General features: G+C 72.1%; 49 protein-coding genes and 1 pseudogene (1 of these 50 cut by a window edge). 31 read left to right on the top strand and 19 right to left on the bottom strand.

Annotation, left to right across the window (positions count from 1 at the left end; all coding sequences use genetic code 11):
- Window positions 1–40, bottom strand: the 5' portion of a protein-coding gene (locus ACZ7LV_RS25645) for a PH domain-containing protein (protein WP_471942529.1). It extends 491 nt beyond the left edge of the window; 40 of the gene's 531 nt are visible here — the first part of the coding sequence; it begins with the start codon at window positions 38–40; its stop codon lies off the left edge, out of view.
- 31 nt (window positions 41–71) lie between these two features.
- Between ACZ7LV_RS25645 and ACZ7LV_RS25640 the strand changes: the two genes are divergently transcribed.
- Window positions 72–1,223 (top strand): NADH-quinone oxidoreductase subunit D, encoded by a 1,152-nt coding sequence (locus tag ACZ7LV_RS25640; RefSeq protein ID WP_471942527.1) that lies wholly within the window; start codon window positions 72–74, stop codon window positions 1,221–1,223.
- 180 nt (window positions 1,224–1,403) lie between these two features.
- Here ACZ7LV_RS25640 and ACZ7LV_RS25635 read toward each other — a convergent pair whose 3' ends face one another.
- Complete coding sequence (locus ACZ7LV_RS25635) at window positions 1,404–2,351, bottom strand: SAM-dependent methyltransferase (protein WP_471942840.1); 948 nt, start codon at window positions 2,349–2,351, stop codon at window positions 1,404–1,406.
- 294 nt (window positions 2,352–2,645) lie between these two features.
- Between ACZ7LV_RS25635 and ACZ7LV_RS25630 the strand changes: the two genes are divergently transcribed.
- From ACZ7LV_RS25630 to ACZ7LV_RS25620, 3 genes and pseudogenes are all read left to right on the top strand, one after another.
- Complete coding sequence (locus ACZ7LV_RS25630; RefSeq protein ID WP_471942525.1) at window positions 2,646–3,848, top strand: sensor histidine kinase; 1,203 nt, start codon at window positions 2,646–2,648, stop codon at window positions 3,846–3,848.
- 72 nt (window positions 3,849–3,920) lie between these two features.
- Complete coding sequence (locus ACZ7LV_RS25625; RefSeq protein WP_471942523.1) at window positions 3,921–4,592, top strand: response regulator; 672 nt, start codon at window positions 3,921–3,923, stop codon at window positions 4,590–4,592.
- Between the two features lie 66 nt (window positions 4,593–4,658).
- Window positions 4,659–5,289, top strand: a pseudogene (locus ACZ7LV_RS25620) (AAA family ATPase).
- Between the two features lie 92 nt (window positions 5,290–5,381).
- Here the strand turns inward: ACZ7LV_RS25620 and ACZ7LV_RS25615 are convergent.
- Both ACZ7LV_RS25615 and ACZ7LV_RS25610 read right to left on the bottom strand, forming a co-directional pair.
- A complete protein-coding gene (locus ACZ7LV_RS25615; RefSeq protein WP_471942521.1) occupies window positions 5,382–6,488 on the bottom strand; it encodes a DUF5937 family protein in 1,107 nt (368 codons plus the stop codon).
- A gap of 122 nt (window positions 6,489–6,610) precedes the next feature.
- Window positions 6,611–7,789, bottom strand: a complete 1,179-nt coding sequence (locus tag ACZ7LV_RS25610; RefSeq protein ID WP_471942520.1) for a threonine aldolase family protein — start codon at window positions 7,787–7,789, stop codon at window positions 6,611–6,613.
- Window positions 7,790–7,963: 174 nt separating this feature from the next.
- Between ACZ7LV_RS25610 and ACZ7LV_RS25605 the strand changes: the two genes are divergently transcribed.
- The 10 genes from ACZ7LV_RS25605 (at window position 7,964) to ACZ7LV_RS25560 (ending at window position 17,071) form a co-directional block, all read left to right on the top strand.
- A complete protein-coding gene (locus ACZ7LV_RS25605; protein ID WP_471942519.1) occupies window positions 7,964–8,896 on the top strand; it encodes a Rossmann-like and DUF2520 domain-containing protein in 933 nt (310 codons plus the stop codon).
- Complete coding sequence (panC, locus tag ACZ7LV_RS25600) at window positions 8,893–9,906, top strand: pantoate--beta-alanine ligase (RefSeq protein WP_471942518.1); 1,014 nt, start codon at window positions 8,893–8,895, stop codon at window positions 9,904–9,906. Before ACZ7LV_RS25605 ends, panC begins: the two co-directional genes overlap by 4 nt.
- Window positions 9,903–11,633, top strand: coding sequence for an L-aspartate oxidase (locus ACZ7LV_RS25595; RefSeq protein ID WP_471942517.1), 1,731 nt, complete (start codon window positions 9,903–9,905; stop codon window positions 11,631–11,633). Before panC ends, ACZ7LV_RS25595 begins: the two co-directional genes overlap by 4 nt.
- 5 nt (window positions 11,634–11,638) lie before the next feature.
- The gene (gene nadC, locus ACZ7LV_RS25590; protein ID WP_471942515.1) at window positions 11,639–12,610 is read left to right on the top strand and encodes a carboxylating nicotinate-nucleotide diphosphorylase; all 972 of its coding nucleotides are present in this window, start codon (window positions 11,639–11,641) and stop codon (window positions 12,608–12,610) included.
- A 16-nt stretch (window positions 12,611–12,626) separates the two neighbouring features.
- Window positions 12,627–13,424, top strand: a complete 798-nt coding sequence (locus ACZ7LV_RS25585; RefSeq protein ID WP_401675800.1) for a type III pantothenate kinase — start codon at window positions 12,627–12,629, stop codon at window positions 13,422–13,424.
- 707 nt (window positions 13,425–14,131) lie between these two features.
- Window positions 14,132–14,890, top strand: coding sequence for a hypothetical protein (locus tag ACZ7LV_RS25580; protein WP_471942513.1), 759 nt, complete (start codon window positions 14,132–14,134; stop codon window positions 14,888–14,890).
- 56 nt (window positions 14,891–14,946) lie between these two features.
- Entirely contained in the window at window positions 14,947–15,126 is a 180-nt protein-coding gene (locus tag ACZ7LV_RS25575) for a hypothetical protein (protein WP_471942511.1), read from the top strand.
- A gap of 178 nt (window positions 15,127–15,304) precedes the next feature.
- Entirely contained in the window at window positions 15,305–15,859 is a 555-nt protein-coding gene (locus tag ACZ7LV_RS25570) for a BlaI/MecI/CopY family transcriptional regulator (protein ID WP_471942838.1), read from the top strand.
- Between the two features lie 9 nt (window positions 15,860–15,868).
- Window positions 15,869–16,417, top strand: coding sequence for an amino-acid N-acetyltransferase (locus tag ACZ7LV_RS25565; protein WP_471942509.1), 549 nt, complete (start codon window positions 15,869–15,871; stop codon window positions 16,415–16,417).
- Window positions 16,418–16,735: 318 nt separating this feature from the next.
- Entirely contained in the window at window positions 16,736–17,071 is a 336-nt protein-coding gene (locus ACZ7LV_RS25560) for a histone-like nucleoid-structuring protein Lsr2 (RefSeq protein ID WP_401683179.1), read from the top strand.
- Here the strand turns inward: ACZ7LV_RS25560 and ACZ7LV_RS25555 are convergent.
- A complete protein-coding gene (locus ACZ7LV_RS25555) occupies window positions 17,050–17,835 on the bottom strand; it encodes an SCO3374 family protein (protein ID WP_471942507.1) in 786 nt (261 codons plus the stop codon). The genes ACZ7LV_RS25560 and ACZ7LV_RS25555 overlap by 22 nt on opposite strands.
- Window positions 17,836–18,265: 430 nt before the next feature.
- On the opposite strand from ACZ7LV_RS25555, the gene ACZ7LV_RS25550 reads away from it, so the two are divergent.
- Window positions 18,266–20,791, top strand: coding sequence for an ATP-dependent Clp protease ATP-binding subunit (locus ACZ7LV_RS25550; protein ID WP_401683185.1), 2,526 nt, complete (start codon window positions 18,266–18,268; stop codon window positions 20,789–20,791).
- Window positions 20,792–20,850: 59 nt separating this feature from the next.
- Here ACZ7LV_RS25550 and ACZ7LV_RS25545 read toward each other — a convergent pair whose 3' ends face one another.
- Window positions 20,851–21,474, bottom strand: coding sequence for an HAD family acid phosphatase (locus ACZ7LV_RS25545; RefSeq protein WP_471942506.1), 624 nt, complete (start codon window positions 21,472–21,474; stop codon window positions 20,851–20,853).
- A gap of 125 nt (window positions 21,475–21,599) precedes the next feature.
- Complete coding sequence (locus ACZ7LV_RS25540; protein WP_471942504.1) at window positions 21,600–24,695, bottom strand: NACHT domain-containing protein; 3,096 nt, start codon at window positions 24,693–24,695, stop codon at window positions 21,600–21,602.
- Window positions 24,696–25,069: 374 nt separating this feature from the next.
- On the opposite strand from ACZ7LV_RS25540, the gene ACZ7LV_RS25535 reads away from it, so the two are divergent.
- Complete coding sequence (locus ACZ7LV_RS25535; RefSeq protein ID WP_471942503.1) at window positions 25,070–25,750, top strand: M23 family metallopeptidase; 681 nt, start codon at window positions 25,070–25,072, stop codon at window positions 25,748–25,750.
- Window positions 25,751–25,761: 11 nt separating this feature from the next.
- Here ACZ7LV_RS25535 and ACZ7LV_RS25530 read toward each other — a convergent pair whose 3' ends face one another.
- Window positions 25,762–26,343 (bottom strand): TetR/AcrR family transcriptional regulator, encoded by a 582-nt coding sequence (locus ACZ7LV_RS25530; RefSeq protein WP_471942502.1) that lies wholly within the window; start codon window positions 26,341–26,343, stop codon window positions 25,762–25,764.
- Between the two features lie 158 nt (window positions 26,344–26,501).
- On the opposite strand from ACZ7LV_RS25530, the gene ACZ7LV_RS25525 reads away from it, so the two are divergent.
- Together ACZ7LV_RS25525 and ACZ7LV_RS25520 are read left to right on the top strand one after the other, a co-directional pair.
- A complete protein-coding gene (locus ACZ7LV_RS25525) occupies window positions 26,502–28,010 on the top strand; it encodes an MDR family MFS transporter (protein ID WP_471942500.1) in 1,509 nt (502 codons plus the stop codon).
- A 663-nt stretch (window positions 28,011–28,673) separates the two neighbouring features.
- Window positions 28,674–29,132, top strand: coding sequence for a helix-turn-helix transcriptional regulator (locus ACZ7LV_RS25520; RefSeq protein WP_471942836.1), 459 nt, complete (start codon window positions 28,674–28,676; stop codon window positions 29,130–29,132).
- Between the two features lie 54 nt (window positions 29,133–29,186).
- Here ACZ7LV_RS25520 and ACZ7LV_RS25515 read toward each other — a convergent pair whose 3' ends face one another.
- Window positions 29,187–30,365, bottom strand: a complete 1,179-nt coding sequence (locus tag ACZ7LV_RS25515) for a PucR family transcriptional regulator (protein WP_471942498.1) — start codon at window positions 30,363–30,365, stop codon at window positions 29,187–29,189.
- Between the two features lie 218 nt (window positions 30,366–30,583).
- Here ACZ7LV_RS25515 and ACZ7LV_RS25510 point away from each other — a divergent pair, with 218 nt between their 5' ends.
- A complete protein-coding gene (locus tag ACZ7LV_RS25510; protein WP_471942496.1) occupies window positions 30,584–31,021 on the top strand; it encodes a VOC family protein in 438 nt (145 codons plus the stop codon).
- Window positions 31,022–31,054: 33 nt separating this feature from the next.
- Here the strand turns inward: ACZ7LV_RS25510 and cseC are convergent, their stop codons facing one another.
- The 5 genes from cseC to ACZ7LV_RS25485 form a co-directional block, all read right to left on the bottom strand.
- On the bottom strand, window positions 31,055–32,401 hold the full coding sequence (gene cseC / locus ACZ7LV_RS25505) for a two-component system sensor histidine kinase CseC (RefSeq protein ID WP_471942494.1): 1,347 nt from the start codon (window positions 32,399–32,401) through the stop codon (window positions 31,055–31,057).
- 20 nt (window positions 32,402–32,421) lie between these two features.
- On the bottom strand, window positions 32,422–33,132 hold the full coding sequence (cseB, locus tag ACZ7LV_RS25500; RefSeq protein WP_471942492.1) for a two-component system response regulator CseB: 711 nt from the start codon (window positions 33,130–33,132) through the stop codon (window positions 32,422–32,424).
- Between the two features lie 132 nt (window positions 33,133–33,264).
- Window positions 33,265–33,957: a hypothetical protein gene (locus tag ACZ7LV_RS25495; RefSeq protein WP_471942490.1), complete on the bottom strand. Its 693-nt coding sequence runs from the start codon at window positions 33,955–33,957 to the stop codon at window positions 33,265–33,267.
- Window positions 33,945–34,493 carry a SigE family RNA polymerase sigma factor gene (locus tag ACZ7LV_RS25490; RefSeq protein ID WP_365450901.1) on the bottom strand — a complete coding sequence of 183 codons (549 nt, stop codon included), beginning with the start codon at window positions 34,491–34,493 and terminating at the stop codon, window positions 33,945–33,947. The genes ACZ7LV_RS25495 and ACZ7LV_RS25490 overlap by 13 nt, the downstream gene beginning before the upstream one ends.
- Window positions 34,494–34,747: 254 nt before the next feature.
- A complete protein-coding gene (locus ACZ7LV_RS25485; protein ID WP_471942488.1) occupies window positions 34,748–35,683 on the bottom strand; it encodes an HhH-GPD family protein in 936 nt (311 codons plus the stop codon).
- A gap of 237 nt (window positions 35,684–35,920) precedes the next feature.
- Between ACZ7LV_RS25485 and ACZ7LV_RS25480 the strand changes: the two genes are divergently transcribed.
- Window positions 35,921–36,775 (top strand): hypothetical protein, encoded by an 855-nt coding sequence (locus tag ACZ7LV_RS25480; protein WP_471942486.1) that lies wholly within the window; start codon window positions 35,921–35,923, stop codon window positions 36,773–36,775.
- Window positions 36,776–37,355: 580 nt separating this feature from the next.
- Here the strand turns inward: ACZ7LV_RS25480 and disA are convergent.
- Together disA and radA are read right to left on the bottom strand one after the other, a co-directional pair.
- Window positions 37,356–38,480, bottom strand: coding sequence for a DNA integrity scanning diadenylate cyclase DisA (gene disA, locus ACZ7LV_RS25475; RefSeq protein WP_365450907.1), 1,125 nt, complete (start codon window positions 38,478–38,480; stop codon window positions 37,356–37,358).
- A gap of 80 nt (window positions 38,481–38,560) precedes the next feature.
- Window positions 38,561–39,970 carry a DNA repair protein RadA gene (gene radA / locus ACZ7LV_RS25470; protein ID WP_471942484.1) on the bottom strand — a complete coding sequence of 470 codons (1,410 nt, stop codon included), beginning with the start codon at window positions 39,968–39,970 and terminating at the stop codon, window positions 38,561–38,563.
- 240 nt (window positions 39,971–40,210) lie between these two features.
- Here radA and ACZ7LV_RS25465 point away from each other — a divergent pair, with 240 nt between their 5' ends.
- Window positions 40,211–41,953, top strand: a complete 1,743-nt coding sequence (locus ACZ7LV_RS25465) for a BACON domain-containing protein (protein WP_471942482.1) — start codon at window positions 40,211–40,213, stop codon at window positions 41,951–41,953.
- 28 nt (window positions 41,954–41,981) lie between these two features.
- On the opposite strand, the gene ACZ7LV_RS25460 is transcribed toward ACZ7LV_RS25465, so the two are convergent.
- Window positions 41,982–42,896, bottom strand: coding sequence for a DUF3109 family protein (locus tag ACZ7LV_RS25460; RefSeq protein ID WP_471942480.1), 915 nt, complete (start codon window positions 42,894–42,896; stop codon window positions 41,982–41,984).
- Between the two features lie 83 nt (window positions 42,897–42,979).
- On the opposite strand from ACZ7LV_RS25460, the gene ACZ7LV_RS25455 reads away from it, so the two are divergent.
- The 4 genes from ACZ7LV_RS25455 (at window position 42,980) to ilvD (ending at window position 47,921) form a co-directional block, all read left to right on the top strand.
- Complete coding sequence (locus tag ACZ7LV_RS25455; RefSeq protein ID WP_471942478.1) at window positions 42,980–43,936, top strand: Ppx/GppA family phosphatase; 957 nt, start codon at window positions 42,980–42,982, stop codon at window positions 43,934–43,936.
- Window positions 43,937–44,524: 588 nt separating this feature from the next.
- The gene (locus tag ACZ7LV_RS25450; protein ID WP_471942476.1) at window positions 44,525–45,349 is read left to right on the top strand and encodes a sugar phosphate isomerase/epimerase family protein; all 825 of its coding nucleotides are present in this window, start codon (window positions 44,525–44,527) and stop codon (window positions 45,347–45,349) included.
- Window positions 45,346–45,951 carry a TetR/AcrR family transcriptional regulator gene (locus ACZ7LV_RS25445; RefSeq protein WP_401683237.1) on the top strand — a complete coding sequence of 202 codons (606 nt, stop codon included), beginning with the start codon at window positions 45,346–45,348 and terminating at the stop codon, window positions 45,949–45,951. The genes ACZ7LV_RS25450 and ACZ7LV_RS25445 overlap by 4 nt, the downstream gene beginning before the upstream one ends.
- A gap of 116 nt (window positions 45,952–46,067) precedes the next feature.
- On the top strand, window positions 46,068–47,921 hold the full coding sequence (ilvD, locus tag ACZ7LV_RS25440; RefSeq protein WP_471942474.1) for a dihydroxy-acid dehydratase: 1,854 nt from the start codon (window positions 46,068–46,070) through the stop codon (window positions 47,919–47,921).
- A 138-nt stretch (window positions 47,922–48,059) separates the two neighbouring features.
- Here the strand turns inward: ilvD and ACZ7LV_RS25435 are convergent, their stop codons facing one another.
- Entirely contained in the window at window positions 48,060–50,207 is a 2,148-nt protein-coding gene (locus ACZ7LV_RS25435; protein ID WP_471942472.1) for a serine/threonine-protein kinase, read from the bottom strand.
- A gap of 148 nt (window positions 50,208–50,355) precedes the next feature.
- On the opposite strand from ACZ7LV_RS25435, the gene ACZ7LV_RS25430 reads away from it, so the two are divergent.
- The 6 genes from ACZ7LV_RS25430 (at window position 50,356) to proC (ending at window position 55,072) form a co-directional block, all read left to right on the top strand.
- On the top strand, window positions 50,356–50,742 hold the full coding sequence (locus ACZ7LV_RS25430; protein WP_471942470.1) for an SH3 domain-containing protein: 387 nt from the start codon (window positions 50,356–50,358) through the stop codon (window positions 50,740–50,742).
- Between the two features lie 68 nt (window positions 50,743–50,810).
- On the top strand, window positions 50,811–51,311 hold the full coding sequence (locus ACZ7LV_RS25425; protein ID WP_471942469.1) for an EamA/RhaT family transporter: 501 nt from the start codon (window positions 50,811–50,813) through the stop codon (window positions 51,309–51,311).
- A gap of 60 nt (window positions 51,312–51,371) precedes the next feature.
- Complete coding sequence (locus ACZ7LV_RS25420) at window positions 51,372–52,148, top strand: class I SAM-dependent methyltransferase (RefSeq protein ID WP_471942467.1); 777 nt, start codon at window positions 51,372–51,374, stop codon at window positions 52,146–52,148.
- 408 nt (window positions 52,149–52,556) lie between these two features.
- Window positions 52,557–53,375, top strand: coding sequence for an ABC transporter ATP-binding protein (locus tag ACZ7LV_RS25415; protein WP_471942465.1), 819 nt, complete (start codon window positions 52,557–52,559; stop codon window positions 53,373–53,375).
- Window positions 53,372–54,154 carry an ABC transporter permease gene (locus ACZ7LV_RS25410; RefSeq protein WP_471942463.1) on the top strand — a complete coding sequence of 261 codons (783 nt, stop codon included), beginning with the start codon at window positions 53,372–53,374 and terminating at the stop codon, window positions 54,152–54,154. Before ACZ7LV_RS25415 ends, ACZ7LV_RS25410 begins: the two co-directional genes overlap by 4 nt.
- Window positions 54,155–54,262: 108 nt before the next feature.
- Window positions 54,263–55,072, top strand: a complete 810-nt coding sequence (gene proC / locus ACZ7LV_RS25405; protein WP_401683260.1) for a pyrroline-5-carboxylate reductase — start codon at window positions 54,263–54,265, stop codon at window positions 55,070–55,072.
- An 81-nt stretch (window positions 55,073–55,153) separates the two neighbouring features.
- On the opposite strand, the gene trpS is transcribed toward proC, so the two are convergent.
- Complete coding sequence (gene trpS, locus ACZ7LV_RS25400; RefSeq protein ID WP_471942460.1) at window positions 55,154–56,224, bottom strand: tryptophan--tRNA ligase; 1,071 nt, start codon at window positions 56,222–56,224, stop codon at window positions 55,154–55,156.
- Window positions 56,225–56,800 lie beyond the last annotated feature (576 nt).

The following is a 56,800-nucleotide window of genomic DNA, read 5'->3' as shown; positions in this document are numbered from 1 at the left end:
GACCTGCCGTTCCGTCGCCCTGCGGGCTCCCCGTCTCCATACGGCCAGCCTACGTAGGACAGACTGTGTCCATGACTCCTACGACGGAGACCACGGTCGGGATCGGCGGTGCCGCGGAGAGCACCGACATGGTGCTCAACATCGGCCCGCAGCATCCGTCCACGCACGGCGTGCTGCGCCTGCGGCTGCTCCTCGACGGCGAGCGCATCACGAGCGCGGAGCCGGTGATCGGCTACATGCACCGGGGCGCGGAGAAGCTGTTCGAGGCGCGGGACTACCGCCAGATCATCATGCTCGCCAACCGGCACGACTGGCTGTCGGCCTTCTCCAACGAGCTGGGCGTCGTCCTCGCCGTGGAGCGCATGCTCGGCATGGAGGTGCCCACGCGCGCGGTGTGGACGCGCACGCTCCTGGCCGAGCTCAACCGGGTGCTCAACCACCTGATGTTCTTGGGCTCGTACCCGCTGGAGCTGGGCGGCATCACGCCGGTCTTCTACGCATTCCGCGAGCGCGAGGTCCTGCAGAACGTCATGGAGGAGGTCTCCGGCGGGCGGATGCACTACATGTTCAACCGCGTCGGCGGCCTCAAGGAGGACCTGCCGGCCGGCTGGACCGCACGCGCGCGTGCCGCGGTCGCGGGGGTGCGCTCGCGCATGGACCGGTTCGACGACCTGGTCCTCGGCAACGAGATCTTCCGGGGCCGCACGCGCGGCGTCGGCAGGCTCACGCCGGAGGCCGTCCACGCGTACGGCGTGAGCGGCCCGATCGCGCGGGGCTCGGGCGTCGACTTCGACCTGCGTCGTGACGAGCCCTACCTCGCCTACGGGGAGCTCCAGGACACCCTGGAGGTCGTGACGCGCTCCGAGGGCGACTGTCTGGCCCGGTTCGAGTGCCTGCTGGAGCAGACCCACAACGCGCTCGCCCTCGCCGACGCCTGCCTCGACCGGATCGCCGAGCTGCCGCCGGGGCCGATCAACCAGCGGCTCCCCAAGGTGCTGAAGGCGCCCGAGGGACACACCTACGCCTGGACCGAGAACCCGCTCGGCATCAACGGCTACTACCTCGTCAGCAAGGGCGACAAGACGCCGTACCGGCTCAAGCTGCGCTCGGCCTCGTACAACAACATCCAGGCGCTGACCGAGCTGCTGCCGGGGACGCTGGTGGCGGACATGGTGGCGATCCTCGGGTCGATGTTCTTCGTGGTGGGGGACATCGACAAGTAGGCGGCCCGCGGGCGGTGATCCCACGGGCGGTGGTCTTACGGGTGGTTCTGCGGGCGGTGGTTCTGCGGGCGGTGGTTTTACGGGTGGTTCTGCGGGCGGTGGTCCCACGGGTCGTCCTGCGGGCCGTGGTCCCACGGGTGGTCCCACGGGCGGTGGGCCCGCCGGAGGTCGTCCCGCGGTTCAGGCGGTGAGCGGGTCCGGGATTCCGGCCGGCTGCACCAGCCACACGAAGTCGCCCAGCCCGCCCGGCGCCGTCAGCTCGGCGGCCTCGCCGGCGCCGGTGAGGGCGCGCAGATAGGCCCTGGGGTCGGTGGTGGCCAGCGTGAGCGGGGGCCGTGCGCCCGCCACCCCCAGCGCGCGCAGCGCCTCCCGCTGGGTCAGCGCGCGCCCTCCGGGGAGCATGCACGCGTCCAGCGCCACGTGCGCCGTGATGTCGCACGACCCGTCCGGCACGGGTGCCGTCCCGCGCCCCTCGTGAAAGCCGCCGAGGGTGCCGAAGGGCGGGCGGGCGTCCGCCGTGTGCGCGTAGTCCACGGCCACGGCCAGCCCCCGCTCGACGCGGCCGACGACCGATGCCCACGCCGTGTCCCTCGGCAGCCCGATCTCCGCCCGCAGCCCTTCCTCGGCCGGCCCCGGCCACCAGCGCGCGAGCCACGCGGCGGCCGGCCCGGACACCGGCGCCCCGAGCCGCTCGGTGCCGTCCTCCCGTACCAGCACCTGCCGCCACACCCTCGCGGCGTCGGCCTCGGCGACCTCCAGGGGCACGTTGTCCAGCCACTCGTTGGCGAAGACCAGACCTGAGACACCCCGCGGGCACTCGGCGCGCCACTCGATGCGGTGATCCAGACCGGCCGGGCGGTCCGCGATCTCCACGGCGTACGCGCGCGTGCGGGCGGCCAGTGCGGAGGGCAGCGCGGCCAGCACCCCGGTGACCAGTTCGCCCCGGCCCGCCGCCATGTCGACGAAGTCGACGCAGGCCGGGCTGCCCAGCGCCTCGTCGACCCGGCCCAGCAACCGTGCCACCGCCTCGGCGAACAGCGCCGAGGCGTGCACGGACGTACGGAAGTGCCCCGCGGGCCCCTCGGGCCGACGGTAGAAGCCGCCGGGGCCGTACAGCGCCGCCTCCATGGCCGCGCGCCACCCCCGCCACTGCTGCCCCTCGGCCCCCTGCTCGTCCCTCGCGTCACCCGCCGCACCCCTGTCCACAGGGCAAGGCTAGGCCTGTCGTTTGATCAGGCTGCGGAAGAACGAGTGTGGCTCGTCAGCGCCGATGAGCGGACCCCGCGTCCGCGGCGTGATCCAAACGACAGGCCTCAGGCGTACAGAAAAGCGGAACCTCCACCTTGCGGAGTACACGTATCGCGTCCGGATCGGTCCTCCGGTTGACTCCCGCAGGCACCGCGCTTCCCTACGCTGGGTTACGTGCAGCGCCTCTACGACTTCCTCCGCCGACACCCGACATGGGTCGACGGCTTCTGGGCCTTCGTCCTGTTCGGGATCTCGGTCGTGGGCGGGGCGGCCACCGAGGAGAGCAGCCGGAGCGCCGAACCGGCCTTCTTCGTGCCCCTCACGCTGGTCCTGTGCCTGGTGCTGGCGCTGCGCCGGCGCATGCCGGAGAAGATGCTGGTGCTCGCGGCCGTCGTGGGCGTGGCGCAGCTCGCCCTGGACGCGGGGCCGCTGCCCGCGAACTTCGCCATGCTGGTGATCGTCTACACCGTGGCCGCGGTCGGGGAGCGCTGGGCCTCCCGGTTCGCCCTGGTCGGTGGTCTGTGCGCGGCGCCGCTGGCGCAGATCCGCTGGCCGGAGCCCCAGACGAGCGTCGCCGGCAACATCGCGCTGGGGATCTTCCTGACGGTGCCGTTCGCCCTCGCCTGGGTGCTCGGCGACTCCATCCGCACCCGCCGCGCCTACTTCGCGCAGTTGGAGGAGCGGGCCGCCCGGCTGGAGAAGGAGCGCGAGGCGCAGTCCAAGGTCGCGGTCGCCGCCGAGCGCGCCCGGATCGCCCGCGAGCTGCACGACGTGGTCGCGCACAACGTGTCCGTCATGGTGGTGCAGGCCGACGGCGCCGCGTACGTCCTCGACGCCGCGCCCGACCAGGCCAAGAAGGCGCTGGAGACCATCTCCTCCACCGGCCGCCAGGCCCTGGCCGAGATGCGCCGCCTGCTCGGCGTGCTGCGCACCGGCGAGCACCAGGAGGGCGGCGAGTACGTCCCGCAGCCCGACGTCCAGCAGATCGAGGACCTGGTCGAGCAGTGCCGGGCCTCCGGACTGCCCGTCGACTTCAAGATCGAGGGCACGCCGCGTCCGCTGCCCAGCGGCGTCGAGCTGACCGCCTACCGCATCGTGCAGGAGGCGCTCACCAACACGCGCAAGCACGGCGGGCCCAACGCCGGTGCCAGCGTGCGCCTGGTCTACTTCGACGACGGGCTCGGCCTGCTCGTCGAGGACGACGGCAAGGGAGCCCCGCACGAGCTGTACGAGGAGGGCGGGCTCGACGGCCAGGGCCACGGCCTGATCGGCATGCGCGAGCGGATCGGCATGGTCGGCGGCACCCTGGACGCGGGCCCCCGCCCCGGCGGAGGATTCCGCATCAGTGCGCTGCTGCCGCTCAAACCGGCGCACTGACGCATACGCACGCCGTCCGTTGACACCTGTCACGCCCCCCCGACGCACCCCCCTGATACGGAAGAGGACCCCATGACGATCCGCGTGATGCTCGTCGACGACCAGGTGCTGCTGCGCACCGGGTTCCGGATGGTGCTCGCCGCGCAACCGGACATGGAGGTCGTGGCCGAGGCGGGCGACGGCGTCGAGGCCCTCCAGGTGGTGCGCTCGACCGAGGTCGACGTGGTGCTGATGGACGTGCGCATGCCGAAACTGGACGGCGTGGAGGCCACCCGGCGGATCTGCGCGGACCCGAACCCGCCGAAGGTGCTCATCCTGACCACCTTCGACCTGGACGAGTACGCCTTCTCCGGACTGAAGGCCGGCGCCTCCGGTTTCATGCTCAAGGACGTGCCGCCCGGCGAACTGCTCGCCGCGATCCGGTCCGTGCACAGCGGCGACGCCGTGGTGGCCCCGTCGACCACCCGGCGCCTCCTGGACCGGTTCGCGCCGATGCTGCCCAGCGCCGGCAGGGAGCCCCAGCACAAGGAGCTGGAGCGGCTCACCGAGCGGGAGCGCGAGGTGATGGTGCTGGTCGCCCAGGGGCTGTCCAACGGCGAGATCGCGGCCCGGCTGGTGCTGTCGGAGGCGACCGTGAAGACGCACGTGGGCCGCATCCTCACCAAGCTGGGGCTGCGGGACCGGGTGCAGGTGGTCGTCCTGGCGTACGAGACGGGGCTCGTACGGGCCGGCGGCCACGGCTGACCGGCGGATGCGGCTGACCGGCGGGCGCGGCTGCCGGTGGCTCGCGGGCGTCGGTAGGGTCTGCGCATGCTCCTGTGGATCAACGGCCCCTTCGGGGGCGGCAAGACACAGACCGCACACGAAATACGGCGCCGGCTGCCCGGCAGCGTCCTCTGCGACCCGGAGCACGTGGGCTTCGGTCTGCACCGCATGCTCCCGCCCGCGCTGCGGGGCGACTTCCAGGACCTGCTCTCCTGGCGGCAGGGCGTCGTCGAGGTCCTCGACCTCGTCCTCACGCGGCACGAGTGTCGTCATCGCCCCGATGACGGTCACCGACTCCGGCCACTTCGGGGAGACCGTGGGACGGCTGCGGGAACTCGGCCACGACGTACGGCACTTCACGCTCCTCGCCGAACGGGGGACCGTGCTGAGGAGGCTGCGGGAGCGGAAGCTGGGGCACCAGCTCCAGCACGTCGCCCAGCGGAACCCCGGACAACGCGAGGAGAGTTGGGCGGAGCGGCAGCTCGACCACTGTCTGGAACGGCTGCGCGAACCGGAGTTCGCCGAGCATCTGTGGACCGACCGCACGACCGTGCCGAAGACGGCCGACCGGATCGCCGTCCTCGCCGGACTGACTCTCCGGCCCAACGACGAGGGCCCGCTGCGCACCCGCCTGCGGCAGGCGCGTGTGGGGATCCGGAACATCCGCCTCGACTGACGCGGCCCGCACCGGGGCGCACGGGGCCGGGTACGGGGCGCAGGGGGCCGGGTACGGGGCGCAGGGGGCCGGGTACGGACGCCCTCACCGCTCTATCGGAGGATCCCCTCCAGGAAGTCGCTGCCGAGCCGCGCGACCACCGTGACGTCCAACTGGTGCAGGACGTACCGCCCGCGGCGCCGCGTGGTGATCAGGCCCGCCTTCTTCAGCACGCCCAGGTGCCGGGATATCTCCGGAGCCGTCACGCCGTACGCCGTGGCGAGCTCGCCGGTGGTGAAGGCGCTGCGGGCCAGATGGCGGCAGATACGCATCCGCAGGGGGTGGGACAGGGCCGTCATGCGCAGGGTCAGCTGCTCGACCGACGGCGGTGAGGCGAGCTCCGAGGAGCCCACCGGGTAGTGCAGCACCGGCTGCCAGCCGTAGCGGTGCAGCACCATCAGGTGGGGCCGGCCAAGACTCGTCGGCACCAGCAGCAGACCGCGCTCGTCGGTCGCCGTGCGCCCCTCGCCCAGCTTGTCGACGACGATCCGGGCGCCGTCCTCGTCCAGCGTCACCGCCGAGGACACGGCGGCCAGCGCCTCGCCGAGGCCCCTGCGCCGCAGCAGCTCCGTCTTGTGCCGCGCGTCCGCGGCGAGGGCGTGGCGCACCCTGGCCCAGACGTCGCCGAAGAACGCCTCCTCGCACTCCTCCAGGAACTGCCGCAGCCAGGCACGCACGCGGGGCGGGTCGTCGAGGAGCCGCTCGGCGAACCGCGCCTGCCGCGGCCCGCGTGACTCCGCCAGGTCCAGGGCGCGGCGGCGCAACGCGGGGTCGGCGAGGACGCCGCCGCCCGGCACGTCGTGGTCGGGCGCGCAGGTGAACTCCAGTGCCGCGTCGACGAACTGCTCGTCCGACAGCTTGTCCTGCAGGTCGATGTCCTCGGCGAGCGTCGCCCCAGGAAGGGCCCCCTGGCCCGGGACGCCCGCGAACGGCGTGAAGAGGTCCGAGAACGTCGTCCGCCACAGGAAGTCGGCCTCGCACATCCGGTCGGCAAGATGCGGGTCGAGGCCGGCCGTCACCCCGGTCACCCAGCCCTGGAGGCCGGGATGGTGCCCCGGCTCGGACAGCGCGTGCAGCGCCATGCCGAGCTCGGCGACGGGGGAGGGCACGACCGCGACCCTCTCCGGCCGCAGCCCCGTGATGTCGATGCGCACGCTCATGACGCCATGGTGCACCCCGGCACCGACAACGCCGCTCCCGATTGACGGCGGACGTCAATCCACCCGACGCGGGCCGGTGGCTCCACCCGGCCGATCGGGACGGTGACCGCCGCGCGTCCCGTCTACGGCAGCCGGGACACGAACTCCGCGACCGCGGCCTGCACGTCGTCGGCCGTCCATTCCAGGCCGGGGGCCCTCACATGGACCTCGGTGAGGGACAGCCCCGGGCCTTTCCGCTCCCAGCCGTGGGCGAAGAGCATGGTCTGCGTCTCCTCGGCCGTCCGGACCGCCGCTTCCATGGCGACGTCGACGTCGTACGGCAGCCAGACCTGGAAGTCGTGGGTGTGGGGCACCTCGGGGTACACGCGCGCCCACGGCAGGCCGGCCGCCGCGAAACCCTCGCGCAGCGCGGCGGCCACCACCCGCGCGTGGGCCACGTACTGCGGCAGCCGGGGCAGTTCCCTCTCCAGACCGACCAGCGCCGACAGCACCGTGGGGAACTGCTGGAACACCTGGCCGCCGTACCTGTGCCGCCATACCTTCGCCTCCTCGACGAGGGTCTTCGGGCCGGCCAGCGCGGCGCCTCCGAACCCGTCGAGGGACTTGTAGAACGACACGTACACGCTGTCCGCCAGACCCGCGATCTCCTTCAGCGTGCGGTCGAAGTGGACGGTGGTCTCCCACAGGCGCGCGCCGTCGAAGTGGACCACCGCGTCGCGCTCCCGCGCGGCCTCCACCACCTCGGTCAGCTCCTCCCAGGCGGGCAGCACGAAACCGGCGTCCCGGAGGGGGAGTTCCAGCATCAGCGCCCCGAAGGGTTCCTCGAAGTCGCGCACCTCGGCGGCGGTCGGCAGCCGGGGCTCACTGGTCACCCGCACCGGGCGCAGGCCGCTGACCTGGCTGAAGGCGTTCCGCTCGTGCACCTCGGGATGGCTCAGAGCGTGCAGGGCTACGGTCGCGTCGCCGGTGCGGGCGGCCCAGCAGCGCAGGGCCACCTGCTGGGCCATCGTGCCCGTCGGGAAGAAGGCGGCGGCCTCCAGACCGAGCAGCGCGGCGACCTTCTCCTCCAAGGCCTCGACGACGCCGTTGCCGTAGATGTCCGACGGCTGGTCCAGGTCGTGGACGTCCTTCGCCGCGTCCAGCACGGACAGGCGCTCCCGGAGCGTCTTCTGGAAACCGTGGCGCGCCAACACCCGCCGCGCGCTCCGCTGGGCGGCGACCCGCCGCTCGCGAAGCCGCTCACGCCGTGCCTCGTCGGATACCTGGTCCTGGAGGCCTTCGCCCCGCCCCGTGTCACTCATGCCCGGATCATGCCCCGCGCCGGTGCGCCCGGGCACCCGCATTTCGGCACCGCGTTCCCGGCGGGCGGCACCCACAGCCTGTGGACGACCGAACGCCGCTCGAACCGATCGCGTTAACATGACGAGAAATCGTCCGGTACCCGGAGCGGACTGGAACGGGAAGGCCGTCGTCGCGTGAGTACAAGCCAACAGCCAGACCCCAGGGACCGCCCCGCGCGGCTCACCGTCGGCGTCGTCGGCGCCGGCCGGGTGGGCCCGGCCCTGGCCGCGTCCCTCCAGCTCGCCGGGCACCGTCCGGTGGCCGTGTCCGCGGTCTCCGACGCCTCCCGCAGGCGGGCCGCGCAGCTGCTGCCCGAGGTGCCGGTGGTGCCGCCCGCCGAGGTGCTGGAGCGCGCCGACCTCGTCCTGCTGACGGTCCCCGACGACACCCTGCCCGGCCTCGTGGACGGCCTCGCCGGGACCGGGGCGGTACGGCCGGGGCAGCTGCTCGTGCACACCTCCGGACGGTACGGGGCGAACGTCCTGGAGCCCGCCCTGCGGGCCGGCGGGCTGCCGCTGGCCCTGCACCCCGCCATGACCTTCACGGGGACGCCGGTGGACGTCCAGCGCCTCGCAGGGTGCTCCTTCGGGGTCACCGCCCCCGAGGAGCTGCGGCTGGCCGCCGAGGCGCTCGTCATCGAGATGGGCGGCGAGCCCGAGTGGATCGCCGAGGAGAACCGGCCGCTCTACCACGCGGCGCTCGCCCTCGGCGCCAACCACCTGGTCACGCTGGTCGCCCAGTCCCTGGAGCTGCTGCGTGCCGCCGGCGTCGAGGCCCCCGACCGGATGCTCGGCCCGCTGCTCGGCGCCGCCCTGGACAACGCGCTGCGCTCCGGTGACGCGGCCCTGACAGGCCCGGTCGCGCGCGGGGACGCCGGCACGGTCGCCGCGCACGTCACGGAGCTGCGCCGGCACGCCCCGCAGGCCGTCGCCGGCTATCTGGCGATGGCCCGCGCCACCGCCGACCGCGCGCTCGCGCACGGCCTGCTGAAGCCCGAACTCGCGGAGGACCTGCTCGGGGTACTCGCAGCGGACCCGACCCTGCCCGAGAACGGGGAAGACCGATGAGCCGCCGGAGCTTCGAACTCGTCCCCGCACCGGACGACCTGACGCGGGTGCGGGCGCAGCACACCGTGCCCGGCCGCACCGCTGTGGTGATGACGATGGGCGCCCTGCACGACGGCCACGCCACGCTCGTCCGCACCGCGCGCGGGCACGTCGGTCCCGACGGCTTCGTCGTCGTCACGGTCTTCGTCAACCCGCTGCAGTTCGGCAAGGGCGAGGACCTCGACCGCTACCCGCGCACCCTGGAGGCCGACCTCAAGGTCGCCGAGCAGGCCGGCGCGGACGTCGTGTTCGCCCCCGCCGTGGACGAGGTCTACCCCGGCGGCGCGCCGCAGGTCCGCATCAGCGCGGGGGCCATGGGGGAGCGCCTGGAGGGCGCCTCCCGGCCCGGCCACTTCGACGGCATGCTCACAGTCGTCGCCAAGCTGCTCCACCTCACCCGCCCCGACGTGGCGTTCTTCGGGCAGAAGGACGCCCAGCAGCTCGCCCTGATCCGCCGGATGGCACGGGACCTGAACTTCGGCGTCGAGATCGTCGGCGTACCGACCGTGCGCGAGGACGACGGACTGGCCCTGTCCAGCCGCAACCGCTACCTCTCGCCCAAGGAGCGCCGCACGGCGCTCGCGCTGTCCCGCGCGCTGTTCGCCGGCCGGGACCGGCACGCGGCCCAGGAGGCACTGCGCGCGCGGGCCCGTGAGGTGCCCGCCACGCGCGCGCGTGCCGAGGCCCTGAGCGCCATCGGCGAGTCCCGGGCCGCGGCCGACGCGCACGCCGTCGCCAAGGCGGTCCCCGGCGGCCCGTCCGCCGTCCGCGCCGCCGCCCGCCTGGTCCTCGACGACGCCGTCCGCCTCGACCCGCCCCTGGTGCTGGACTACCTGGCCCTGGTGGACCCCGAGGACTTCACCGAGATCGGGGACGACTTCACGGGGGAGGCCGTCCTCGCGGTCGCCGCGAAGGTCGGCACGACCCGGCTGATCGACAACATCCCCCTCACCTTCGGAGCCGCCTCGTGACCAGCACAGGCATACGACTGCACGCCCCTGCTCCGGGCTGGTCCATCCCGGCCGACGTCGTGGTCGTCGGCTCCGGCGTCGCGGGCCTGACGGCCGCGCTGCGCTGCGAGGCCGCCGGCCTGCGCACGGTGGTCGTCACCAAGGCCCGCCTCGACGACGGCTCCACCCGCTGGGCGCAGGGCGGCATCGCCGCCGCCCTGGGCGAGGGCGACAGCCCCGAACAGCACCTGGACGACACCCTGGTGGCCGGGGCCGGGCTGTGCGACGTGGACGCAGTGCGGATCCTCGTCACCGAGGGCCCGGACGCCGTACGCCGCCTGATCGAGACCGGCGCGCACTTCGACGAGTCCACCGAGGGCGAACTGGCGCTCACCCGCGAGGGCGGCCACCACCGCCGCCGTATCGCCCACGCGGGCGGCGACGCGACCGGCGCGGAGATCTCCCGCGCCCTCGTGGAGGCGGTACGCGCGCGTGGCCTGCGCACCATCGAGAACGCCCTGGTCCTGGACCTCCTCACGGACGCCGACGGCCGCACCGCGGGCGTCACCCTGCACGTCATGGGCGAGGGCCAGCACGACGGCGTGGGCGCGGTGCACGCGCCGGCGGTGGTGCTCGCGACCGGCGGCATGGGCCAGGTCTTCTCGGCGACGACCAATCCCTCGGTCTCCACCGGCGACGGCGTGGCCCTCGCCCTGCGCGCGGGCGCCGAGGTCAGCGACCTCGAATTCGTCCAGTTCCACCCCACGGTGCTGTTCCTGGGCCCGGACGCGGAGGGCCAGCAGCCCCTGGTCTCCGAGGCGGTCCGGGGCGAGGGCGCGCACCTGGTGGACGCCGACGGCGTGCGCTTCATGGTGGGACAGCACGAACTCGCCGAACTCGCCCCCCGCGACATCGTCGCCAAGGGCATCATGCGGCGGATGCAGGAGCAGGACGCCGAGCACATGTTCCTCGACGCCCGGCACTTCGGCGCCGACATGTGGGAGCACCGCTTCCCCACGATCCTCGCCGCCTGCCGCGCCCACGGCATCGACCCGGTCCGCGAACCCATCCCGGTCGCCCCGGCGGCCCACTACGCCTCCGGAGGCGTGCGCACCGACTCCCACGGCCGCACCACGGTCCCCGGCCTCTACGCGTGCGGCGAGGTCGCCTGCACCGGCGTGCACGGCGCCAACCGGCTCGCCTCCAACAGCCTCCTGGAGGGCCTGGTCTACGCCGAGCGCATCGCCCACGACATCGCGGTGACCCACCGCCGCGAAGGCCTGCACGCGCGCGTACCCGCCCCGCTCCCGCACCCGGAGCAGCCCGCGCACCCCCTGCTCGCCCCCGAGGACCGCTTCACGATCCAGCGGATCATGACCGAGGGCGCCGGGGTGCTGCGCTCCGCCGACTCCCTCACCGAGGCGGCCGAGCAGATCCAGCGCCTGCACGCCGACGCCCGCGACGCCCTGCACGAGAACGGCAAGACGGCCGAGCCCGGCGTCGACACCTGGGAGGCCACCAACCTCCTGTGCGTGGCCCGCGTCCTGGTGGCCGCCGCGCGGCTGCGCGAGGAGACCCGGGGCTGCCACTGGCGCGAGGACCACCCCGACCGCGACGACACCGCATGGCACCGCCACATCGTGGTGAGGCTGAATCCGGACCGCGCACTCGCCGTACGCACCACCGATACCGCAGACTTCCCCCCAACCGGGCAGCACCACCCGGCGCAACGTCCCCAGGAGCAGTGACAGCAGTGAGCACCCCCGACCTTCCCCTCGTCCCCTCCGACGGCTGCGGTGACGGCTGCGCCTGCGGAGCCGACGAGGAATACCTGGAGTGCGGCCTCGACCCCGCGCTCGCCCAGCTCCTGGCCGACGCCGGACTCGACCCCGTGGAGGTCGAGGACATCGCCAACGTGGCCATCCAGGAGGACCTCGCCGGCGGCGTCGACGTGACGACGGTCGCGACCATCCCCGAGGACGCCGTGGCGACGGCCGACTTCGTGGCACGCGAGGCGGGCGTCGTCGCGGGCCTGCGGGTCGCCGAGGCCGTGATGTCGATCGTCTGCGAGGACGAGTTCGAGGTCGAGCGGCACGTCGAGGACGGCGACCGCGTGACGGAGGGCCAGAAGCTCCTGTCCCTCACGACCCGCACCCGGGACATCCTGACCGCCGAGCGCAGCGCGCTCAACCTCCTGTGCCGCCTGTCGGGCATCGCGACCGCCACCCGCGCGTGGGCGGACGTGCTCGACGGCACGACGGCGAAGGTCCGCGACACCCGCAAGACCACGCCGGGCCTGCGGTCCCTGGAGAAGTTCGCCGTCCGCTGCGGCGGTGGCGTCAACCACCGCATGTCGCTCGCCGACGCGGCCCTGGTCAAGGACAACCACGTGGTCGCCGCGGGCGGCGTCGCCCAGGCGTTCAAGGCCGTACGGGAGACCTTCCCGGACGTCCCGATCGAGGTCGAGGTCGACACCTTGCACCAGCTCCGCGAGGTCGTGGACGCCGGCGCCGACCTGATCCTGCTGGACAACTTCACGCCGGGCGAGTGCGAGGAGGCGGTCGCCCTCGTGCACGGCCGCGCGGCCCTGGAGGCCTCCGGCCGCCTCACCCTCGCCAACGCCAAGGCGTACGCCGACACCGGCGTCGACTACCTGGCCGTGGGCGCCCTGACCCACTCCGCGCCGATCCTGGACATCGGCCTGGATCTGCGAGCGGCGGAGTAGGGAGCGGGAACGGACCATGCTGCTGACGATCGACGTAGGCAACACCCACACCGTCCTCGGCCTGTTCGACGGCGACGACATCGTCGAACACTGGCGCATCTCCACCGACGCCCGCCGCACCGCGGACGAGCTGGCGGTGCTCCTCCAGGGCCTGATGGGCATGCACCCCCTCCTCGGCGACGACCTGGGCGACGGCATCGACGGCATCGCCATCTGCGCGACCGTCCCCTCCGTCCTCCACGAACTCCGCGAGGTGACGCGCCGCTACTACGGCGACGTCCCCGCCGTCCTGGTCGAACCGGGCGTCAAGACGGGTGTCCCGATCCTCACCGACAACCCCAAGGAGGTCGGCGCCGACCGCATCATCAACGCCGTGGCCGCGGTCGAGCTCTTCGGCGGCCCGGCCATCGTGGTGGACTTCGGCACGGCGACGACGTTCGACGCGGTGAGCGCACGCGGGGAGTACGTCGGCGGCGTCATCGCCCCCGGCATCGAGATCTCCGTCGAGGCCCTCGGCGTCAGGGGCGCCCAGCTCCGCAAGATCGAGGTGGCCCGCCCGCGCAGCGTGATCGGCAAGAACACCGTCGAGGCGATGCAGTCCGGCATCATCTACGGCTTCGCCGGCCAGGTCGACGGCGTCGTCAACCGCATGGCCCGCGAACTGGCCACCGACCCCGACGACGTCACGGTGATCGCGACGGGCGGCCTGGCACCCATGGTCCTCGGCGAATCCTCGGTCATCGACGAACACGAACCCTGGCTGACCCTGATAGGCCTCCGCCTCGTCTACGAACGCAACGTCTCCCGCATGTAACCCCCAGCAGGCACCCCCTACACGCGCGGCGGGCGGCGCCCCGGGCCTCTGGGCGCACCCTGTTTCGCGCCTTCGACGCAAGGCGCCGCACCCGCCCGCGGCGCGAAGGCACCGGCTTTCTGCGGCGTCACTCGCATGGCGCCGCACTCGCCCGCGGCGGGAAGGGACCGGCTTGCTCGGGCCCCAGTCGGAGGGCGCCGCACCCGCCCGCGGCGCGAAGGCACCGGCTTGCTGCGGCGCCAGTCGCATGGCGCCGCACCCGCCTGCGGTGGGAAGGGACCGGCTTGCTGCGGCGTCACTCGCATGGCGCCGCACCCGCCCGCGGCGCGGAGGGACCGGCTTGTTCGGGCGCCAGTCGGAGGGCGCCGCACCCGCCCGCGGCGGGAAGGGACCGGCTTTCTGCGGCGTCAGTCGCATGGCGCCGCAGTCGCCCGCGGCGGGAAGGGGGTGGGTCGGGGGGTGTCCGCCCGCAGCGGTTGGCGCGTCAACACGGGTGCGTTGGTGAGTGACCGATTCCGCGCCGTTCCGAGGACGGACACCCCCCGACCCGCCCCCGACGAGACAAGCACCCGCCGCGCGCCATCAACCCCCACCGGACAGCCACAGGCGCCGCAGGCATCGCACCGCCCCCGCCCACCCGAGTGGCACCCACGCCACACCCACCCACCTACTGCCCGGTTTGTCTGATTAGCGCGTATCGTCGCCGCATGCCCACGCCACACGGATCCCGCGGCGGCATGGCGTTCGGTGCGGCGGAGCTGCGTGTGCTCCGACGCGCTCTCGCCCTCGCCCTCCACCCCGGCCAGACCTCGGCAGAGGACGTCCAGGACTGCCACCGCCTGGCCGAGTCGCTCGACGAGGCAATGCGCGAGGGCGCCCGCCTGAGGGCCTTCCTCGTGGCCGACGTAACCCGCTACCGCGCCGCCCTCCCCGGCACCGCGGCCGGCTACCTCACGCTCCTGGAGGAGGCCCTCCGGGCCGGCCACCGCCCTCACCCCGACGACCTGGCCGCCCTCCGCGCCCTGCGCGGCAACCCCAAAGCCGCGGCGCTCCTCGACAGCTGCCAGGCGACCGCCCCCCTCACCGCCCGCATCCCGGCCTCCCGCACCCACCTCCACGCCCTCCCCGGCGCCCGGACGAACCTCCCGTCCCCCCACGCCGACGCGGAGAAACCGGAGCGCAAACCCGAGAAGCGCCCAGCGGAGAAACCCGCCCCGCCTTCCCCAGCCACCCCCACCCCCAACACCCCCACCCCCAACACCCCCACCCCCAACACCCCCACCACCAACACCCCCACCCCCCACCCCCCCACCCCCAGCCCCACCCCAACCCCCACCCCAACCCCCACCCCCGGCTCCACCCCGAAGCCCGCCCGCCGCCCCGTCCCCACCCCGGGCGAGGTCTTCCCCCGCCGCAAGCCACCCCAGCCCCCGGCGACGCCTTCCCAGCACCTCGCGGCGGTCTGAGACCCAGGGCGCGGCCCCGCGCACCCGGCCCGGCCGCCCGCCACTACCCTGGACCCATGGACTACGTCTCCGCGCTTCTCCCCCCGGTCGTCATGGCCGTCTTCTTCATCGGCGTGATCCGGGTGATCGTGAAGACCCAGGGCGGCGCCAACAAGGCCAAGGAGGACGCGGCCGTGGACGCCGCCCTCGCCCGCACGGAGGGCACCCCCCGGTCCTCCGCCACGGGCGACGCCTGACGCACCCACGGCAGTCCCGTACCGAAGGCGCACGACTCCCACCCCGAGTCGTGCGCCCTTTTTGTGCCGCTTTGACAAGATCCGTAAGAAAAGTCCCCGTTCAGCACGCCAGAACGCGGTTTTCCCACTATTGTGCTGAACTGTGCCTCGCCCCTTGGGAGAACTCGAAGACTCGGTCATGACGCGGGTGTGGAAGTGGAACCGCCCGGTGACCGTTCGAGAAGTCCTGGAAGATCTTCAGCAGGAACGGTCCATCGCCTACACCACGGTGATGACGGTTCTGGACAATCTCCATCAGAAGGGCTGGGTGCGCCGCGAGGCGGAGGGCCGGGCCTATCGATATGAGGCGGTCTCCACCCGAGCCGCGTACGCCGCGGCCCTGATGAACGACGCCTGGTCGCAGAGCGACAACGCCGCGGCCGCACTCGTCGCCTTCTTCGGCATGATGAGCGAGGAACAGCGCCAGGCACTGCGCGACGCGGTACGCATCGTCAGCATCCCGGAAACGCCGCTCCCCCCGGAGCCGGCCGGGAGCACCGAACGAGCCGAACCGCGAGCCGAACGAGCCGAACCGCGAGCCGAACGAACCGAACCGTCCGAAGCCACGAATACGACCCCCGATACCCGCGACGAGAACCGTCCCGGCAACGCGAAGCGCAAGGCACCGGACAACGCGAAGCGCGACATCTCCGCCGAGAACCCCGGCTCCGCCCCGGAGGCCTCCGGGCGATAGCGTCCGCTCATGTCCGCAGAGCGTCCCTCCGCCGAGAACCCCGAAGTCACCGCTAAAGCCATCACCGTCCGCCGGGCCCGGACCAGCGATGTCCCCGCCGTCCGCCGACTCCTCGACTCCTTCGTCCGCGGCGGCATCCTGCTCGACAAAGCCACGGTGACGCTTTACGAGGACATCCAGGAGTTCTGGGTCGCGGAACGGGACGACAACGCCGAGGTCGTCGGCTGCGGCGCACTGCACGTGATGTGGGAAGACCTCGCGGAAGTCCGCACTCTCGCCGTGAAGCCCGGCCTCAAGGGCGCCGGCGTCGGCCATCAGTTGCTGGAGAAGTTGCTGCAGACCGCCCGGTGGCTCGGCGTTCGCCGGGTTTTCTGTCTGACCTTCGAAGTCGACTTCTTCGGCCGGCACGGCTTCGTCGAGATCGGCGAGACCCCGGTGGACACCGACGTCTACGCGGAGCTGCTGCGTTCCTATGACGAGGGCGTCGCCGAGTTCCTGGGTCTCGAACGAGTGAAACCGAACACCTTGGGCAACAGCCGGATGCTTCTGCATCTGTGATCGCCGGGGTATGCCGAAGGTTTGCCGGGGAGTATGCCAGGGGGATGTCGGCGGGCTATGTCGGGGAGGTATGTCCGGGGGTATGCCCGACCGTATGCCCGGAGTATTCCGCCCGGGCCCGCTGCCCAGGTTCCCTATGTCCGAAACGCGTATGTTTTCGGGCGGGGGCCGTCCCCCGGCCTCTCCCGGGGGTTTGTGTTTTTCCAGCAAAAGCGGTTTGCTTTCCGACGTACTGCAGTACTGCATATAACAGGGGGCGGCGAAACGGCGGACGCCGCAGACCCTCGGCCCTCAACGTTATCGATGAAAGGAAATGCGGTGGCACAGAAGGTTCAGGTCCTTCTTGTCGACGACCTCGACGGCGGCGAGGCGGACGAGACGGTGACGTTCGCGCTGGACGGTAAGACGTACGAGATCGATCTCACGACCTCCAATGCGGACAAGTTGCGCAGCCTTCTTGACCCCTATGTGAAGGGTGGTCGACGTACTGGTGGCCGTGCTTCCGGAGGGCGTGGAAAGGCGCGTGCCGCGTCCGGCGGCAGCCAGGACACCGCCGCCATCCGTGCGTGGGCGAAGGAGAACGGTTACGAGGTCAACGACCGTGGCCGCGTTCCCGCGTCCATTCGCGAGGCTTACGAGAAGGCCAACGGCTGAGTACGAGCGCGTCGCAGCCGGATTCGGTGGCAGTGGGTCGCCACCGTGTCCAGCAGCCGTACGAGATCGGGGGCGCCCCCAACGCCCCCCATGGCCGACAGCGTCGGCAGCGAGGCCTCGACCTCGCACCCCGGCACGGGGGGCCGCAGCCATACGGCGGCCCCCTGCACGAACTCCGGACAGCCCCCGGAACAGCTCAGCGAACGGCCACCGGACCCCCCGCCCTCCTCGGCGCCCGAGCCCCCTGAGCCCCCCGCACCACTCGCGCTGCCCGCGCCCCCCGCACTCGCGCCCCCGGCACCACGCGCGCCCCCAGCGCCTCCCGCACCACTCGCACCCCCCATGCCCCCCGCATCACCCTCGGTGAGCCCCCCGCCCCGGCAGCCCGCGCCGACGCCCGGCGGAAGCGGGGCCCGTGTGGAGGCGCCGTCCTCCCCGCCGACGGCGCGCAGGTCCAATGCCACGCCGCCCCACTCCAGCCAGTCCAGGACCCCCGGCAATTCCTCCGCGCTCCCGGCCGCCACCAGCAGCCGCATCCGGTCACCCTGGACGGCCACCGGAGAGCCCGGAACGAGGTGCCGCAGGCCCGCGAGGCCCGCCTCGGCCGGTACGTCCAGGACGTCGAAGCGCGAGCCCACCGACAGGTGGAGCGGGGTGCCCGGGACGGTCGCCCACCCCAGTTCGTGCTCGTACCACCACCTCACCCGATCGCACTGATCGAGAGGGCGCCGTGGGGGCGGAACCCAGGGCATTGCGCCAACCATGCCAAGCGCAACCGTCAGAACAGCGTTCGAGTTACGCTGGGTGTTGCGGTTGATGCACAGAGTGGCGAAAAAGGGGGCGTGTGGGGGTGCGGGGTGGCGCAAGGTTGTTCGCCCGTAGCGGAGGGAACGGGGGCGCACGGCATGGACTGTCCAAGCGAGCGGGTAAGACATCCCTAGTGAGAGGGGGCGACACGCAGGCGAGGCCGTCTCGCGTTCGCCATCGGCGTACTGATGGTGGGGGTAACTGCCTGGCCTGCGGGAACATCGTCTCGCACCATCGGGTTGGAGCAGATGTCGGCGTTCGGGGTCAGGAGGCCATCGACGGTGTCGGCAGTTGGAATGAGCGGTCCCCGCTTGCGGGACTAAGCTGCGGAAGGACAGGGAGGGGAAGTTCCCCCCACTGCCTGACCGCTCTGAGGAGCGATTAACGATGTTCGAGAGGTTCACCGACCGCGCGCGGCGGGTTGTCGTCCTGGCTCAGGAAGAAGCCCGGATGCTCAACCACAACTACATCGGCACCGAGCACATCCTCCTGGGCCTGATCCACGAGGGTGAGGGTGTCGCCGCCAAGGCCCTTGAGAGCCTCGGGATTTCGCTCGAGGCGGTCCGCCAGCAGGTGGAGGAGATCATCGGCCAGGGCCAGCAGGCCCCGTCCGGGCACATCCCCTTCACCCCCCGTGCCAAGAAGGTCCTGGAGCTGTCGCTCCGCGAGGCCCTTCAGCTGGGCCACAACTACATCGGCACGGAGCACATCCTGCTCGGCCTGATCCGTGAGGGCGAGGGCGTCGCCGCCCAGGTCCTGGTCAAGCTGGGCGCTGATCTGAACCGGGTGCGGCAGCAGGTGATCCAGCTGCTCTCCGGCTACCAGGGCAAGGAGACCGCCACAGCCGGCGGGCCTGCCGAGGGCACCCCCTCGACGTCCCTGGTCCTCGACCAGTTCGGCCGGAACCTCACCCAGGCCGCTCGTGAGTCCAAGCTCGACCCGGTCATCGGGCGCGAGAAGGAGATCGAGCGGGTCATGCAGGTGCTGTCCCGCCGTACCAAGAACAACCCGGTCCTGATCGGTGAGCCCGGCGTCGGCAAGACCGCCGTCGTCGAGGGCCTCGCCCAGGCCATCGTCAAGGGCGAGGTGCCCGAGACCCTCAAGGACAAGCACCTCTACACCCTGGACCTCGGCGCGCTGGTCGCCGGCTCCCGCTACCGCGGTGACTTCGAGGAGCGCCTGAAGAAGGTGCTCAAGGAGATCCGCACCCGCGGCGACATCATCCTGTTCATCGACGAGCTGCACACGCTGGTCGGTGCGGGTGCCGCCGAGGGCGCCATCGACGCCGCGAGCATCCTCAAGCCGATGCTGGCCCGCGGTGAGCTGCAGACCATCGGTGCCACCACGCTGGACGAGTACCGCAAGCACCTGGAGAAGGACGCGGCCCTGGAGCGCCGCTTCCAGCCCATCCAGGTCGCCGAGCCCTCGCTCCCGCACACCATCGAGATCCTCAAGGGTCTGCGCGACCGCTACGAGGCGCACCACCGCGTCTCCATCACCGACGAGGCACTGGTCCAGGCCGCCACCCTGGCCGACCGGTACATCTCGGACCGCTTCCTGCCGGACAAGGCGATCGACCTGATCGACGAGGCCGGTTCCCGGATGCGCATCCGCCGGATGACCGCTCCGCCGGACCTGCGCGAGTTCGACGAGAAGATCGCCGGTGTCCGCCGGGACAAGGAGTCCGCGATCGACTCGCAGGACTTCGAGAAGGCGGCCTCCCTGCGCGACAAGGAGAAGCAGCTCCTCGCCGCGAAGGCCAAGCGGGAGAAGGAGTGGAAGGCCGGCGACATGGACGTCGTCGCCGAGGTCGACGGCGAGCTGATCGCCGAGGTCCTCGCCACGGCCACCGGCATCCCGGTCTTCAAGCTGACCGAGGAGGAGTCCTCGCGCCTGCTGCGCATGGAGGACGAGCTCCACAAGCGGGTCATCGGCCAGGTCGACGCCGTCAAGGCGCTGTCGAAGGCGATCCGCCGTACGCGTGCCGGTCTGAAGGACCCGAAGCGTCCGGGTGGCTCGTTCATCTTCGCCGGCCCCTCCGGAGTCGGTAAGACCGAGCTGTCCAAGGCGCTCGCCGAGTTCCTCTTCGGTGACGAGGACGCGCTGATCTCCCTCGACATGTCGGAGTTCAGCGAGAAGCACACGGTGTCGCGTCTCTTCGGTTCGCCCCCCGGCTACGTGGGCTACGAAGAGGGTGGCCAGCTGACCGAGAAGGTCCGCCGCAAGCCGTTCTCCGTCGTCCTGTTCGACGAGGTGGAGAAGGCCCACCCGGACATCTTCAACTCGCTGCTGCAGATCCTGGAGGACGGTCGCCTGACCGACTCCCAGGGCCGGGTCGTGGACTTCAAGAACACGGTCATCATCATGACGACCAACCTCGGCACCCGGGACATCTCCAAGGGCTTCAACCTGGGCTTCGCGGCCGCGGGTGACACCAAGTCGAACTACGAGCGCATGAAGAACAAGGTCTCGGACGAGCTCAAGCAGCACTTCCGGCCCGAGTTCCTCAACCGCGTCGACGACGTGGTCGTCTTCCCGCAGCTGACCCAGGACGACATCCTGCGGATCGTCGACCTGATGGTCGGCAAGGTGGACGAGCGCCTGAAGGACCGGGACATGGGCATCGAGCTCTCCCAGTCCGCCAAGGAGCTGCTGGCGAAGAAGGGCTACGACCCCGTGCTGGGCGCCCGGCCGCTGCGCCGCACGATCCAGCGCGAGATCGAGGACTCCCTGTCGGAGAAGATCCTCTTCGGCGAGCTGCGTCCCGGCCACATCGTGGTCGTGGACACCGAGGGCGAGGGCGACAGCAAGACCTTCACCTTCCGCGGCGAGGAGAAGTCGGCTCTGCCGGACGTCCCGCCGATCGAGCAGGCGGCGGGTGGAGCGGGTCCGAACCTGAGCAAGGACGCGTAACACCGCAGACGTGAGGGGCCGGTGCCTGACGGCACCGGCCCCTTTCGCATGCGCGGGTGCTACGAGAGCTGGCCGTCGTAGTCCGGGAGCTTGTACGTCTTCTCGGCGTGGCCGCCCGACAGGTCGGTGGTGTTGTTGCCGATGTTGGCGATGATCGTGTAGCCCTTGGACTCGATGTTCACCCGCTGGGCCGTCTTGTAGTCCGCGACGTTCTTGAAGAGGTCGAAGAAGCCGCGCACGTAGAGACCGTCGACCTCGTAGCCGACCTGCTCCAGGTTCCACTCGGTGGGCAGGTGGATGATGCCCGGGCGAGCGGTGACGAAGAAGATGTCGACGCCGTGCTCCTGCGCGTACCGCGCGACGTTCAGCGCGGGCTTGTTGGCGGGCTGCGGGAAGCTGAAGCCGAAGTCGGTCTCCAGCGTGGTGTTGTCGATGTCGAAGACGATCGCCTGCTTCTCGCCCGGCGTGGCCTGGGCGATCCGCTGCTTCAGGTACGGCAGGGCCTGGTCCATCACGGCCTGGCAGTCCCGCTGCCAGGTGGCGTAGTCGACGTCCGCGGCGGCGGTGGAGGTGGCCGCGGTGGTGCCGGTGGCGGCCTCGGCGGGGGCGGCGACGGCCACGAGGGCGGCCGCGGCGACGGCGGTGGCGGCGGTGCGGCTGGCCCAAGGGCTGCGTCTGGTCATGGGGGGTCCCTTCACGTCCGTACGCGGTGCGTACGGTGACCGGCATGTCGTGTGCATGTTCGTGCGTGAGGGTGGCGCGAGAGGAACCGTAGGGTTACTGAACGGTAGGTGTACAGGGGCGTGCGTCACACAACACCGCGGATTCTCGCCAGAGTTGGCCGCACCGGGAACGCCGCGAGGACGTGTTCGGGTACGTCGCTGACCCCCGCGGCGAGATGGAGGGTGACCTCGCGCAGGTCCGGGAGCAGGGCCGGGAGGGCCGAAAGGTCCTCGGTGCCCTCGAAGTTGTGCAGACGCAGGCCGGTGACGCCGGGCAGGGACGGCACGCTCCGGCCGACCGCCCGCCAGTCGAGGCGCAGTTCCTCCAGGGCGGGCAGGCGCGCGATCTCCTCGAAGTCCTCGGACGTCAGCGCCACGGACGGGCCCGCGAGACTCAACTGACGCAGTGACCCGAGATGGTGCAGGCCACGCAGTCCGGTGTGCCGGGTGGCGTTCCCGGTGAGCCGCAGATACCGCAGGGGCAGGCTTTCGGGCAGCGCCTCGTCGAGGGAGTCCGCGGGCAGCGCGATGCCGAGGTCGAGCTGGTCCAGTGTCGCGGAGTCCGCCAGCTCCCGCAGGGCTCCCGGCCGTTCCAGTCCCGGCAGCAGGTGGAGCGAGAGCCACCGCAGGGGCAGGCGGGCCAGCGGGGCGACGCTCTGGACGTGCGGGCACCGGGAGAGGTCCAGATGGCTGAGCCGGCGCAGCTCGCCGAGGCGTTCCAGGCCGCGCAGCCGCTCGTTGCCCTTGACGACCAGCTCGGCCACGTCGTCGGGCAGCGCGGCCGGGTCGAGGTCGCCCACCAGTTGCAAGGCCCGCCGTCCGCCCAGTTCGCGCAGGATGCGCAGGTGTTCCGCGGAATGTGCCGCGAAGAAGAGGCCGTCCTCGCGCAGCTGGGCGACGACCTCCGTGCCGTACCGCCGGGCCGGGAAGCGGTGCCAGGTCCAGCTCAGCTGCGCCCGTACGTCCAGGGCGGGATGGGCACGGTAGCGGGCCAGGACCGGCAGCGCGGCCTCGGTGCCGATGAGCGACGCCGTGACGACCACGGCGCGGGCCTCGGCGTCGTCCAGCCCGTCCGGGCCGGGCAGCAGTTCCAGGGCGAGCGGCCCCACCGACGCCAGCGCGCGGGCCTCCTGCGTGGTCCGGGGCGGGATCAGGCTGGCGGCGCTCCGCTCGACCTCCTCGCGCACCCCGGGATCCAGCTGCGTCGCGTGCTCCAGCGACGCCAGGGCGAGCAGCCGCACCCGCGCGCGGGCCGCGCCCTCCAGGCGGTCCGCCGACGCCAGCAACTCCCGTAGCAGGTCGGCCCGTTCCCGGGGGCGGGCGTGGGCCACCGCCATCCGGATCACGTCCGCCCACTGCGCGTCCGCCGCGCCCCGCACCAGCAGGCCGAAGTCCCCGTCCTCCACCGCCGCCTTCGCGCCCAGGTAGTCCTGGAAGGTGCGGTGGACGAACTCCAGCGTGCCGGGGGACGGTTCGCGCAGCAGGCCGCTGCGGACCAGGAGGTGGCGCAGCACCGCCGGGGCGTCGCCCTGGGAGGCGGCCGCCGGGAGGGACGGGAGGACGTCGGCGATCAGCCGCTCGGCACGCGCGCGGTCCATCTCGGACTGGCCGTTGCGGATCAGCCAGTACGCGAGCCGCTGGAGCAGCTGGATCTGGGGGAGCTCGGTGAGGTGGACGCCGTCGGGTCCGGCCATGTCCCGCTCCTCGTCCCGCCGCGCCAGCAGCATCGCCAGGGCGGCGTCGTACAGCTCCTGCCGGCCGTGCGGGAGGTAGCCCCTCCGGTCCCGGTGCAGGGCGCAGAGCAGACCGCACATCAGCGGGTTGGTGGCGAGGTGGCCGAGGTCCGGCTTGGTGCGGACGGCGTCGAGGAGGGAGCGCTCGTAGGCCTCGAGACGGTCGCGGTCCTCGGGGGCGCCGGTGCGGGCGGCGGTGTGCCAGCGCGAGACGAAGGCGGCGACGTCGTCCGTGGTCATCGGGGTGAGCGTGAGCTCCGTGAAGCCCTCGGGGGCGAGCCAGTCCTCCCGTACGGCCGAGGGGCGGGAGGTGACCAGCCACTGGTTGCCGGGATAGACGTCCAGCAGGTCGCGCAGCCAGCGGCGGGCGCGTTCGCGCTCCCGTTCGGGGATCTCGTCGATGCCGTCCACCAGGAGCAGCCCCCGGCCCGCGCCGAGCACGTGGTCCGCCCAGCCGTCCGGCTGGTTCGCGTGGAAGGGGACGCGTACGGCGGACAGGAAGGCGTCCGGTGCGGGAAGGCCGTCGGGGCGGCGGACCAGGGTGCGCAACGGGAGGACGAACGGGACCCGGTCGCCCCGCGCGCCGCGGGCCGCGGTGACGGCGAGCCACTGGACGAGCGTGGTCTTGCCGGAGCCGGCCACCCCGCGCAGCAGCACGCGGTCGTGCTCGGCGAAGGCCTGCTCGGCGGGGAGCGTGCCGGCGGCGGAGGGCAGGCCGGGGCCGGCCGCCTCGCCGTCGGCGGCCGGGTGCAGGGCCTGGAGGCTGAGGTAGGCGGCGTCGAGGGGCCAGCGGTCCGGGGAGTCGGCCAGGTCGATGCCGTAGATGGTGAGGTGGCCGTGCTTGGTGGTGACGTACGTCATATAGCGCTGCTCGAAGGCGCTGTCGGACGCCGGTGCGGTGCGGGTGAGCAGGGCGTCGATCTTGCCGATCAGTTCGTGCTGGCGACGGGACTGCTCGACCAGGGTGCGGGTGACGAAGGTCGAGCGCTGCGTGAAGAAGTGCAGGATGTGCAGGCAGGCTGTGGTCAGCGTGGCGAGGTAGAAGTGGGCCGCGTCGAGGGAGAGGTCGCGGTCCGGCGTGCCGCTCGCGGCGCGCAGCCGTGCGGCCAGGGCCTCGTGGCCGAGTTCCACCGCCTGTACGTCGGTCATGTCCAGCGCGCCGAGGGCGTACAGGGTGTCGGCGAGGGCGTGCGCCACGGGCTCTTCCTCGCCCGGCGGCAAGGGGCGCTCCCCGCCCCCCTTCAGCGCCTGCCGGACCAGCTCGGTGGCGAGACGGGCGAGGTCTTCGCGCTCCAGCCGCCGCTTCTCGCCGCGGAACGAGACGTACGAGGAGATCCGCACCGGCCGTTCCACCAGCCCGGCGCCGACGCCCTCGCTCACGAACAGCCTCTTCACGAGCGGCGCGGCCACTGCCGACGCCAGCCGCACGCCGATGACCGACGGTTCCACCCGGCCTCCCCCTGAGCCCTGTTGGCAGGAAACAGCAGAGTAGCGCCGGTCACATTCAGAGGTGCGCGGAGCCGCTCCGCCGGTGACATGCCGCACAGGCGATTTATCCGGTACTAGCCGGATTAGGAGACGGATAGAGTCGGACAAAAGGGATTTACGTCGCACAACTCGCGTGTCGGATTCGCCTACTTGTGCCGACTTCTCCGGAATGGTCGCTCTGTCAAGAGTCTCGGGTGTATGTCGGAAAGTACTAGCTTCCGTAGTAGATCACACGTTTTGGCCGAACCGGGTGCGACAGGTACCAAGGGATGGCCCGCCCGGCAGAAGGCATATGCGCCGAGCGGTCCTTCTGTCCCCTTCCCACGAGGTTTCATATGTTCTCGCGTGTCACGTCCCGTTCCTCCCGTACGTCCCAGCTCCGCACCCGTGCGGCCGTGCTGGCCGCCGGTTTCGGCGCCTCGGTCGTCCTGGGGGCCGGGGTCGCGGCCGCCGCCAACACCTCCACGGCCGCTGCCACCACCGCCACCACGGGTGTCGCGCACGCCGTCGAGGCGCAGGCCGCGGCCCAGGCGAAGGCGGCCACGGTCGCCGCCGCCAAGACGGCGAACGCCACGTCGGTCGCTGCGAAGAAGGCCGTCGGCTGGACCACCCCGGTGAAGGGCTACAGCCTGAGCGCCAGCTACGCGCAGGCCGGCGGCATGTGGCAGTCCACCCACAGCGGGCAGGACTTCGCCGTCGCCACCGGCACCAAGGTCATGGCCGCGCACGGCGGTACGGTCGTCAAGGCGGGCGGCAACGGCGCCGGTGACGGCCCCGCGTACGGCAACGCCGTCGTCATCAAGCACGGCAACGGCACCTACTCGCAGTACGCCCACCTGTCCCGCATCGACGTGCGGGTCGGCCAGGTCGTCGCGACCGGCCAGAAGATCGCCCTGTCCGGCAACACCGGCAACTCCAGCGGCCCGCACCTGCACTTCGAGATCCGCACCTCCGCCAACTACGGCACGGCGATAGACCCGGTCGCCTTCCTGCGGACCAAGGGCATCACCCTCTGATCCACGGTGACCTAGGACACACCCCGGTGTGCCTGAGTCACCATGTCGACGGCGACTTCGAGGATGGCCTCGCGTTTCTCCTCGGGGTCGCCTTCGAGTTCCTGCATCACGAACACCATCCCGGCGTGCAGCGTGAAGATGGCGCTCACGCACCGGACCTGGTCGGCCAGGGTGGCGTCCCGGTCGATGATGATGTGACGCAGGCCCTTCATGCGCTCCTTGAACAGGTCACCGATGCGCAACTCCCGTACCGTCGCCTGGTTCTCGTGCATGAAGCGGAACAACGGCCCGGCGGCGGTGAGGTACTCGCTGTAGCGCCGTACGATCTCGTGCTTCGTCTCCAGGGTGTGCGGCTGATGGCGGCCCCACTCGATCAGTTCGTCGATCGGCTGCATCACGTCGTCGAAGATGCCGACCAGGATCTCTTCCTTGGTCTTGAAGTGGTAGTAGAGCGCCGCCTTGGTCACGTCCAGGCGCTCGGCGATCTCGCGCAGTGACGTCTTCTCGTAGCCCTGCTCGGCGAAGAGGTCCAGGGCCACGTCCTGGATGCGCTGGCGGGTGTCGCCCCGTCGGCGCTGCTTGGTGCCGTCCATCCTGCCGCCCGTCCTCGCGCTTTCTGGCCACTCCCTGGCAAAGAAAAACTTACTTGACGCCCGGCTAGTTGGCGAGCTACGTTCTCGCGGTAACTAGCCGGGCGGCAAGTAAGTTGGGGGAAGCGGTGCACGAGGGGAAGCAACCGAGGAGCGTGCGGGTGGTCCTGCTCGCCCTGATGATCGCGATGATGCTCGCGATGCTCGACAACATGATCATCGGCACGGCGATGCCGACGATCGTGGGCGAGCTGGGCGGTCTGGAACATCTGTCCTGGGTGGTGACGTCGTACACCCTGGCGACCGCGGCCTCCACCCCGATCTGGGGCAAGCTCGGTGACATGTACGGACGCAAGGGCGTCTTCCTGAGCTCGATCGTCATCTTCCTGCTGGGTTCGGTGCTCAGCGGCATGGCCCAGGACATGGGTCAGCTGATCGCGTTCCGGGCCGTGCAGGGACTGGGCGCCGGCGGTCTGATGGTCGGCGTCATGGCGATCATCGGTGATCTGATCCCGCCCCGGGAGCGCGGCAAGTACCAGGGCATGATGGCCGGCGTCATGGCGCTGGCGATGATCGGCGGCCCGCTGGTCGGCGGCACCATCACCGACCACTGGGGCTGGCGCTGGACCTTCTACATCAACCTGCCGCTCGGCGCGGTCGCGCTGGTCGCCATCACCGCCGTGCTGCACCTGCCCAAGAAGCGGTCCGCGGCGCGGATCGACTACCTGGGCGCCGCGCTGCTGACCGTCGGCATCACCGCGATCGTGCTCGTGACCACCTGGGGCGGCACGGAGTACGACTGGACGTCGGCCGTGATCCTCGAACTGATCGGGATCGGCGTCGCCGCGCTCGTCGGGTTCGTGTTCCGGCAGACACGGGCCGCGGAGCCGATCCTGCCGCTGCACATCTTCCGCAGCCGCAACTTCACGCTGATGTCCTTCATCGGGTTCGTCGTCGGCTTCGTGATGTTCGGCGCGACCCTCTTCCTGCCGCTCTACCAGCAGTCCGTGCAGGGCGCGTCGGCGACCAACTCCGGGCTGCTGCTGCTGCCGATGCTGGGTGCGATGCTCGTCACGTCGATGGTGGCCGGACGGGTGACCACGCAGACCGGGCGGTACAAGCTGTTCCCGGTGGTGGGCGGCGCGCTGCTGGTCGTCGGCCTGTATCTGCTGTCCCTGATGGACACGGAGACCTCGGAGCTGACGTCCGGCGTGTACATGGCCGTGGTCGGGCTCGGCATGGGCTGCCTGATGCAGATCACCATGCTGATAGCGCAGAACAGCGTGGAGATGAAGGACATGGGCGTCGCCTCCTCCTCCACCACGCTGTTCCGCACCCTCGGCTCCTCCTTCGGAGTCGCGATCATGGGTGCGCTCTTCAACCACCGCGTCCAGGACGAGATGGCCCGGCGGGCCGGCGCGCTGGGCTCCAAGATGACCGAGCAGTCCGCCCAGCTGGACGCCGCGAGCCTGGCCAAGCTGCCGGACGCGGCCCGCGAGGCCTATCAGTACGCGGTGACCTCCGGGACGCACGGGGCGTTCCTGCTGGGCGCGGCGGTGGCCGTGCCGGCACTGATCGCGGCGGTCTTCGTGAAGGAGGTCCCGCTGAGGGGCGCGGGACCGCAGCAGGACGGCGCACCGGCCGTCGCACCGGTGGCCGAAGCGGTCTGAACGACCGGTGAGCGGCCGGGCGCTGTGAGCGACCCGGCCGTCGGCGTCTTTTGTTGACGGGGCGGTGTCGGCGCCTCGGCCGGGGCTGTCCGAGCGAGCGGTCGAGGCGGTCTGAGTGACTGGCCCCCGCCGGTCCGGGCGGCCCGGTCGTTGGGGGTCTGTGCGGCCGGTCGAGGCGGTGTGAGCGCCTTTGGCCGAGGTTTACGGGGCGGTGTCGGCACCTCGGCCGGGGCTGTCCGAGTGAGCGGTCGAGGCGGTCTGAGCGACTGGCCCCCGCGGTCCGGGCGACCCGGCCGTTGGGGTCTGTGCGGCCGGTCGAGGCGGTGTGAGCGCCTTTGGCCGAGGTTCACGGGGCGGTGTCGGCACCTCGGCCGGGGCTGTCCGAGTGAGCGGTCGAGGTGGTCTGAGTGACTGGCCCCCGCCGGTCCTAGCGGCCCGGCGGGGCCGGGTCCGAGTGACACGGGTCGAGGTGTTGAGCGAAGCGGTGCGACGCGGTCCGACCGAGTGGCGGGCCGTGCGGAGCCGGTGCACGGGCGCTTCGTCGGGGCCGGATCGAGTGGGGGAGTGCTCGACGCCGGGGTGCGGCGCCGCCCCCCCGGCCTGGGCCCGCCGGTGGGCGGCGGTGATGTCGGTGCCGCGTGCCACCATCGGTTCATGGACAAGATGCGTCAGCTGCGGCGGGCGAAGGACGCGATGGACCGCGACTGGGCCGACCCCGCACTCGACCTGGCCGCGGTCGCCGCGCACGCGGGCTACTCGCGGTTCCACTTCGTCCGCTCCTTCCGGGAGGCGTACGGCGAGACGCCCGGCCAGTACCTCACCCACCGCCGGATCGAGCGTGCCGAGGAGTTGCTGCGCGCAGCCGACCTGACCGTCACGGAGATCTGCCACCTGGTCGGCTTCAGCAGCCTCGGCACCTTCTCCACCCGTTTCAAGGCGCGGACCGGCCTGACCCCGAGCGAGTACCGGAGCAGATACGTCCGCGCCGGGGCGGCCCTGATACCCGGGTGCTACGCGATGCTCTGGGCCGGGGGGTTCCCGCGCCGCAGTCCGGGCGTGGGGCGAACCACCAGTCGGGCGGCGGGAGTTCTGGGCACCGAAGACGGCCCGAGCGGTCCGTGACACGCACGTGAGGCGCCACGGCCGGGCCCCCCATGGCGCCGGGCATCCGGCCCGTCAGCGCGGGACCTCCGTCGCGCGGAGCGCGAGCGCCCAGCCCAGGCGGGCCTCCCCCGACTCGGACGGCCAGCCGGTGAGTTCCGCGACGCGGATGATGCGGTTGAGGACCGTGTTGCGATGACAGTAGAGCTGCTCGGCGGCCCGCAGGGCCGAGCAGCCCGCGTCCAGCCACACCCGCAGGGTGCGCAGCAGCACGGGAGCCTCGGCACCACAGCTCAGCACGCCGTCCAGATACCGGGTGACCAGGCGGCCGGCCACCTCCGGGTCGCCGGCGAGCACCGCCTCCACCAGGCGGTCGTCGAGCTGTGCCACCGCCCCGCTGCCCGGCGGCAGCGTACGCAGGGCGCGTTCCGCGAGCCGCAGCGCCGCGTGGGCCGCGGCAAGTTCGTCGAACGGCGGGGAGATTCCGGCCGTCCCGCCCAGCTCACCGCGCAGCACACGCGCCACCTCGCACGGCTCGGTGGACCCGAGCCGTACGAGTCCCGCGTACCGCGCCGCCCGAGGACGCCAGAACGACCACAGGCCGGCCGCCCGGAGCGCCGGTCCCGGGTGCGGCGGCGCCGCCGGGTTGTGATCGGCGACCACCACGGCGAAACGGTCGCGCGGCGGCAGACCGAGCGCCGCGGCCGCGGCGGCCGCCACCGCCGGATCGCTGCCGCGGCCGTCCAGAAGAGCCTCGAAGAGGGCGCCGCGCCGCGAGTCCTGACGGTGCTGGAGCTCCAGCTGGGTGAGCCGGTACGCCTGCGACATCACCGTCGAGAAGCGGTCGATGGTCTCCCACAGCGCTCCGGCTACCTCGACGACCAGATCCTGGTCGGCCGCCACCGGGCCCCGCAACGGCACCGCCATCGCCTGCCACAGCACCCGCCCGCCGCGCCGGTACGCCTGGAGCACGCTGTCCAGCGGCATGCCCTGCTCGGCCCGTCGCCGCCCGGTCTCGGTGGCGGCGGCCTCGATGTCGCCGGCGCTCACCGGCAGTCCGCCGAAGTCCTCCAGTGCCAGCACGAGGTTGTCACGGCAGACGGCGCGCAGGTCGGCGAGCGGGACGGGACGGCCGGACGCGTACGCCGGGCTGTGCGCGCGGATGTCCGCCACCACCGTGCCGGTGAGGCGGTCGATGTCCGCGAGCAGCGTGTGCGCCAGCCGGGAGCGCAGCGCCGGTTCCCCATCGGTCATGGCGGCACATTAGGCGTCCGCATCGGCCGGGGAGGGCCGGACGTGCCCCCGCCCACGTCGTGCGCTCCGATGCTGGGCAACCGCACAGCGACCCCAGGGGCAGCGGGCAGGGGCAGGGGTCGTGGCCGAGGCGCAGAGCAATTACGGAGAAGCGCCCCGGCCCCCGCGCTGCCTACCGTGACGGGAGCAAGCCGTACCCGACGCAGGAGAGCAGAGCCATGATCACCGGCCTGGGCATCACGACCGTGTGGACCTTCGACCAGCAGCGCACCAAGGCCTTCTTCACCGAGAAGCTGGGCTTCGAGGTGCGCAGCGAGGTGCCGATGGGTGACATGAGGTGGGTCACCGTGGGTGCCAAGGATCAGCCCGATGTGGAGCTGGCCCTGATGAGCCTGGACGGTCCGGGTCTCGACGCCGAGTCGTCGGAGGCGTTGAAGAAGCTGGTCAGCAAGGGGGTCATCGGCGCGGGCGCGCTGCGGACCGACGACTGCCGGGGCGACTACGAGACGTTCCGGGGGCGCGGGGTGGAGTTCCTCCAGGAGCCGCAGGAGCGGCCGTACGGTATCGAGGCGATCTTCCGCGACGACAACGGGAACTGGTACTCGCTGACTGAGCGCAACGAGGAGCTCGACTTCTCGAAGGATTTCGGCTGCTGAGCCGACCCGAGGCCCGGCCGGGCGCCGGCGCGCCTATTCGGCCAGCACCGGATAGCTGCCCGTGTTCGTCGGCGCGTGCTCCGGCAGCCACAGGACGGCCACCGCGCCCTCGGCCGGTATGTGGTCGGCGGCCCCCGGGGGACGGACGTTGCGGAAGGTCAGCCGGGCGCCCAGCACCCGCGCCTGGCCGGCCGCGATCGTCAGGCCCAGCCCGTGGCCGACCCCGGCCCGGTCCATGCTGCCGGTGCGGAACCGGCTCGGGCCCTCCGCCAGCAGGTCCTCGGGAAAACCCGGCCCGTGGTCGCGGACCCGGATCACCCGGCCCTCGACGGTGACCTCTATGGGCGGCCTGCCGTGCCGGGCGGCGTTGGCGAGCAGGTTGAACAGCACACGCTCCAGTCGCCGCGGGTCGGTCGTCACCTCCGACTCGTGCACCACCTGCACGGCGATCCCCGCATCCTTGGCCGCCACCCGCCGGGCGACGAACTCGCCCAGCATGATGTCCTGCAGCTCGGCCCGCTCGGAGGCCCCGTCGAGCCGGGCCACCTCCAGCACGTCCTCGACCAGCGTGCGCATGGCCTGCGCCCGGTCCAGCACCAGCTCGGTCGGGCGGCCCGGCGGCAGCAGCTCGGCCGCGGTCAGCAGGCCGGTCACCGGGGTGCGCAGCTCGTGCGCGATGTCGGCGGTGACCCGCCGCTCCGCCTCCAGCCGCTGCTGCAACGCGTCCGCCATCGCGTCCACCGCCCGCGCCAGGTCGTCGGTCTCGTCCCGGACGACCCCGCCGATGGCCTCGCGCACCCGCACGTCCGGCTCGCCCTTGGCGACCTGGTTCGCCGCGGAGGCGGCCTTGCGCAGCCGACGCGACAGCTGCCCGCCGACGAGCACACCGAGCGCGCTGCCGCCGAGGACCACCGCGATGGAGCCGATGACCAGCGCCTGGTCGAGGTCCTTGAGGATGTCCGTACTGCGGTCGGTGAACCCGGTGTGCAGGGACAGCACATGCCCGTCCTTGAGCGGCACCGCCGCCCAGATGTCCGGTCCGCCACCGGGCCGGTCGGCCACGTACGTCGCCCGGCGGCCGGCCTCGACCTTGGTCCGCAGGGCGGACGGCAGCGCGGGGTCGTCGATCTTGATGTCGGGGAAGTTGGGCCGCCCCGACAGTTCGTAGTTGCGCTGGGCGATCTGTACCCGCTCGTCGGCGAGGTCGCGCGCGTTGTCCAGCATCGAGACCCGGGCGGCGTTGTGCACGACCAGACTGAGCACGACGGCGATCAGCGCGCCGACCAGCGCGATCGCCGCGCTCAGCTTCCATCTGAGTCCCGTACGGATGCCCGTACGCCGTACGCGCGCCTCCACCAGGCGCCGGGTGATCCCCCGCATCGACCTGTCCCGTCCCGCCCTCAGGCCCTCAGCTTGTAGCCGAAGCCGCGGACCGTCTCGATCCGGTCCTGACCGATCTTCGTCCGCAGCCGCTGGACATGGACGTCGACGACGCGGGTGTCCCCGCCCCAGCCGTAGTCCCACACCCGCTCCAGCAGCTTGTCCCGGGACAGCACGGTGCCCGGCGCCGAGGAGAACTCCAGCAGCAGTCGCATCTCGGTCGGGGTCAGCGCCACCGGCCGGCCCGCCTTGCGCACCTCCATGCCCTCGGTGTCGACCTCCAGGTCGCCGAAGGTCAGCACGCCGCCGTTCGCCGAGGAGGCCGCGTCCTCGGGTCGGCCCGCCGCACCGCCGCTCGCGTGCCCGAAGCGGCGCAGCACCGCCCGGATCCGCGCCACCAGCACCGCGCCGTCGAACGGCTTGGTCACGTAGTCGTCCGCGCCCGCCTCCAGACCGAGCACGACGTCGATCGAGTCGGCCCGCGCCGACAGCATGATCACCGGTACGGTCGACTCGTCGCGGATCCGGCGGCACAGACTGACCCCGTCGAGGCCCGGCACCATCACGTCGAGCAACGCGATGTCGGGCCGGTTCGCGCGGAACGCCTCCAGCCCCGACAGCCCGTCGGGCATCGCGGTCACCGCGAAGCCGTCCCGCTCCAGGGCGAGCTGGGTGGCCTCGCGGATGACGTCGTCGTCCTCGACGAACAGGACGTGGGTCTGGTCTGCCATCCGTGCTCTCAGTCCGTATCCATGACGTGGTATGCGGTATGCGGTATGCGGTATGCGGTATGCGGTATGCGGTATGCGGTATGCGGTATGCGGTATGCGGTATGCGGTCCTGGGCCCTGGTGCCCGGTCCGGTCAGTTGCTCTCGGGTGCCGGGCTCGGTTCCGCGCCGACGACCGTGCTGTAGTCGTTGCGCGTGCGGTACTCCTCGGTGAAACGGCCCGCCGTCCAGCGGTACGTGATCACGTTCTCGCCGGACGGGCTCGACACCGGGTCCCCGCGCTCGTACACCTGCTTGGTGACCACCAGGTCGCCGCGGTCTATCTCGGCGTAGACCGGCGGCTCCTCGGCCTGGAAGACGTTCTCGTAGGCGCCGTTCTCCTCGCGATACACGTACGAGCCGATGCCGACGACGTCACTGCAGGTCACGACGTTGACGACGACATCCTCGGCGGGACCGCCGGTCAGCTCGCCGTAGGAGAGGTCGACCGGGTACTCGTCGGCGACGCACGGCTTCAGGACGCGCTTGACCGCCGCCGAGACCTGCGGATCCGACTGCAGCAGCTTGACCGCCGTGGCTCGGGTCAGGGTGCGGGACGGCGGCACGGCGGAGGCGGGGGCGACGGGGCTCACCGCGGTGCCCGCCACCGGCTCGTCGTGCGCCGGGCCCTCGTCCCGGGCGCCGGTGCCGCCGGTCGCGCAGGCGGACAGTGAAAGGCTCAGGGCGGTGAGCACGGACGCCGCCGTGGTCACCGCCTGGAAGGTACCTCGGGCCGGGGTGTGCCCGGGGCCGGTGTCGACACCGGCCCTGCCGGTCAGGCCGCGCAACGCTCCCGCTCCTCACGCTCCAGCGCGCGTGCGTCCAGGTCGCGGGCCTCCAGCTCCTCGCGGAGCCGGGCGAGCGCCCGGTGCAGCGTGCTCTTGACCGTTCCGGCCGACATGCCGAGGGCGGCGGCCGTCTCCTCCGTGGACATCTGCTCCCAGTGTCGCAGGACGACGACACTGCGCTGCTTGGGGGCCAGCACCTTCATGACGTCCATCAGCAGGGCGCGGTCCGCGTGCTGCTCCGAGGAGTCGTCCACGCACGACTCGGGGAGCTGCTCGGTGGGGACCTCCTCCAGCTTGCGGGCCCGCCACCACTCGGTCCGCGTGTTGATCATGACTCGGCGCAGATAGGCGTCCGCGAGCCGCTTGTCGGCTATGCCGTCCCAGCGGCCGAACGTCCGCGCCAGTGCCGTCTGGAGCAGGTCCTGGGCGTCGACGGGGTCCGGGACCAGCCGCCGGGCACTGCGCAGCAGCGCGTCCTGCCGGGTGCGCACGTACTCCTCGAAGCCGAGCACCTCGCCGACGTCACCCTGCGCCATGATCAACCGCCTCCATCCCCGTTTCCTTGGCTGTGCCCCCCTGCCGGGCACGGAAATGAAGCTACGGAGGGGTTGTCACGGGGCTGTGCGAAGCAGCCTGCGGTGAACGCTCGGCTGTCCGTCGGTTGTGTAACGGAAGTAGGAAACGGTTAAATCCGTAGGGCAGTTGAGGGGAGTATGGGGTGATTTGTGCGGTGAGGGAAGTGGCCGGCACCGTGACATGGAGGTGTGCCGGGCCGTGACCCTGCTGGGGGTCAGCTCAGCGGCAGCCGGTACAGACCGCCGGGCAGCGGCTCCACCAGACCGTCGGAGACCAGACCGTCCAGAGCACGCGCACGCTGGACGGGCTCATGCCACACGCGGTCCAGACGCGCCTGCGGGACGGGCGCGTGCGCCTCGCGCAGCACGGCCAGCAGCTTGCCCCGCACCTGGCGGTCCGTGCCGGCGTACGTCTGGGCGCGCCGCGGCGGCCCCTCGTGCTCCGGCTTTCCCGCCAGCCGCCACGCGCAGTGCGCGGCGATCGGGCAGTGGTGGCAGCCCTCGTTCTTGGCCGTGCAGATCAGCGCGCCCAGTTCCATCGAGGCGGCGGCCCAGCGGGCGGCGACGCCCTCGTCGTCCGGGAGCAGCGCCCTGGCCAGCCTGCGCTCGGCGGCCGTCGTGGCGTTCGGCGGGTACTGCACGCCGGTGACCGCGCGGGCGAACACCCGGCGGACGTTGGTGTCGAGCACGGCGTGCCGCTGCCCGTAGGCGAACGAGGCCACCGCGGCCGCGGTGTACTCGCCGATGCCGGGCAGCGCGAGGAGCTGTCCGTGGTCGGTGGGTACGTCGCCGCCGTGCCGTTCCGTTATGGCCACGGCGGCGCCGTGCAGCCGCAGCGCGCGGCGCGGGTAGCCGAGCCGGCCCCAGGCGCGGACGGCCTCGCCGGGGGCCTCCTTGGCGAGGTCGGCGGGGCGCGGCCAGCGGGCCAGCCACTGCTCGTAGATCGGCAGCACGCGGTTGACCGGGGTCTGCTGGAGCATGAACTCGCTGACCATCACGCCCCACGCGCCGGCCTCCGGCCGCCGCCAGGGCAGGTCGCGCGCGTGCTCGTCGAACCAGGCGATCACGGGGGAGTGGAGGTCGTCCCCGCTCGGGGAGCCGGCGACGGCCTCGGCGGGGCTGGTGTGCGGGGGCTTCGTGGGAGCAGTCATGGCAGTTCCGATCCTGCCATGCCGGTGCGGATCGGCCGTGCTGCTGCGGAGCGTTTCGCGGGCCCGTGGACGACGGCCCGGTACGCCGGGGCGGGGCGCCCGGACGCCTCCGCGTGCCCCGCGCGGCCAACTGTCGTACGGATGCGCGGCGTTTCCGGGATGATGATCCGTAAAAGTTGTGGCTCCAGGCGGCGGGTGGGGCCAGTGACGGCACCGATCTCTCGTACAGTTTGCGCCGTGGGATCACTGCGCAATCCGGTCGGGCCGCTTCCCTCCTCCATCTACTGGCGACGGAGGGTGATCATGCTGTCCGTGCTCGCCCTGTTGGCCCTGCTGGTCACCTGGGTCGTGACCTCCGGTGGCGGCGGGGGGCGCGACAACGGCGCAGGGGGCTCCGACGGCAAGAATCCCGCGCCCTCCATCACTCCGGGACCCTCCGGTTCCGGCCCCGCGATCAGCGAAGCGCCGGGCGGGCGCGACGAGTCGGACGACGAGGGCTCCGGCGGGAGCGACGCCGGGGACGGCTCGGACGACGGTACGGGCGGCGCCGGCGACGGTTCGGACGAGGGTTCGGGCGGTGGCGCGGGCGCCGGAGGCTCGCAGGGCTCGGACACCGGCGGTTCGGGTGCGGGTTCCTCCGGCGGTGGCGTCGGTACGGGCGACGCGCTGCCGGCCGGGTCCTCGCTGCCCGACTGCGCCCCGGGCAAGGTGACGTTGACCCTGCGCAGCGTGCGCAACGCGTACTCGCCCGACGAGACGCCGGCGTTCCGGCTGACCGCGAAGAACACCTCCGGCGGTGACTGCAAGGTCGATCTCGGGCCCAAGGGCACCGTGCTGACGGTCACTCAGGCCGGTGGGGACGACGACGCCTACTGGTCGTCGGCCGACTGCCCCAAGGGCTCCGGGAACCTGCTGTACCGGGTGCCGGCGGGGCAGAGCATCACCTACACCGTGGAGTGGGACCGCAAGCCGAGCGCTTCCTCGTGCGGGACGCCTCCGGCGGGGGTGGCCGGGCCGGGGACGTATCTGCTGGAGGGCAAGGCGGCGGGGTACGGGACGTTGCGGGCCTCGTTCGTGCTGGACGCGGACTGAGCGGTGCGGCATCGCTGGCGGGCGGCGGTGGGGCGGGATGGTTGCGGGGTGCTTTCGGGTGCGGGTTTGTCGTGGCCGGTCGCGCAGTTCCCCGCGCCCCTTCTCGGGGTGGGCGTTCGCGGCGTTGAGTGGTGCGGGTTGGTCGCGGGGTGCTTTCGGGTGCGGGTTCGTCGTGGCCGGTCGCGCAGTTCCCCGCGCCCCTTCCCGGGGTGGTCGTTCGCGGCGTTGACTGGTGCGGGTTGGTCGCGGGGTGCTTTCGGGTGCGGGTTTGTCGTGGCCGGTCGCGCAGTTCCCCGCGCTCCTTCTCGGCGTGTGCGTTCGCGGCGTTGACTGGTGCGGGTTGGTCGCGGGGGGCTTTCGGGTGCGGGTTTGTCGTGGCCGGTCGCGCAGTTCCCCGCGCTCCTTCTCGGCGTGTGCGTTCGCGGCGTTGACTGGTGCGGGTTGGTCGCGGGGGGCTTTCGGGTGCGGGTTTGTCGTGGCCGGTCGCGCGGTTTCCCGCGCGCCTTCTCGGGGTGGGCGTTCGCGGCGTTTACTGGTGCGCGGGTCTCCGCGCTCCTTCTCGGAATAGTGCGTCGGGGGGTCAGACGTACCGTTCCAGGATGGACGATTCCGCCAGGCGGGACAGGCCCTCGCGGACGCTGCGGGCTCGGGCCTCGCCCACGCCGTCCACCGTCTGGAGGTCGTCGACGCTCGCGGCGAGCAGCTTCTGGAGGCCGCCGAAGTGCTCCACGAGCCGGTCGATGATGGCGCCCGGCAGCCGCGGCACCTTGGCCAGCAGCCGGAAGCCGCGCGGCGAGACCGCGGAGTCGAGGGCCTCGGGGGAGCCGGTGTATCCCAGGGCCCGCGCCACCGTCGGCAGTTCGAGCAGCTCGGCGTGGCTGAGCGCGTCCAGCTCGGCCAGTGCCTCGTCGACCGTGCGCGAGCGCTTGGCCGTGGGCTCGGGGACGTAGTCCCGTACGACCAGCTCCCGCTCGGGTTCCACGCCCGCGATCAACTCGTCCAGCTGGAGCGCGAGCAGTCGCCCGTCGGTGCCCAGCTCCACGACGTACTCGGCGATCTCGGTCGCGATGCGGCGCACCATCTCCAGGCGCTGCGCGACGGCCGAGACGTCCCGGACCGTCACCAGGTCCTCGATCTCCAGCGCGGACAGCGTGCCCGCGACCTCGTCCAGGCGGAGCTTGTAGCGCTCCAGGGTGGCGAGTGCCTGGTTGGCGCGGGAGAGGATCGCCGCCGAGTCCTCCAGGACGCGCCGCTGCCCGTCGACGTAGAGGGCGATCAGGCGCATGGACTGGGAGACCGAGACCACCGGGAAGCCGACCTGCTTGCTGACGCGGTCCGCCGTGCGGTGGCGGGTGCCGGTCTCCTCGGTCGGGATCGTGGGGTCGGGGAGCAGCTGCACGCCCGCCCGGAGGATCTTCGACAGGTCGGAGGAGAGCACGATGCCGCCGTCCAGCTTGCACAACTCGCGCAGCCGGGTCGCCGTGAACTCGACATCCAGGACGAATCCGCCCGTACACATGGACTCGACGGTCTTGTCGGAGCCGAGCACGATGAGGCCGCCGGTGTTGCCGCGCAGGACGCGCTCCAGGCCGTCGCGCAAGGGTGTGCCGGGGGCGACGGCGCTCAGCGAGGCGCGCATCAGGCCATCGGAACCGGCACTCCCGCCGTACTTTCCGGGAGCTGCTGCCCGGTCGTTGGCTGCCACTGCACTCCTCCGGTCGCAGGATCTGGGGCGCTCCCGGATCCGCACGCGGTTCGTACGGACGGGCGAGACCAGGGCAAAGTCTACCGGCGGTCCTCCGCGTCCTGGGGGGCCTCTCGACGACGGGAGCGGGGCAGCACCCTCAGGGCGTCCCCTATGTCCGCGACTTCCAGCACCTTCATACCGGTCGGAACCTTCCCGGGGTCGCCCGGTACGAGGGCGTGCGTGAAGCCCAGCCGGTGCGCCTCGGCGAGCCTGCGCTGCACGCCGGTGACCCGTCTGACCTCGCCCGCGAGACCGACCTCACCGATCGCGACGAGGTTCTTCGGCAGCGGGGTGTCGCTGGCGGCGGAGGCCAGCGCGAGTGCGACGGCGAGGTCGGCGGCCGGCTCGGAGAGCTTCACCCCGCCGACCGTCGCGGAGTAGATGTCCCGCTTGCCGAGGGCGCTGATCCGACCGCGCTGTTCCAGCACCGCCAGCATCATCGAGACGCGGGACGTCTCCAGACCGGAGGTCGTGCGGCGCGGGGAGGGGATCTGGGAGTCGACCGTGAGCGCCTGGACCTCGGCCACCAAGGGGCGGCGGCCTTCCAGGGTGACGGTCAGACAGGTGCCCGGGACCGGTTCGGCACGACGTGTCAGGAAAAGTCCGCTCGGGTCCGCAAGGCCCGTGATGCCCTCGTCGTGCAGTTCGAAGCAGCCGACCTCGTCCGTGGTGCCGTAGCGGTTCTTGACGCCCCGGACGAGCCGCAGGCGCGCGTGCCGGTCGCCCTCGAAGTGCAGCACGACGTCCACGAGGTGTTCCAGCAGACGGGGCCCCGCGATCGCGCCGTCCTTGGTGACATGGCCCACCAGGAGCGTGGCCATGCCGCGCTCCTTGGAGGCCCGGATCAGGGCGCCGGCCACCTCTCGGACCTGCGCCATCCCGCCGGGCGCACCGTCGATCTCGGGAGAGGCCACCGTCTGCACCGAGTCCATGATCAGGAGCGACGGCTTCACCGCGTCCAAGTGCCCCAGCACGGCGGACAGATCGGTCTCGGCGGCCAGATAGAGGTGGTCGTCGATGGCCTTGATGCGGTCGGCGCGCAGCCGGACCTGGCTCGCCGACTCCTCGCCGGTCACATACAGGGTGCGGTGCTCGTCGCTCGCCGCCTTGGCGGCCACGTCCAGCAGCAGCGTCGACTTGCCGACGCCGGGCTCGCCGGCGACCAGCACCACCGCGCCGGGCACCAGGCCGCCGCCCAGCACCCGGTCCAGCTCGGGCACGCCGGTGGAACGCGCGGTCGCCTGCCGGCCGTCGACCTGGCCGATGGGCAGCGCGGACGTCGTGACCCGCCCCGGCGTCGTGGTCCGCACCGCGGGCGCGCCGTACTCCTCGATCGTGCCCCAGGCCTGGCACTCGGGGCAGCGGCCGAGCCATTTGGCCGTCTGCCAGCCGCATTCGGTGCAGCGGTAGGACGGACGGTCCTTGGTGGACTTCGTACGGGCAGCCATGGACGAAACCGTAGCCGCCGGTACTGACAACCGGGGCCCGGGCCTCGCGAAGCGGTGCGTCGCGGGCCCCCTCCGCACGCCCGGCCGCGCGCCGGTGCGCACCCCTCGCCGGGGGGCCCGTCACGAACGAGCAACGGAATACGGGGTTCCTGTCCCCTTATGAGGGATCGTTTCACCCGTACGGATTAAATGTGCTCAAGGGGGCGGAAGCGGCCACTCGTGGCCGCCTACGGTCGCCGGGTGATGAGCAGCAGCCCGGACACCACGACCCGCACCACCGGCGCACATCGTGCGCGCCGTGAGGCGCGTGACCGCGCTGCGGCGCGCACCCTGGTGCAGCGTCCGCCCGCGCGCTATGAGCCTTATGTGGACGGCCTGTTCACGTACTGCCTGTCCGTGCTGTGCGACCACGAAGCCGCCACCGCCGCCCTGGGAGAGGTCCTCGCGCTCGCCGAGCGCCGGGGCCAGCGTGCCCCGGATTCCGCCGGTGACCGCAGGGCCTGGCTCTACGCCCTGGCCCGCTGGGCCTGCCTGCGAAAGCTGGCCGAGGCCAAGCAGAAACGTCAGGCCACCCACGCGGCGGGCCGCCATGGCCCCGACCGGGGGCGCGGCCCGCAGCCCGGCCCGCCCCCCGTCGCCGAGCCCGTCCAGGACCAACGCAGACGCGAACTCGCCCTGCTCGCCTGGCCGGAGGCCGCCGGCACCACGCCCGAGCAGCGCGAGGCACTCGAACTGGCCGTGCGCCACCAGCTGTCCGCCCACGAGGTCGCCGCCGTTCTCGGCATGGACCTCGCCGCCGCGCGTGACCTGCTCTCCGCGGCCGCCTGCGAGGTCGAGCGCACCCGCGCGGCCCTCGCCGTCGTGGAGACCGGCGCCTGCCCGAGCGTCGCCCGGCTCACCGGCGACCACCAACTGGTGCTCAGCAGCGCCCTGCGCCGCGAACTGGTCCGGCACGTCGACGACTGCCCCCACTGCCGCCGCACCGCCGAGCGCGCCCTCCCGGGCAACTGGCCCGGCGGCGGCCCCGCCCCCACCCAGCTGCCCGTCCTGGAGGCGCCCCGCGCGGCCCTGCACATGGCCATGGCGCACCACCCCCGCGCGCGGGCCGCCGCGCCCCGCTTCGACCGGCGCGGCTTTCCCATGGACCCCAAGGACCGCGCCGCCCGGCGGGACCGCCTGCGCGCGCGTGCCGTCACGACGACGGTCGTCGCCACCGTGGTGGCCGCGCCGGTGCTCGCGCTGTGGTCCGCCTACCGGGGCGCGCCGCTCACCGAGGGCGCGGGCGGCCGCGGGACCAGCGCCAGCCGGGACGACGGCCACGGCACGTTCGACGGCGAGAGCGCGGACGGCGGCTACGAGAACGCCGGCAACGCCAGCACCCGCCCGGGCGGTCGCTTCTCCCAGGGCGACAAGCCCGACGTGTCGGTGGAGGTCATCAGCGTCGCCGGGGCCGGTCAGAAGGGCGCGGGCCGGCTCGCCGTGACGGCGGACAACAGCGGCGACACCACCTTGATCACCCTCACCGCCTCCGGCGCAGGGCCCGTGCGCTGGTCCGCGACCACGGCCGCCCCCTGGCTCTACATGAGCCGCTCCGCCGGCACGCTCCGCCCCGGCGAGACGTCCACGATCAAGGTGTACGTCGACCCGCTGCGCGAGCCATCCGGGTTCTGGAGCGCGCGGGTCGCGGTCTCACCGGCCGGCGCCATCGTCTCCATCCAGGGGTACGGCAACGTGCCCACCCCCTCCGACCCGAACCCCGACCCGGACCCGGTGCCCAGCACCCCGGGCGGTTCCGGCGAGCCCACGCCGCCCGACCCGGACCCGACGCCCACGACCTCCGCGCCGACCGATCCCCCACCGACCGATCCGACCACGCCGCCGCCCGATCCCGAGCCGACACCGACCGCGTCCAACCCCTCGGTGCCGGGCAGCCCGTCGCCGCCGCCCAGCGACAGCGGCGACCCGAGCCCCAGCACCTCCTAGGCCTGTTGCGACAGTGGCGTCTGCCGGGTCAGCGCGCGGGATCCGCCGGATGCGGCGCCAGCAGCGGCAACTGCGAGGCCAGCCGCTGTTCGCAGAGCTCGGCCAGCCGGTCGTAGCCCGCCTTGCCCATCAGCTCGGTCAGCTCCGGCCGGTAGGAGACGTACACCGGCTCGCCCGCGCCGTGCGCCGAGGTCGCCGACGTGCACCACCAGTGCAGGTCGTGGCCGCCCGGGCCCCAGCCGCGGCGGTCGTACTCACCGATCGAGATCTGCAGCACCCGGGTGTCGTCGGGCCGGTCGATCCAGTCGTACGTCCGCCGGACCGGCAACTGCCAGCACACGTCGGGCTTGGTCTCCAGCGGCTCGCGGCCCTCCCGCACGGCGAGGATGTGCAGCGAGCAGCCGGCGCCGGCCGCGAAACCGGGGCGGTTCTGGAAGATGCAGGAGCCCTGGTAAGGCCGGGTCTGACGGGAGCCCTCGTCGTCCTCGGAGACCCAGCCGTTCCGGGTGCCCTCGGCGTGGTTCTGCCAGACCTCCGGCGTGAGCCTCGCCACATGCTCGGCGACCCGCTGCTCGTCCTCCTCGTCGGAGAAGTGGGCGCCCAGCGTGCAGCACCCGTCGTCCGCGCGGCCCGCCTGGATGCCCTGGCAGCCGCTGCCGAAGATGCAGTTCCAGCGAGAGGTGAGCCATGTCAGATCGCAGCGGAACACCTGCTCGTCGTCCGCCGGATCCGGGAACTCCACCCACGCGCGCGGGAAGTCGAGACCCTTCTCGTCGTCTGCGGGGACGGCCGGGGTCCGCTGTGACGTCTTCGGTGCTTTCGCCTGCGAAGAATCCTGGGAAGAACCCTTGGCCGATTCGGCCTTCTTGTTCGCCTTGTCGGTCCTGTCGACCTTGTCGGTCTTGCCAGTCTTGTCGTTCTTCGCCTTTTTCGTCTTTGGCACCCGTCCAGGGTAAGTCGACCGGGACCCTTCCCGGGACCGCCTCGGGGGCGGCGCGCGGCGCGACGGGCAGTAGCGTTCCGTACATGAGACTCGGTGTCCTCGACGTGGGAAGCAACACGGTGCATCTGCTGGTGGTGGATGCGCACCCGGGCGCGCGCCCGCTGCCCGCGCACTCGCACAAGGCGGAACTGCGCCTCGCCCAACTCCTCGACGACGCCGGTGCCATCGATGCCGGGGGCGTCGACAAGCTGATCGCGGTGGTCCACGACGCGCTCCAGGCCGCCGAGGACAAGGGCGTCGAGGAGCTCCTGCCGTTCGCCACCTCCGCCGTGCGCGAGGCCACCAACGCCGACGACGTCCTCGCCCGCGTCCAGGAGGAGACCGGCGTCGCCCTTCAGGTGCTCACCGGCGCCGAGGAGGCCCGGCTGACCTTCCTGGCCGCCCGCCGCTGGTTCGGCTGGTCCGCGGGCAAGCTGCTGGTCCTGGACATCGGCGGCGGCTCCCTGGAGATCGCCTACGGCATCGACGAGGAGCCCGACGCGGCCGTCTCGCTGCCGCTCGGCGCGGGCCGGCTCACCTCCGGCTGGCTGCCCGGCGACCCGCCCGCCACCGACGACATAAGGGCACTGCGCCGTCACGTCCGCGCCGAGATCGCCCGCACGGTGGGCGAGTTCACCCGCATAGGCGCGCCCGACCACGTGGTGGCCACGTCCAAGACCTTCAAGCAGCTCGCCCGCATCGGCGGCGCCGCCCGCTCCGCGGAGGGTCTCTACGTCCAGCGCGAGCTCAAGCGGCAGACGCTGGAGACCTGGGTGCCCCGTCTGTCCGCCATGACCGCGCAGGAGTGCGCCGAACTCCCCGGCGTCTCGGAGGCCCGCGCCGGCCAGCTCCTCGCGGGCGCGCTGGTGGCGGAGGGTGCGATGGACCTGTTCGGCGTGGAGACGCTGGAGATCTGCCCCTGGGCACTGCGCGAGGGCGTCATCCTGCGCCGACTGGACCACATGGGGTCCGATTCGACGGCGGGCGGGGCGTTGCCGTAGCGGGCGGTGCCCTGCGGGGGTGTCGAGAGGGCGCTCCAGTGGATGGCGCCGTGCGGCGGCGCGGCCCGGTGCCGCGGGGCGGTCTCGGGCGGACGTTCTCGCCGGCCGGCGTCGCGGGGTGGCGGTGAGTGGGCCGGTGTCGCGGGGCGGTCTCGGGCGGACGTTCTCGCCGGCCGGCGTCGCGGGGTGGCGGTGAGTGGGCTGGTGTCGCGGGGCGGTGGCGAGAAGGTCGGTGTCGCGGGGTGGCGGTGAGTGGGCTGGTGTCGCGGGGCGGTGGCGAGAAGGTCGGTGTCGCGGGGCGGTGGCGAGAGGGTCGGTGTCGCGGGGTGGCGGTGAGTGGGCCGGTGTCGCGGGGCGGTGGCGAGCGGGGCCGGTGTCGCGGGTGGCGGTGAGACGGCCGTCTCGCGGGGCGATGTCGTGGCTGTGAGCGGGGCGGCGTCATGGACCACGTCATGAGGGCCGCCCGCGCGCGGGGCCGCGCAAGGGCGGAGGGGGCGCTGTCGGGAGGACGGCGAAATCCCGACGGTGGACCGTTGCCGTGGCTCGGCCCGAACGCCGCTCCTCAGGACGCGCCGTTACCCTGTCTCCGTGGCAGAACCAGTCGTACGCATCCCGGATGCGAAGGTCGCCCTGTCGACGGCCTCCGTCTATCCGGAGTCGACGGCGACGGCCTTCGAGATCGCCGCGCGCCTCGGGTACGACGGCGTCGAGGTCATGGTGTGGAACGAGCCCGTCAGCCAGGACATCGAGGCCCTGCGCAGACTCAGCGACTTCCACCAGATCCCGATCCTCGCCGTCCACGCCCCCTGCCTGCTCATCACCCAGCGGGTGTGGTCGACCGACCCGTGGGTCAAGCTCCAGAGAGCCCGCACGGCGGCGGAGAAGCTCGGCGCGACCACCGTGGTCGTGCACCCGCCGTTCCGCTGGCAGCGCCAGTACGCGCGTGACTTCGTCGCCGGGATCTGGCGGATGGCGAACGAGACGGATGTGCGGTTCGCCGTCGAGAACATGTACCCGTGGCGTTACCGCGACCGCGAGATGCTCGCGTACGCCCCCGACTGGGACGTCACCAAGGACGACTACCGGCACTTCACGATCGATCTCAGCCACACCGCGACCGCCCGCTCCGACGCGATGCACATGATCGACCGCATGGGCGACCGCCTGGGCCATGTCCACCTCGCCGACGGCGCCGGCTCCAACAAGGACGAGCACCTGGTCCCCGGCCGCGGCACCCAGCCCTGCGCCGAACTGCTGGAGCGCCTCGCCCTGAGCGGCTTCGACGGTCATGTCGTCATCGAGGTCAACACCCGCCGTGCCATGTCGAGCGCCGAGCGCGAGGCCGACCTCGCCGAGGCGCTGGCCTTCACCCGGCTCCACCTGGCCTCGGCGGTGCAGGTGCCCCGCCGGTGACCGGCGCGACCTCCCGCAGACGCGGCAGACCCCCTCGTACGGAGTCCGGCGACACCCGTGACCGGATCCTGGCCGTCGCCCGCGAGGAGTTCTCGGAGCGGGGCTACGAGAAGACCTCCGTGCGCGGCATCGCCAAGGCGGCGGGCGTGGACTCGGCGCTGGTGCACCACTATTTCGGCACGAAGGAGCAGGTCTTCCAGGAGGCGCTGGAGGCGGTCTTCGCGCCCGCCCTGAAGGCGCCGGACGTGATCTTCGAAGGGCCGGCCGAGCAGGTCGGCGAGCGCTTCGCCCGCTTCCTGTTCGGGATCTGGGAGAACCCGGTCACCCGGACCCCGCTGCTGGCCGTCGTGCGGTCCGCCGTGACCAACGAGGTGGCGGCCGCGGTCTTCCGGCGCCTGGTCGCCGCGCAGCTGCTGCGCAAGGTCGCCTCCCAGCTCGGCCTGCCGGACGCGGAGCTGAGGGCGGAGCTCGCGGCCGCGCAGATGGTCGGCGTCGCGATCATGCGATACGTGATCAAGCTGGAGCCGCTGGCCTCCGCCGACCTCGAAGTGATCATCGGACGCGTCGCACCGGTCGTGCAGGGGCATCTGACCGGTCCCTGACGGGCGGGAACGAATCACCCTGAGACGGACATCCCGCATTTCGGACACCTGGTCCATCCCTTGGAGCACCGGCGTACGCTCGTAGACGTCAGATTTCTCCGAAGGAGCGAGCGACAATGCCCGAGCTGAGGTCCCGCACAGTCACCCACGGCCGCAACATGGCGGGCGCCCGCGCCCTTATGCGCGCCTCCGGTGTACCCGGCGCGGACATCGGCCGGAAGCCCATCATCGCGGTCGCCAACAGCTTCACGGAGTTCGTGCCGGGCCACACCCACCTCCAGCCGGTGGGCCGGATCGTCAGCGAGGCCATCGTCGAGGCCGGCGGCATCCCGCGCGAGTTCAACACGATCGCCGTCGACGACGGCATCGCGATGGGCCACGGCGGCATGCTGTACAGCCTGCCCTCGCGCGACCTGATCGCGGACAGCGTCGAGTACATGGTCGAGGCGCACTGCGCCGACGCCCTGGTCTGCATCTCCAACTGCGACAAGATCACCCCGGGCATGCTGAACGCGGCGCTCCGCCTCAACATCCCCACGGTCTTCGTCTCGGGCGGCCCCATGGAGTCCGGCCGCGCCACGCTGGTCGACGGCACGGTCCGTACCCTCGACCTGGTCGACGCGATCTCCGACGCCGTGAACGACAAGATCTCGGACGAGGACATCCTCCGCATCGAGGAGAACGCCTGTCCGACGTGTGGCTCGTGCTCCGGCATGTTCACCGCCAACTCGATGAACTGCCTGACCGAGGCCATCGGCCTCTCCCTGCCCGGCAACGGCTCGGTCCTCGCCACCCACACCGCGCGCAAGCAGCTCTACGTCGACGCCGCGCACACGGTCATGGACCTGACCCGGCGCTACTACGAGCAGGACGACGAGACGGTCCTGCCCCGCTCCGTCGCCACCCTCGCCGCCTTCGAGAACGCCATGGCGCTGGACATCGCGATGGGCGGCTCCACCAACACGATCCTGCACCTGCTGGCCGCCGCCCAGGAGGCCGAGGTCCCCTTCGGCCTCGAGCAGATCGACGCCGTCTCCCGCCGGGTGCCGTGCCTGGCGAAGGTCGCGCCCAACGTCGCAAAGGACCGCACGTACTACATGGAGGACGTGCACCGCGCCGGCGGCATCCCCGCCCTGCTCGGCGAGCTGCACCGCGCGGGCCTCCTCAACGAGGACGTGCACTCCGTCCACAGCCCCTCGCTCGCCGACTGGCTGAAGACCTGGGACGTGCGCGGCGGCTCCCCCTCCCAGAAGGCGGTGGAACTGTGGCACGCGGCTCCGGGCTGCGTCCGCTCCTCCGAGGCCTTCTCCCAGTCCGAGCGCTGGGAGGCCCTCGACGAGGACGCCGAGGGCGGCTGCATCCGCTCCGCCGAGCACGCGTACAGCAAGGACGGCGGCCTGGCGGTCCTCAAGGGGAACCTCGCCGTCGACGGCTGCGTGGTGAAGACGGCCGGCGTCGACGAGTCGATCTGGACCTTCGAGGGCCCGGCGGTCGTCTGCGAGTCGCAGGAGGAGGCCGTCGAGAAGATCCTCAACAAGCAGGTGACGGACGGTGACGTCGTCGTCATCCGGTACGAGGGTCCCAAGGGCGGCCCCGGCATGCAGGAGATGCTCTACCCGACGTCCTTCCTGAAGGGCCGCGGCCTCGGCAAGACCTGCGCACTCATCACGGACGGCCGCTTCTCCGGCGGCACGTCGGGCCTCTCCATCGGCCACGCGTCCCCCGAGGCGGCCTCCGGCGGCACCATCGCCCTCGTCGAGAACGGCGACCGCATCCGCATCGACATCCCGAACCGCTCGATCGAGCTGCTCGTCGACGAGGCGGAACTGGCACGCCGTACCGAGGCGTTGAACGGTGCGTACGCTCCGAAGAACCGTGAGCGCAAGGTGTCCGCCGCCCTGCGTGCGTACGCCGCGATGGCGACCAGCGCGGACAAGGGCGCGGTGCGGGACGTCAGCAAGCTGGGCTGAGAGCCGGTTCGGTGAGGGGGCCGCCTGCGACGGTGCGGCCCCCTTCACATGCGGGCCCCTTCACATTCCGGCCCTGATCACCGCCTCGACACCGTGCGGGCCACGTCCACCCCCGGCGACACACCGCGCAGCGCCACCTCACCACCGCGCCGCGTCACTCCCGTCGACCGCGAACAGCTCTCCGTCCGGCGCCCCCGCGAACACCTTCCCGTCCGCCGCCACCGGCAACGGCAGCCCCGACACGACGGCCCCCCGCGCCGCCCCCGGCCGCGCCTTCGTCTGCCCCAGCAGCGCGCCCCGCGCCGCGTCGACGGCCACCAGCCGTCCGTCCCCGGCGCTGAAATACAGCCGTTCCCCGGCCACGACCGGCGCCGACGGGAAGCTGACCGACGTCTCCAGACGCCAGCGCTGCCGCGACGTGCCGGTGTCCACAGCCGTCAGCGCGCCGTCGGCCCCCAGCAGGTACACGCTCTCCTGCGCGACCGCCGCCTGCGCGCCCGCCACCGGGAAACGCAGGGTGACCCGGCGCTGGGTGTCCCGGGCGGCGTCGTACCGGACCACGGCGTCCGTGTCGGCGTACGCGGCCGAGGTCGACGTGAACCACAGCACGCCCTCCCGCGCGCCCACCAGACTCAGCGCCCCCGCCAGCCGCCGCTGCCATCGCACATCGCCGCTCTCCGGGTCGACTGCGGTGACCCGCGTCCCGGCCCCGTCCGCGTCCACGGCGTAGGCGACCCGCCCTCCGTACGACTGGAACACCGGCTGGGCGAGCCCGGCGAGCTGATGCCGCCACTTCCGCTCCCCGGTGGCCGCGTCCAGCGCGGTGACCGTCGAGTCGGGGCCGGTGAGGAGGACGACGCCTGCGACGTGCGCGACGCGGCCGTCGTAGCGGGTGATGTCCTCGCTCCACACGGTCGCGCCGGTCAGCGGGTCGAGCGCGGCGAGACGCCGGCCTCCCTCCTCGACGACGTGCAGCAGGCCGCCCGCGAGGACGGGCGGCTGCACGGTCCCCTCGCCACGGCCGCCCGGGCCCGGCCGGGCCCACTTCACGTCCCCGTCGAGGGGATCGACGGCGGCGGCCAGCACCCCGGGGCGCGTGCAGTACAGCGCGCTGCCCCCGTAGGCGCACTGCGGCATTCCGCTCGCCTCGGTGCCCCGCGCCGTCAGCTCCCTGTCCCAGGCCCGGAACCGCTGGGTCTGCTCCCGCCCATGGGAGGCCTCGGTCTCGCCGGTCCCCGTCAGCGCGACGGCCCCGGCACCGAGCGCGAGCACGGCGATCCCGGCGGCGACGCCCACCGCCCAGCGCCGTGTCGGCCTCGATGGCTTCTTCGGCTCTTTCGGTGCTGCCTCCGGGACGGTGGGCCCACCGCGCCGATGGGTGGGCACCTCCTCGACGGCGGACTCGAACGACCGCTCGCCCGTGCGCTGTTCCGGTATGAACGCCTGGGTGTCGTACGACGCCGACAGCGAGCGCAGCTCCGCCATCAGCTCGTCCGGCGTGGGCCGGTCCTCCGGTTCCTTGGCGAGACAACGGGCGACCAGCGGGGCGAGTTCCCGCGGTACGCCTGTCAAGTCCGCCTCTTCGTGGACGACCTGATACGCCACCAGGTACGGGCTGTCGGAGTCGAACGGCCCGCTGCCCGTGGCCGCGTGCACGATGACCGACCCGAGCGCGAACACATCGGCGGCCGGCCCGACGTCCCGTGGCCTGCGGAACTGCTCCGGCGCCATGAACGGCGGCGTGCCGATCAGCTTCCCGGTCTCGGTGCGCAGTTCGCTGTCCGAGGGCCGCGAGATGCCGAAGTCGATGACTTTCGGCCCGTCCTCGGCGAGCAGCACATTGCTGGGCTTGAGATCGCGGTGCACCACTCCGGCCCGGTGGATGTCCCGCAGCGCCTCGGCCAGCCCCGCCATCAACTGCCGTAGCCGGGCCAGGGGCAGCGCGCCGTTCCGCTTCACGTACTCGGAGAGGGTCGGCGCAGGGATGTACAACGTCGCCATCCACGGCCGCCCGGCGTCCGGGTCGGCGTCGACGACGGGTGCGGTGAACGCCCCGCTGACCCGCCGGGCCGCCCCGACCTCCTGCCGGAACCGTCCCCTGAACTCGGGGTCCTGCGCGAACTCCGCGTGCACGACCTTCACGGCCAGCCGCAATCCCGAGGCCGACCGGGCGAGATGGACCACGCCCATGCCGCCGGACCCGAGCTGCGCCTCCAGCCGGTACTGACCGGCGTACTGCGGAGATTCCGCTTCCGCATCCGTACCGGTGCTGCGCCCTGGCGGCATCTCTCACCCCCGGATGTCCGTCCGCACGCGCGACGCGCTGAGCCTAGTCGATCCTGCGTGCGAAACTCCTGTGGCTTGCTAGCCTCGGTGCGCCACGCGATTTTGGCGTGAACCGTTCACAAGCATCCACATAACGGGGGAGGCCGACATGGCCACGGAGAACATCGAGATCGCGGGTGCGGGCGAGCAGGAAACGGCACCGACGGCACTCGCCGAGCCCGAGACGCCGGCTGACACGGAGACGCTGACCGCGACCGCGACCGCGACCGCGACTGCCACGGCCCGGGTCCGCGCCTACCCGGTCGCCCCCGGCGTCCGGCTCAACGTCCGCAGCGGCCCCGGCACCGACTACCGCATCGTCCGCGTCCTGCCCGAGGGCACCACCGTCCCCATCTACTGCCAGCGCCCCGGCGACAGCGTCACGGGCCCCTACGGCACCTCCAACCTCTGGGACTGCATCGCCAACTCCCAGTACGTCTCCGACGCCTACGTGAAGACCGGCAGCGACGGCTACGTCGCACCGCGCTGCGCCTGACCCCGGCCCGGTGACTTCGGCGAAGGGCCGCCCCGGGCCCTTCGTCCGCCGGACGCCATAATCGAGCCGTGAGCGACGACCAGAACGGCACCCCGGACCGGCCCAAGGACAGCGGGCCCCGCCCCGAACCCCTCCGCTTCTTCGGCACGAGCTGGGTCGGCCACGACGACGGCTACACCCTCCGTCGCATCGGAGTGTCCGCCGGCTCCCTCGCCGCGGCGGCCGTGGCCTGCCTGGTGCTCCGCTTCGCCTACGAGGGCATTCAGCTCGCCGACACCGGCAGCTTCGTCCCGCTCCTGGTCGTCGTCATGTTCGCGGTCTGCAGCTCGCTCGCCTTCCGGCACACCTGGGAGGGCTTCACCAAGCGCCACGACCCGGACCGCCAGTCCTCGCTGCGCGGCCTGCTGGCCATCGGTTTCATCGGCTCCCTCCTCGCCTATTTCCTCCGCTCCCTCACCGAGGCCCCCGGCGAGAAGCTCCATCGCCAGGAGTACGAGACAGCCCTCCAGCACCACTCCCAGCGCACGTCCCGCCGCACCGGCAACCCGGCGAAGAAGCGCCGCCGCTGACCCCGTCGTCGCTCCCAAAGCCCCTGTTCCGCCCGCCCCACCCCACGAGACCATGACTCCATGGCCACCTCGACGACGCCGCCCCCACCCCCCTCCCGCGCCCACTCCTTCAACGCCGTCGCGGCCCAGTACGCCGCGAACCGCCCCGCCTACCCGCCCGCGCTCTTCGACGCGATCGAGGAGCTGGCAGGGCGCCCGCTCCGCGGGGCGCGCGTGGTGGACGTCGGCGCCGGCACGGGCATCGCGACCGCCCTGCTGCGGGACCGGGGCGCGGACGTGGTGGCGGTCGAACCGGGGGACGGCATGTCCGCCCACTTCCGCCGCACCCGCCCCGGCCTCCCGATCGCCCGCGGCGACGGCAACGCCCTCCCTCTCGCCGACAACTGCGCGGACTTCGTCACCTACGCCCAGGCCTGGCACTGGACCGACCCCCGGCTCGCGATCCCGGAGGCCTTCCGCGTACTGCGGCCCGGCGGCGCCCTGGCGCTGTGGTGGAACCGTGAGGCCCCCGGCGTCCCCTGGGTCGCCGCCCAGGCCGAGCGGATCAAGGCGCACTACGGCGACCCGATCGCCGTCCAGCCCGGCACCACCGGCTCCGCCACGGCGCCCCGCGTCCCGACCCCTCGCTACTCCCGCCGAGTCGTCCGCTGGAGCCGCCGCGTCCCGCTCGACACCCACCTCGCCAACCTCGGCAGCCACTCGATCCTCCTGGTGGGCGGTACCGAACGCAGCGAGGCCTTCCTGACCGAGGAGCGCCGCCACCTCCTCGAGGTCTTCCCCGACGGCCACGTCGAAGAGGTCTACGACGTAGAACTCCAGGTAACCACCCCCACCTGACCCCCACGCCGACCGTTCCAGCGCCCTTCGGGGCGCTGCGCGCAGCCCCCCAACGCCGGCCGGTCCAGCGCCCTTAGGGGCGCGGGGAACTGCGCGCCCAGCCCCCCACGCCGGTCGGTCCAGCGCCCTTAGGGGCGCGGGGAACTGCGCGACCAGCCCCCCACGCCGGTCGGTCCAGCGCCCTTAGGGGCGCGGGGAACTGCGCGACCAGCCCCCACGCACCCGCACCCGCCCCCGCACCCGCACCCGCGCCCCCACGCACCGAACCGCCCCCGCCCGCGCGCGCTACCCCCACACGCAACCCCCCCACCCCAACCGGCAGTTGCCCCGCGCCCCGCGCCCTCCCCCTCACCACCACCCAAGCGCACCCACTTGACGCCGCCCACCCCCACGAGCATTATTCATCGCATGATGAATTACGTCGCCGAGCCCCCCGACGCAGGCGCACACCCCACACCGGAGACGACGCCCACCCCCGCCATCCGCGCCGAGGACCTCACCGTCACCCGCGGCCCCCGCAAGGTCCTGCGCGGCCTGAACTTCACCGTCCCGCGCGGCCAGATCACCGGCCTCCTCGGCCCCTCCGGCTGTGGCAAGTCGACCCTCATGCGCGCCATCGTCGGCACCCAGGCCAAGGTCACCGGCACCCTCGACGTCCTCGGCCACCCCGCCGGCCACCGCACCCTGCGCACCCGCATCGGCTACGTCACCCAGGCCCCCTCGGTCTACGACGACCTCACCGTCCGCCAGAACCTCGACTACTTCGCGGCGATACTCGACCCCGGCCGCTCCAGCGCCGACCGCGGCCAGGACGTCGACCGCGTTCTCTCCGACGTCGACCTCACCAGCCACGCCGGCGCCCTCGCGGGCAACCTCTCCGGCGGCCAGCGCAGCCGCGTCTCCCTCGCCGTCGCCCTGCTCGGCACCCCCGAGGTCCTGGTCCTCGACGAACCCACCGTCGGCCTCGACCCCGTCCTCCGCCGCGACCTGTGGAACCTCTTCCACGCCATCGCCGCCGACCGCGGCGCAACCCTCCTCATCTCCTCCCACGTCATGGACGAGGCCGAGCGCTGCCACCGCCTCCTCCTCATGCGCGCGGGCGAGATCCTCGCCGACGACACCCCGGACGCCCTGCGTGCCCGTACCGGCGCCGAGACCGTCGAAGACGCGTTCCTGCGCCTCGTGGACCAGGCGAGCACCGCGGCCGACAAGGAGACGACCCGATGACCACGACCACCGCAACCACGCCCAGCGCGCCCACCGGCGCCCTGAACGCCTCGCGCACCGCCGCGACCGCCGCCCGGGTCCTGCGCCAGCTCCGGCACGACCCGCGCACCATCGCGCTGATGATCCTCATCCCGTGCCTGATGTTGATCCTGCTGCGCTACGTCTTCGACGGCAGCCCGCGCACCTTCGACAACATCGGCGCATCCCTGCTGGGCATCTTCCCGCTGATCACGATGTTCCTGGTCACCTCCATCGCCACCCTGCGCGAGCGCACCTCCGGCACCCTCGAACGCCTCCTCGCCATGCCGCTGGGCAAGGGCGACGTCATCGCCGGCTACGCCCTCGCCTTCGGCACCCTCGCGATCATCCAGTCCGCGCTCGCCACCGGTCTCGCCGTATGGTTCCTCGGACTCGACGTCACCGGCTCCCCCTGGCTGCTTCTGCTGGTGGCCCTGCTCGACGCGCTCCTCGGCACAGCCCTCGGCCTGTTCGTCTCGGCCTTCGCGGCCTCCGAATTCCAGGCGGTGCAGTTCATGCCGGCAGTCATCTTCCCCCAGCTCCTGCTCTGCGGTCTGTTCACCCCGCGCGACAAGATGCACCCCGTCCTGGAAGCCATCTCCGACGTCCTCCCCATGTCCTATGCCGTCGACGGCATGAACGAAGTCCTCAAGCACACCGACATGACGGCCAACTTCGTCCGCGACGCCCTGATCGTGGCGGGCTGCGCCGTGCTGGTCCTCACCCTCGGCGCGGCGACCCTGCGCCGCCGGACCACCTGATCCACCGGGCGAGTCCGCCACGTCCCGCCCACCGGACAAACGAGCCCGCCCCCCGCACCCGGTGCGAGGATGAATCCGGACGACGCAACCTCCGGAGGGCCCCGCACCATGACCCAGAAAGTCGCAGTCCTCGGCACCGGCAAGATCGGCGAGGCCCTGCTCAGCGGAATGATCCGCGGCGGCTGGACCCCCGCCGATCTCCTGGTCACCGCCCGCCGCCCGGAGCGGGCCGAGGAACTCCGCGCCCGCCACGGAGTCACCCCGGTCACCAACGCGGAAGCCGCGAAGACCGCCGACACCCTGATCCTCACGGTCAAACCCCAGGACATGGGCACCCTCCTCGACGAACTCGCCCCGCACGTCCCCGCCGACCGCCTGGTCATCAGCGGCATGGCGGGCATCACGACCGCCTCCCTCGAAGCACGCCTCGCCACCGGCACCCCGGTCGTGCGCGTCATGACGAACACGCCCGCCCTCGTCGACGAGGCCATGTCCGTCATCTCCGCCGGCAGCCACGCGACGGAAGCCCACCTCGCGCACGCCGAGGAGATCTTCGGCGCCGTCGGCAAGACGCTCCGTGTCCCCGAGACCCAGCAGGACGCCTGCACCGCCCTCTCCGGCTCCGGCCCGGCGTACTTCTTCTACCTGGTCGAAGCCATGACGGACGCCGGCATCCTGCTCGGCTTGCCCCGCGACAAGGCCCACGACCTGATCGTCCAGTCCGCGATCGGCGCGGCCACCATGCTCCGCGACAGCGGCGAGCACCCGGTCAAGCTCCGCGAGAACGTCACGTCACCCGCCGGCACCACCATCAACGCCATCCGCGAACTCGAGAACCACGGCGTACGAGCCGCCCTCATCGCCGCCCTCGAGGCCGCCCGCGACCGCAGCCGCGAACTAGCCGCGGGCAACAGCTGACCTCGCTCGCCGGGCGGGGCACCTCCCTCGTGTGCCCCACCCGAGCGAACCGTCGCCGTCGCCCACGGCCGCGCCGGGCGCCTACCGGACCGCGTTCAGCACAGCCCCCGCACCGGAACCGCCGGTACCCGTGCCACCCGTCTCCTCCACAGAGGAAGAAGCCGGCAGCAACCCGATCGCCCGATAAGCGGCATCCACGGTCGGCCGCGCCATCGCCCGCGCCCTCTCCGCACCATCCCGCAGCACCCCCTCCACATAGCCGGGATCGGCACACAGCTCCTTGTGCCTCCGCTGTACGGGCCTCAGAAGCTCCACCACGGCCTCCGCCGTGTCCTTCTTCAAGGCGCCGTACGACTCATATACACCGCTCAGGTCCGATGGGTTCCCGTTCGTGGACGCCGCCAGAATCTCCAGCAGATTCGCGAGCCCCGGCCGCCCCTCCCGGTCGTACACGACGTCCCGCCCGCTGTCCGTCACCGCCCGCATGATCTTCTTGCGCATCACGTCCGGCTCGTCGAGCAGATAGACGATCCCCGGCCCGGTGTCGTCGCTCTTGCCCATCTTCGACGCCGGCTCCTGCAGATTCATCACCCGCGCGGCCACCGCCGGATGCGTGGCCCGCGGCACCACGAACGTATGGCCGTACCGCTGGTTGAACCGCACCGCCAGATCCCGCGTCAGCTCCACATGCTGCGTCTGGTCGTCCCCCACCGGCACCTCGTCGGTCCCGTACGCCAGGATGTCCGCCGCCATCAGCACGGGATACGTGAGCAGCGACAGCCGCACGCTCCCGCCCCGGACCTGCGCCCGCGCGGCCTTCTCCTTGTACTGGATCATCCGCCGCATCTCACCGTCGGTCGCCACGCACTCCAGCAGGTACGACAGCCGGGTGTGTTCGTCGACATGACTCTGCACGAAGACGGTGCACCGCTCCGGATCCAGTCCCGCCGCCAGCAGCAACGTCGCCGCCTGCCGCGTCAGTCTGCGCACCCGGGCCGGATCGTGCTCCACGGTCAGCGCATGCAGATCGACGATGCAGAACAGGGCGTCCGCCTGATGCTGGTCCACCTCTGCCCACCGCCGCATGGCTCCGAGGTAGTTGCCCAGCGTCAGATGCCCGGTCGGCTTGACCCCGCTGAAGACCCGCGTCATCTCTCCACCTCCTGGTCGAGACCGCCGCACCCGGTCGGCCGACCCCCCGGAGGGAGAAACAGGAACGGCCGCCGAAGCGGCGGCCGTTGAGTGCATACGTGCGTACGGCCGCCGTCAGGCGGCCCACCAGTACTGGGTGCACGTATGCGTAGTCACGTCCTCAGACTACGCCTCCGGGGTGCGCCGGGGGACCCGAGTTGACACGCCCGTGGCCGGTACGTAGTGTTCTCCGAGTTGTCCGACGTGAGCGCCGACTCCGGTCGGTCCCCGGACAGCGATTCCGCGAGTAGCAACCACTCCCGACGAGCAGTCGATACGTCGCTCTGCTGTCGTGTCGTCGGTATGCATATTTACGGAATGAGGAATCCGCGTTCGAAAGGACGCAGCCCCGATTAGGCGGGGAGCACGGAATCCGCTAAAGTCTCACTCGTCGGAACGGCCGAAGGGCCGGGAAGGCAAACCCCGCTGACTGGGGATCAGGTCGAGAAAAGATCTGATAGAGTCGGAAACGCAAGACCGAAGGGAAGCGCCCGGAGGAAAGCCGCGAGAGAGATTCTCGGGTGAGTACAAAGGAAG

This window comes from Streptomyces sp. NPDC107562, from assembly GCF_055657325.1.
Note: the sequence above shows the minus strand (reverse complement) of the source record. Positions and strands in the feature narration are given on the sequence as shown.

What these genes read in the sequence shown, in the direction of transcription:
- ACZ7LV_RS25610 (WP_471942520.1), bottom strand. Translation starts at nt 7,789, where the DNA reads ATGAGTGACACGGGGCGGGGCGAAGGCCTCCAGGACCAGGTATCCGAC.
- ACZ7LV_RS25420 (WP_471942467.1), top strand. Translation starts at nt 51,372, where the DNA reads ATGGCCACCTCGACGACGCCGCCCCCACCCCCCTCCCGCGCCCACTCC.
- ACZ7LV_RS25580 (WP_471942513.1), top strand. Translation starts at nt 14,132, where the DNA reads ATGCCCACGCCACACGGATCCCGCGGCGGCATGGCGTTCGGTGCGGCG.
- ACZ7LV_RS25410 (WP_471942463.1), top strand. Translation starts at nt 53,372, where the DNA reads ATGACCACGACCACCGCAACCACGCCCAGCGCGCCCACCGGCGCCCTG.
- ACZ7LV_RS25635 (WP_471942840.1), bottom strand. Translation starts at nt 2,351, where the DNA reads ATGGAGGCGGCGCTGTACGGCCCCGGCGGCTTCTACCGTCGGCCCGAG.
- ACZ7LV_RS25510 (WP_471942496.1), top strand. Translation starts at nt 30,584, where the DNA reads ATGATCACCGGCCTGGGCATCACGACCGTGTGGACCTTCGACCAGCAG.
- ACZ7LV_RS25435 (WP_471942472.1), bottom strand. Translation starts at nt 50,207, where the DNA reads ATGCCGCCAGGGCGCAGCACCGGTACGGATGCGGAAGCGGAATCTCCG.
- panC (WP_471942518.1), top strand. Translation starts at nt 8,893, where the DNA reads ATGAGCCGCCGGAGCTTCGAACTCGTCCCCGCACCGGACGACCTGACG.
- proC (WP_401683260.1), top strand. Translation starts at nt 54,263, where the DNA reads ATGACCCAGAAAGTCGCAGTCCTCGGCACCGGCAAGATCGGCGAGGCC.
- ACZ7LV_RS25415 (WP_471942465.1), top strand. Translation starts at nt 52,557, where the DNA reads ATGATGAATTACGTCGCCGAGCCCCCCGACGCAGGCGCACACCCCACA.
- ACZ7LV_RS25550 (WP_401683185.1), top strand. Translation starts at nt 18,266, where the DNA reads ATGTTCGAGAGGTTCACCGACCGCGCGCGGCGGGTTGTCGTCCTGGCT.
- ACZ7LV_RS25625 (WP_471942523.1), top strand. Translation starts at nt 3,921, where the DNA reads ATGACGATCCGCGTGATGCTCGTCGACGACCAGGTGCTGCTGCGCACC.
- ACZ7LV_RS25565 (WP_471942509.1), top strand. Translation starts at nt 15,869, where the DNA reads ATGTCCGCAGAGCGTCCCTCCGCCGAGAACCCCGAAGTCACCGCTAAA.
- ACZ7LV_RS25530 (WP_471942502.1), bottom strand. Translation starts at nt 26,343, where the DNA reads ATGGACGGCACCAAGCAGCGCCGACGGGGCGACACCCGCCAGCGCATC.
- ACZ7LV_RS25485 (WP_471942488.1), bottom strand. Translation starts at nt 35,683, where the DNA reads ATGACTGCTCCCACGAAGCCCCCGCACACCAGCCCCGCCGAGGCCGTC.
- ACZ7LV_RS25575 (WP_471942511.1), top strand. Translation starts at nt 14,947, where the DNA reads ATGGACTACGTCTCCGCGCTTCTCCCCCCGGTCGTCATGGCCGTCTTC.
- ACZ7LV_RS25520 (WP_471942836.1), top strand. Translation starts at nt 28,674, where the DNA reads ATGCGTCAGCTGCGGCGGGCGAAGGACGCGATGGACCGCGACTGGGCC.
- ACZ7LV_RS25430 (WP_471942470.1), top strand. Translation starts at nt 50,356, where the DNA reads ATGGCCACGGAGAACATCGAGATCGCGGGTGCGGGCGAGCAGGAAACG.
- ilvD (WP_471942474.1), top strand. Translation starts at nt 46,068, where the DNA reads ATGCCCGAGCTGAGGTCCCGCACAGTCACCCACGGCCGCAACATGGCG.
- ACZ7LV_RS25515 (WP_471942498.1), bottom strand. Translation starts at nt 30,365, where the DNA reads ATGACCGATGGGGAACCGGCGCTGCGCTCCCGGCTGGCGCACACGCTG.
- ACZ7LV_RS25640 (WP_471942527.1), top strand. Translation starts at nt 72, where the DNA reads ATGACTCCTACGACGGAGACCACGGTCGGGATCGGCGGTGCCGCGGAG.
- ACZ7LV_RS25585 (WP_401675800.1), top strand. Translation starts at nt 12,627, where the DNA reads ATGCTGCTGACGATCGACGTAGGCAACACCCACACCGTCCTCGGCCTG.
- ACZ7LV_RS25615 (WP_471942521.1), bottom strand. Translation starts at nt 6,488, where the DNA reads ATGAGCGTGCGCATCGACATCACGGGGCTGCGGCCGGAGAGGGTCGCG.
- trpS (WP_471942460.1), bottom strand. Translation starts at nt 56,224, where the DNA reads ATGACGCGGGTCTTCAGCGGGGTCAAGCCGACCGGGCATCTGACGCTG.
- ACZ7LV_RS25545 (WP_471942506.1), bottom strand. Translation starts at nt 21,474, where the DNA reads ATGACCAGACGCAGCCCTTGGGCCAGCCGCACCGCCGCCACCGCCGTC.
- ACZ7LV_RS25490 (WP_365450901.1), bottom strand. Translation starts at nt 34,493, where the DNA reads ATGGCGCAGGGTGACGTCGGCGAGGTGCTCGGCTTCGAGGAGTACGTG.
- cseC (WP_471942494.1), bottom strand. Translation starts at nt 32,401, where the DNA reads ATGCGGGGGATCACCCGGCGCCTGGTGGAGGCGCGCGTACGGCGTACG.
- ACZ7LV_RS25570 (WP_471942838.1), top strand. Translation starts at nt 15,305, where the DNA reads ATGACGCGGGTGTGGAAGTGGAACCGCCCGGTGACCGTTCGAGAAGTC.
- radA (WP_471942484.1), bottom strand. Translation starts at nt 39,970, where the DNA reads ATGGCTGCCCGTACGAAGTCCACCAAGGACCGTCCGTCCTACCGCTGC.
- ACZ7LV_RS25535 (WP_471942503.1), top strand. Translation starts at nt 25,070, where the DNA reads ATGTTCTCGCGTGTCACGTCCCGTTCCTCCCGTACGTCCCAGCTCCGC.
- ACZ7LV_RS25555 (WP_471942507.1), bottom strand. Translation starts at nt 17,835, where the DNA reads ATGGTTGGCGCAATGCCCTGGGTTCCGCCCCCACGGCGCCCTCTCGAT.
- cseB (WP_471942492.1), bottom strand. Translation starts at nt 33,132, where the DNA reads ATGGCAGACCAGACCCACGTCCTGTTCGTCGAGGACGACGACGTCATC.
- ACZ7LV_RS25455 (WP_471942478.1), top strand. Translation starts at nt 42,980, where the DNA reads ATGAGACTCGGTGTCCTCGACGTGGGAAGCAACACGGTGCATCTGCTG.